Origin of the sequence: Salipiger marinus (assembly GCF_900100085.1) — a bacterium.
Classification (GTDB): domain Bacteria; phylum Pseudomonadota; class Alphaproteobacteria; order Rhodobacterales; family Rhodobacteraceae; genus Salipiger; species Salipiger marinus.
In genome coordinates this window covers 109473-165035 of record NZ_FNEJ01000011.1, presented here as the reverse complement: position 1 = coordinate 165035, position 55563 = coordinate 109473, and the positions used below count along the sequence as shown (strand labels likewise).

Below are 55563 nucleotides of genomic sequence, written 5' to 3'. Positions count from 1 at the left end.
TGCTGCTGACGCGCCCGGTCCCGACCTGCGGGATCTGCATCTGGAGGTGACCCCGCGCACGCGCGGAGAGGCGGCGCGCATCGCGCGCGTCACGGCGCCGCCCACCGATTTCAGCACCCCTGAAGCCTTCGAGGATCTGCCCGGTGGTGCCGCCACGGTGCGGGCGCGCACCAATGCCGACGCCTTTTCGCAGCCCTCCGCCAACATGGCCTTTGACCGCGAGCTGCAGTTCAAGGTCGGCAACGGGCTTTTCCGCAAGCTCTGGGTCTCTGCTCCGTCCTCCACCCGCGCCTCTGACGGGCTGGGGCCGCTTTACAACGCGCGCGGCTGCCAGAACTGCCATCTGAAGGACGGGCGCGGCCATACTCCCGATGCGGGCGGGGCGGTGTCGATGTTCCTGCGCGTGTCGGTGCCCGCGGATCCCGGCGCCGACATGCCAGAGATCGAAGGCTGGATCGCCACCGCGCCCGATCCGGTCTATGGCGGACAGCTGCAGGATTTTGCCACGGCGGGGCTTGGCGCCGAATACCGGCTCGACGTGCGGTATACCGAACGCGAGGTGCCGCTGGCGGGGGGCGAGCTGGCCTCGCTGCGTGTGCCCGTCTATGCCGCCGTCGACCTGTCGCAGGGGCCGCTGGCGCCCGGGGCCATGCTCAGCCCGCGCGTGGCGCCGCAGATGATCGGCCTTGGCCTGCTGGAGGCGATCCCGGCGGCGGACATCCTTGCCCATGCCGACCCGGAGGATGCGGATGGCGATGGCATCTCGGGCCGCCCCGCCGTGGTCTGGTCGCGCGAGGCGGAGGCGCCGATGCTGGGCCGCTTCGGTTACAAGGCCGGGGAGGCGACGGTGCGCGAACAGTCTGCCGCCGCCTTTGCCGGTGACATGGGCCTGTCCACCCCGCTGCATCCCGACCGCTGGGGCGACTGCACCCCGGCGCAGACCGCCTGCCGCGCCGCCCCCGGCGGGGAGGATCCCGAACGCGGCGGGCTGGAGGTGGATGACGAGGCGCTGGATCTGGTCACCTTCTACAGCCGCAACCTTGCCGTGCCCGCCCGCCGTGATGCCGCCGATCCGCAGGTTCTGGCGGGCAAGCAGGTGTTCCATCAGGCGGGCTGTCCCGCCTGCCATGTGCCCAAATTCGTCACCCACCGGCTGCCCGACCGTCCCGAACAGAGCTTCCAACTGATCTGGCCGCATTCCGACCTGTTGCTGCATGACATGGGCGAAGGGCTTGCCGATCACCGCCCCGAAGGGGTGGCCACGGGGCGCGAATGGCGCACCGCGCCGCTCTGGGGGCTGGGCATGACCCGGCAGGTCAGCGGCCATACCGAACTTCTGCATGACGGGCGCGCGCGCTCGGTGCTGGAGGCGATCCTGTGGCATGGCGGCGAGGCGCAGGCGGCGCGCGACCGCGTCGTGGCGCTTGACCCGCCCGACCGTGCCGCCCTTCTGCGTTTCCTTGAAAGTCTCTGACATGATCCTGCGTGCGACCCTCTGCCTGCTCTGCCTTGCCAGCCCGCTGCGCGCGGGCGTCCCCGAGGCGCTGACCGGCCACATCCTGCCCGGCTATGCGGGCTTTGCCGAAGCCGCCGGAGATCTGGCGGAGGCGGCGCGGCAGGACTGCACCGCGCCCGCGCTGCGCGCGCGCTACCAGCTTGCCTTTGACGCATGGACCGTGGTGGGTGACATCCGCATGGGCCCTTCGGAAACCGGCGCTCTGGCGGTGGTGTTCTGGCCCGATGCGCGCGGCTTCACCCCGCGCACCCTGCAGGGGTTCATCGCGGATCAGGCGCCGGTGGGCCGCGATCCTGCCGCCTATGCCGAGGCGTCGATCGCCGCGCGCGGGCTCTTCGCGCTGGAACAGATGCTTTATGGGGCGGAGTTCGCGGGCTATGCCCCGGGCAGCTATGCCTGCGCGCTGGTCCAGACCATGACCGCCGACATGGCGGCGCAGGCACAGGCCCTGCAGGACGGCTGGCGCGACGGGTTCGCGCCGGTGCTGCTGTCGGCGGGCGGGCCCGGCAATGCCAGCTTCCTGTCGGAGACCGAGGCGATGGCCGCGCTTTACACGCAGGTCATGTCCAGCCTCGAGGTGACCGCCGATACAAGGCTGGGCCGACCGCTGGGCAGTTTCGACCGGCCCCGCCCGACCCGGGCCGAAGCGTGGCGCGCGGGCCGCAGCCTGCGCAACGTGCTGCTTTACGCCCGTGCTGCGCGGGATCTGGCGGTGATGCTGGCGCCCGGACCGCTGCCGCAGACCGATGCAGCGCTCGCCCGACTGGAAGAACTGGCGGGACGCGTCAGCGATCCCGGTCTGCAGGATCTCGACGATCCCGCCGCGCGGCTGCGGCTGGAGATCGTGCAGCAGCAGGTCCGCACCCTGCGCGACACCATCGGTGCCGAACTGGGCGCGCCGCTGGGGCTTAGCGCCGGGTTCAACTCTGCCGACGGGGACTAGGGCCATGACCACACGCCGCGGATTTCTCGCCACGCTGCTCGCGGCCAGCGCCGCCCCTGCCACCGGCTGGGCGGCGGCGGGGGATCCCGCCTATCTGGCCGCCGCCAAGGATCCGCAGGGCGGCTTCGTGCTGGCCGGGCTGCAGGCGGACGGGGCAGAGCTGTTCCGCATCCCGCTGCCCGCGCGCGGCCATGCGGGCTGCGCCCATCCCCGCCGGGCCGAGGCCGTGGGCTTTGCCCGCCGTCCCGGCACCTATGCGCTGGTCATCGACTGCGCGGGCGGCAGCGTGCTGCACCGCCTTGCCGCGCCCGAGGGCCACAGCTTCAACGGTCATGGCGCCTATTCCGCCGATGGCACGCGGCTTTTCACCTCCGAACAGGTGGCAGAGGGCAGCGCGGGCCGGGTCGGGGTCTGGGACGTGGCGGCGGGCTATCGCCGTATCGGCGGTTTCGCCACGCAGGGGCTCGGCCCGCATGAACTGCGGCTGATGCCGGACGGGGCAAGCCTTGTGGTCGCCAATGGCGGCATCCAGACCGATGCCTTTGACCGCACCATGCTCAACATCGAGACCATGCGCCCCAGCCTCGCCTATCTCGGGCTGGAGGGCGATCTGCTTGATCTGGTGGAGCTGGAGCCGGATCTGCGCCAGAACTCCATCCGCCATCTGGCGCTGCGCGGCGACGGGCTGGTGGGCTTTGCCATGCAGTGGCAGGGCGAACCGGGGGCGGCCCCGCCGCTGCTGGGGCTGCATCGCCGGGGCGGGGCGGTCACGCTCTGTCAGGCGCCGCTGGCGGAGGAACTGGTGATGGACGGCTATGCGGGCAGCGTGGCCTTTGACGGCAGCGGCACCGAGATCGCCATCACCTCGCCGCGCGGCGGGCGGCTGCACCGTTTCGCGGATACCGGGGCGTATCTGGGGGCGGTGTCGCGGGCGGATGTCTGCGGGCTGGCCGCCCATGCGCAGGGCTATCTGGCCAGCGACGGGCTGGGCGGGCTCCTGCTGGTCGAGGCCGCCCAGGCCCGTCCGCTGCGCCGCGCCGGTCTGTCATGGGACAATCACATCGTGCCGGTGGGCGGCCAGGGCCACGCTTGAGCGTTCCACCAGCGCCACCGGCAGGCGCAGATGCAGGGGCGGCGCTTCGGGGGCGCAGTCGATCGCCTCCAGCGTGGCGGCGGTCAGCGCTTCCAGCGACTGCGCCACGGTGGTCAGCCCGTGCGAGGCCCATGCCGATACGGGCGCATCGTCAAAGCCGATCACCGACAGGTCGTCCGGCACCCGCCGCCCCATTTCGGCCCGCGCGGTGTTGAGCACGCCAAGGGCGATCTCGTCGGTCACGCCGAAGATGCCGTCGATCCCCGGGCGGGCGAGCAGGGCACGCGCCGCCTCCACCCCGGTCTGGTAGCTGTTTTCGCCCTTGGCCCAGCGGGTCACCGGCACGCCGTGCCGCGCCATGTCCTCGGCAAAGGCGCGGGCCCGGTCCAGCTTGGCGCTGGTGCGCGAGGCAGAGATCACCACCGCCACGTTGCGGCAGCCCGCCGCCCGCAGCCGCGCGGCGGCAAGCCTGCCGCCTTCGGCGCTGTCGGCAAGGATCAGGTCGGCGGCGGCGCCCTCGGGCGGGGCGGGGCGGTTGATCAGCACCATGCGCGCGCCGTTCTGCGCGCAAAGCCGGATCAGCGCATCCGGGGCGGCGCCGGACAGCAGCACCACGGTGCGCACGCGGTAATCCAGAAGCCGCGCCAGATCCTCCTGCGCGCCGGGGCCGCTGCCTGCGGTGTTCAGCAGCAGGCATTGCAGGCGGCGGCGCTGCAGGGCCGCGCTAAGGGCGGCAAGCTGCGCCGAAATATAGGGGTTGGCAAGGTTCGCCCCCACCACCCCCACCAGATCGGAACGGGGCTGGTGCAGGCTGCGCGCCAGCCGGTTGACGCGGTAGCCAAGTTCTTCGGCGGCGGCATAGATGCGGCGCCGCGTCTCTGCCGAGACATGCGCGCCGGGCGTATAGGCGCGCGACACCGCAGAGCGCGACACGCCCGCGCGTTCGGCCACATCGGCGGCAGAGACGAAGCGCGATCTGCCGGTCATGGCCGCAGCCCGCCCGCATCCAGCGCCTGCCGGGCCAGTGCCAGCATCGGCGGCAGCGGATAGCTGTCGGGCAGGGCGCGCAGCTGGCGCAGATGCGCCAGCGCCGCCTCCAGCGTCGGGAACCGCGCGCTGCGGCGCAGATGCAGCCACAGCGCCAGCACCGTGACCGACCGCGACCGCCCGCCCCGGCAATGCACCAGCAGCCCGCCCGGCTGGTGGGGCGGGTAATGCGGCTTGGGCGGGGTGTAGCACGAGGCGAGCCCGTCGATCAGCAGCACCGCCGCCGCCAGAAGCTGCGGCGCGTTGCCCGGCCCGTCCAGCAGCCCGATCTGGTGCCGCCGGACATGGCCGCCTTCGGGCAGGGCCAGCGGGCCGGGATTGAGGTTCATGGCAAGGTTGAGCGTGGTGGTGATGCCCGCGCCCTGCAGCGCCTGCGCCTCCTCTGCCGCCGCCAGATTGCCCAGCCACAGCCCGCTCAGCCCCGGCCCGGGGGCCGCGTCCACCGGCCAGAGCAGCGGGCGGGCATCCTCGCTCGCCTCTTCGGCGGGGCTGTCGGGGGGAAGGGCGTGGCGCATGGCTCAGATCTCCAGATCGGCGGCAAGGCACAGCCGGTCCGCCAGCGCCGCGGCAAGGCGCGGGGCGGTGGCCGGATCGACAAAGGCGGGCAGCAGGCGGCGGGCACGGGTGGCCTGCGCCAGTGCCACAAGATCGCAGAGGCGCGGATGCACGTTCCAGCCCATCCACTGCGCGCGCCCGTTTGCCAGCAATGCGGCGGCAGGGCTGGTGCGCGGCACATGGCTGGAAAAGATGAAGCGAAAGCCGCCGCGCGCCAGAAGCTGCGCGGGCAGGCCGTCTTCGGCATTGGCGCCTGCGGCCACGATCACCTGGTGCGGCGTCGCCTGCGCGGCATCGGTGATCTGTGGATCAAGCCCGAGCCGCCGCGCCTCTGCCGCGATGCGGGGGCAGGCCTGCACGTCGAGCCCCGCGCGGGTCAGCGCCGCGATCATGTCCGGCCCGCGCCCGTCGGCGGGACAGGGCAGCACCGCGCCGCCGCGCGCCGCCTGCGCCAGTGCGGCGATCTGCGCGGGCAGTCCGGTGTCACGGTCGCCATAAGAGGCATCGGCCAGCACCGTGGCGGCGGGCGGGAACGGATCGCAGGGCAGCAGCGCCGCCTCCGTGCTGAAATCGCCGGTGTAAAGAAACCCGCCCTGCGGCGTGTCAAAGCGCATCCAGATGCCGCCCGGCGCATGGCCCGCCCGCCCGGTGCAAAGCGGCACGCCCAGCACCTGCGCCGCGCCGCGTTCGGGCAGCACATGGCAGCGCTGCGGACGCTGCGGCAGCTGGTCCAGCGTGGCGGCGCTGGCATGGATCTCGGGCCGGCCCAGCTCGGCCAGCCGGTCCAGCCCGCCCGCATGGTCGATATGGGCATGGCTCAGCAGCACCGCATCCACCCGGCCTGCGCGGGACAGATCGGGCCGGTCGCCCTGTTCCAGCCCGTCGCCCAGATCCAGCAGCAGGCGGCGCCCGCCGATCTGCAGCAGGAAGACGGCGGCGGATTTGCCCCCCAGCCCGCTGAGCGCGGTCAGTCGCGCCATGGCAGCACCCCCTCGGGCAGGTGGCGGCCAAGGATCAGGCTGCCCGCCATCAGCGCCAGCACCAGTGCCACCATCAGGCAGCCCACGGCGGCGGCCAGCGTGGTGGACCCCGCCTCCTCCAGAAAGATGATCATCGGGCCGATGGTCTGGGCGCGGGACGACACCAGCAGCACCGAGGTCTGGATCTCGTTGATGGCGGTCATGAACACGAGAATGCCGGAGGCCATGGCGGCGGGCGCCAGACCCGGCAGCACGATGTCGCGCAGCCGCGCGAAGATGCCCGCCCCGGTCAACTGCGCCGCCTCGTCGAGCCCGCGGTCAAGCTGCGCGAAGCCGCCAAGGATCGGGCGCAGGGCCAGCGCCAGATAGTTCGACAGATAGGCGGCAAGGATCACCCAGACCGTGCCGTAAAGCCCGGTGCCCAGAAACGGCAGCGGCCGCAGGAAGAACAGGATCATCGCGACGCCGATGATGATGCCGGGCAGCGCATAGGCGAGTTCTGAGGCAAGCCGCAGGCCGCGCGCCACCCAGCCGTGCCGCCAGACCAGCACATATCCCAGCGCCACCGAGACCGGGATCAGCACGGCAACGCAAAGCGTGGTCAGCCAGAGGCTGGTGAAGAACGCCTGCCGGATGCCTTCGTGGTGGAACAGCGCATTGGCGAAATTCTCGAAGGTGATCGTGTCGGCCCCCAGAGGCTGGCCCACGCCGCGCACCAGTGCCGTGCCCAGAAGTGCTGTCAGCGGCAGCACGAGACACAGCGCCAGATAGGCCCATGCCAGCGCCGCAACCGGTCTGCGCCAGCGTCCCAGCGCCATGCGGGGGGCGCGCTGCGCGCCATCGACCCGCTGGTCGCCGCGCCGTCCCAGCCAGCCGGTCAGCGCCATGCCCGCCACGGTCAGCCCGGCCAGCAGCAGCGCCAGCAGCGCCATGTCGTTCAGCGCCGAAGGCCCATAGGTGTTGAGCTGGCGATAGATCAGCGTGATGAGCGTCGAGACTCGGGCGGGGATGCCCAGCATGGCCTGAATGCCGAAATTGCCGATGGAGGAGACAAAGGCCAGCGCCGCCCCCGCAAAGATGCCGCCGCGCACCAGCGGCAGCACGATGTCGCGGGTGATCTGCAGCGGGCGCGCGCCATTGGCCCGCGCCGCCTCCAGCAGGGAGGCGGGCAGGCGGTGCAGGCTGGCGCGCACCGACAGGAACACCAGCGGCGCGTTGTAAAGCCCAAGCAGCAGGATGATGCCGCCCATGGAGTAAAGCGGATGGCGCGTGCCCGGCGGCAGCGACAGGCCAAGCGGCCCCAGCAGCGGGCTTGCGGGCGAAAACGCCTGAACCCATGCCAGTGCCGTGACCTGCGGCGGGATCATCAGCGGCAGCACGAAGCCAAAGACCCAGAGCGTGCGCCGCCGCATGTCGGTCAGCCCGGCCAGCAGCGCGGCGAGCGTGCCGATGACGATGGCAAGCAGGGTGGAGGCGGTGGCGATCCACAGCGTGTTCAGCGTTGCCTCGACCACGCGGCGCCCGCCCAGCAGATCGCCGATGCGCGCGGCGTCAAAGCTGCCCTGCGGCAGCAGCGCGGCACTCACCAGCCGGGCCAGCGGCGCGATGGAAAGCACCCCCACGAACAGCGCCAGCAGCACGAGCAGCAGCCGCTCGCCCCCCGGACCGGAGAGGCGAAGCGCCCGCAGGGGGCGCTTCGCTGGAGGTGTGGCAAGGCTCAAGGCTCAGAGCCCGAAGATGTCGGCGAATTTCTGGCGCACCTCGGCGTCGGATGTCACCGCCGCATCGGCATCATAGCCCAGAAGCTTCATGTCCTCGAGCTTGGGGAAGCCTTCGGGGCTGTCGACGCCGGGCAGGATCGGCAGGTTGCCCTGACCGGCCACCAGTTCCTGACCTTCGCGGCTCAGCAGGAAGTCGATGAAGGTGCGCGCGGCCTCGGGGGCGTCGGTGGTGGACAGGATCGCCGCCGGTTCGGTGATGAAGGACACGCCATCCTCGGGCACGATATAGTCGATGGGCGAGCCGTCAGCCTTGGCGCGCAGGGCGTTGGCATCGACGAGGATCGCGTATTTCGCCATGCCGGTGGCCACGGCATTGGTGGCCGGGCCATTGCCGCCTTCGGGCACGATGTCGAGATCGTTCAGGCCTTCGAAGAACGCCCAGCCCAGATCGGGGTCGTTGATGACCGCGTGCAGGTGGTTCAGCGCGGCGCCGGAATAAAGCGGCGAGGGCACGGCGATCTGGCCCCGGTTTTCCTCGACCAGCAGGTCGTTCCAGCTGGTCACCGGCTCCGCGATTTCGGGGTTGTAGGCGATGCCGGTGGTGATGGCCTTGGTGCCGAAGAACATCATGTCGGGATCATAGGTGGCGGCGTCATACTCGGCCACGGGCGCCTCGGGATAGGCCATCAGGTGACCGCCCGCCTTCAGTTCGCCAAGGTTGATGACATCGGCCACCAGCAGCACGTCGGGCTGGACCTGACCGGCCTCGATTTCCGCGCGCAGCACGTTCATCAGCGCGGAAGTGCCGTTGCGGGTCCATTCCACGGTGATGTCGGGATGGGCCGCCATGAAGGCATCGACGGTTTCCTGCGCCTGTTCCGGCGGCTGGCTGGTATACAGCGTCAGGGTTTCGGCAAAGGCCGCGCTGGACATCAGCGTGGCGGCAAGCGTGAGCGAAAGCAGTTTCATCGGTCTGTCCTTGCTGGTTGGGAGGAGGAGAGGGCGGCAGGGTCGGGGATCACCCAGCCGTCGCGCAGGGCGAGCGAGATCCGCTGCCCGCGGCAGAGCGAGGCGGGCGCGGCGATGTTGAGCGACAGCGCCACGGGCGCTGCCTGTCCCGCCATGACCTCGGCGCGCAGATAGGCGCCGCGAAAGGTCGCGCGGGTGACATGGGCGGGAATGGCGGCGGGGGCGGGATCGGGCAACAGCGCCAGATCGGCGGGCTGGACCGAGATCATCGCCTGCGCGCGCGGCTTTTCATCGGGGGCGCAGCGCAGCAGGGCGGGTTGGCCCAGCACGATGGCCTGCGCGCGGCCCGTGCCATCGGGGCGGATGTCATGGGCGGGCACCACGCGGCCCTCGCCGATGAAGCCCGCCACGGTTTCCGAGGCGGGCTGACGGAACAGCGCCTCGGGGCGGTCGAACTGCAGGATGCGTCCGCGGTCCATCACCGCGACCCGGTCGGCCAGCGCCAGCGCTTCGGCCTGATCGTGGGTGATGTAGAACATGGTGGCGCCGGACCGGGCGTGGAAGGCGGCGAATTCCTCTTCCAGCGCGCCGCGCAGATGCACGTCTAGATTGGCGAGCGGTTCGTCCAGCAGCACGACGCGGCTTTCCATCGCCAGACAGCGCGCCAGCGCCACGCGCTGCCGCTGCCCGCCCGACAGATCGGCGGGCCGCCTGCTGGCCAGCGCGCCCAGTTCCACCATCTCCAGCACGCGGGCGACGCGGGCCTCGCGTTCGGGTTTCGGCACGCCCGCGATGCGCAGGCCGTAAGCGACGTTCTGCACCACGCTCATATGCGGCCAGAGCGCGTAATTCTGGAACACCACGCCGATGCCGCGCTCTTCGGGCGGCAGGTGGCGCCCGGGGGCGGAGACGGTTTCGCCGCCGATGTCGATGCGGCCCGCATTCACCGGCTCGAATCCGGCCAGACAGCGCAGCAGCGTGGTCTTGCCGCAGCCCGAAGCGCCCAGCACCGCCACGAATTCGCCCGGCTCGATGGACAGGCTCACCTGCCGCAGCACCTCGGTCCGGCCAAAGCTCTTGTCCACTGCGTCGATGACGATGCCGCTCACCGCAAACCCCTCTGGCCCGTGCCTGCACAGCTGTGCAGTCCTGCGCCATGGGTGCCCGCCCGCCGCGACATCGCGACGACAGGCCCGTGAAGCTTGCATGACATCGGGGCGGCGGACAGCAGAACGCCCCCCGGATCGGGGGGCGCTGCAGGGGCCGTGCGGCGGGGGTGTTACCGGTCCGGGTCGTCGGCCCCGGGGCGCCGGTCAGGATCGGCCTGACCCACGCCCTTGAACACGAACTTGAAGGGCAGCATCCACAGGAAGCCCAGCCCCACATAGACCAGCAGCTCTGCCCAGATCGGCGGGCGGTTCAGCGCGTTGACCAGAGTGACCGCCGCCACGATGTACAGCGGCAGCCCCACCAGCAGGATGACCAGCGACCAGCGGCGCCGCGCCTTGTAGCTGAGCGCCATCCGCTCAGTCCACGAAGGGGTCGGTGACGAGGATGGTGTCCTCGCGTTCCGGCGAGGTCGACAGCAGCGCCACCGGGCAGCCGATCAGCTCTTCGATGCGGCGGACATATTTCACCGCAGCCCCGGGCAGGTCGTTCCAGCTGCGCGCGCCTTCGGTCGATTCGGTCCAGCCCTCCATCTCCTCATAGATGGGGGTGCAGCGCGCCTGCTGTTCGGCGGCGATCGGCAGATGGTCCAGCACGGCGCCGTCCAGCTCGTAGCCGGTGCAGATGCGGATGGTCTCGAACCCGTCCAGCACGTCAAGCTTGGTCAGCGAGATGCCGTTGACGCCCGAGGTCACGCAGGTCTGGCGCACCAGCACCGCGTCGAACCAGCCGCAGCGGCGCTTGCGCCCGGTCACGGTGCCGAATTCGCGGCCACGTTCCCCCAGCCGCTGACCGTCCTCGTCATGCAGTTCGGTGGGGAAGGGGCCTTCGCCGACGCGGGTGGTGTAGGCCTTGACGATGCCCAGCACGAAATCGATGGCGCCCGGGCCCATGCCGGTGCCGGTGGCGGCCTGTCCCGCGATCACGTTCGACGAGGTGACATAGGGATAGGTGCCGAAATCGATGTCCAGCAGCGCGCCCTGCGCGCCTTCGAACAGGATGCGCTTGCCCGAGCGGCGCTTTTCGTTGAGCACCTTCCAGACCGGTCCCGCATATTTCAGGATCTCGGGCGCGATCTCGCGCAGCGAGGCCAGCAGGCCGTCGCGGTCCACGGGCTCCAGCCCCAGACCCCGGCGCAGCGCGTCGTGATGCAGCAGCGCCCGGTCCACCCGCGCCACCAGCGTGGCGTCATCGGCCAGATCGGCGACGCGCACCGACCGGCGGCCCACCTTGTCCTCATAGGCCGGCCCGATGCCGCGCCCGGTGGTGCCGATCTTGGCCCCCTTGGAGGCAGCCTCTTCGCGGGCGCGGTCCAGTTCGCCATGAATCGGCAGGATCAGCGGCGTGTTTTCCGCGATCATCAGCGTCTCTGGCGTGATCTCGACCCCCTGCACGCGGATCGAGTCGATTTCCTTGACCAGATGCCACGGATCCAGCACCACGCCATTGCCGATCACCGACAGCTTGCCACCGCGCACCACGCCCGAGGGCAGCGCGTTCAGCTTGAACACCTTGCCGTCGATGACCAGCGTATGGCCAGCGTTATGGCCACCCTGAAAGCGCGCGATCACATCGGCCCGCTCGGACAGCCAGTCCACGATCTTGCCCTTGCCTTCGTCGCCCCACTGGGCACCCACGACGACCACGTTAGCCATTGCTCACCTGTCCTTTTGCGGCAGTTCAAACCGGCACCGTATAGCGGGGCCGGGCGCGGGGGGGAACCCTCAATTGGCCAGTGTCCATTCCGCCGCAGATCAGGGCAGAAGATGCAGCCAGCCCCATGTGGTGAAGATGCAGAGCCCGGTGGCCAGCAGCACCGAGGAGGCCGCGACGCGCTTGGCCACGCCATACATGTTGGCGAAGACATAAGCATTGACCCCCGGTGCCACGGCGGCGGTAACCACGCCCGAGCGCATCGCATCGGTGGGCAGGTCAAGTGCGGTGCCCATCAGATACATCACCGCCGGATGCAGCCCCAGCGACAGGGCGCAGACAAACAGGATGGCGCGCATGTCGCCTTCGGGGCGGTAGCGGTAGAGCACGCCGCCAAGCGCGAAGAGCGCGGCAGGCAGGGCGGTGCGGGTCACCATGTCCAGCGCCTCCAGCATGGGGGCGGGCAGCGAGATGTTGCCAAGGTTGAACAGCAGCCCGATCAGGATGCCGATGACCAGCGCGTTGCGGAACATCGCGCGCAGGATGGTGACGGGCAGGCGGCGCAGTTCGGTGCCACGGGACCGGGCGCGGGCAATCTCCATCGCGGTGATTCCGATGGCATATCCCAGCGGCGAATGGATGGAGATGATGGCGTAATTGCCGTTCAGCGCCTCTGGCCCGAAGGCGCGTTCGGTGATCGGCAGCCCCAGCAGCAGCGAGTTGGAAAAAAGCCCGCAGAAGCCGATGGCGACCGAATCCTCCCACGGGCGGCGGAACAGGTAGCGCGCCCCCAGCAGCCCCACGACAAAACCCGCGATGGCGCCGGTGTAGAACGAGATCAGCAGCTTCGGATCGAAATAGGCGCCCAGATCCAGCGTCCAGATGGCGCGGAACAGCAGGCAGGGAATGGCGATGGTCTGGGTGAAGCTCATCAGCCCGTCCACCGCGTTGTCCTTCAGCAGCCCGCGCCAGCTGGCCAGCCAGCCCGCACCGATCACGATGAACACCGGCAGGATGACGTTGAGCAGCGCCTGCATCAGCGGCGCCGGACGGCGCGGTTACAGCGCATAGCTCAGCACCATGCCGTCAAAGGCTGGCTCCACATGGGCGGGCGTTTCGGCAGCCACCGCGTCATAATCCAGATCGATATGCATGTTGGTCAGCACGGCGCGGCGCGGGGCGGCGCGGGCGATCCAGTCCAGCGCCAGCTGCAGATGGGCATGGGTCGGATGCGGGCTGCGGCGCAGCGCGTCGACGATCCAGCAGTCCAGCCCCGCCAGATGCGGCCAAGCGTCTTCGGGGATGCGCACCACATCGGGCATATAGGCCAGATCATGGATGCGGAACCCCAGCGCGTCGATGGATCCGTGATCGACCTTGATGGGCGTCAGAGTGATGGCGCCGCCTGCGCCCTCGATGCTGAACGGGCCACGGCCGATGCTGTGCAGGTCGAAAATGGGCGGGTAGGGGCTGTCTTCGGGCTGGGCGAAGGCATAGCCGAAACTGCTCAGCAGCACGTTCTGCGTGTCGCCATCGGCCCAGACCGGCAGGCGGGCGCGGCGGTTGAACACGATCTGGCGCAGGTCATCGAGCCCATGGGTGTGATCCGCATGGGGATGGGTCCAGACCGCCGCATCCAGATCGCCGATGCCCGCATCCAGAAGCTGCGCGCGCATGTCGGGCGAGGTGTCGATCAGCACCCGCGTCACGCCCGCCTCGCCCTCGCGTTCGACCAGCATGGAACAGCGGCGGCGGGTGTTCTTGGGGTTCGCCGGATCACATTCGCCCCAGTTGCCGCCCAGCCGGGGCACGCCGCCCGAGGATCCGCAGCCAAGGATGGTAAAGCGCAGCGTGCCGGTCATGTCGGCGCACGCCATGCCGCCGCCTTGGCGAACAGCCGGTCGAAATTGGCCTCGGTCGCGGCGGCGAACTCTTCCAGCGTCAGGCCGAAGGCCTTGGCGCCCACCTCGGCGGTGTGGCGGGTGTAGCCGGGTTCGTTGCGCCGCCCGCGATGCGGCGGCGGGGCCAGATAGGGGCTGTCGGTTTCCAGCAGGATCCGGTCCAGCGGGGCGGCGGCGAAGATCTCGCGCAGGTCGGCGGATTTGGGGAAGGCCGCGATGCCGGACATGGACAGGTAGAAGCCGCAGTCCAGCGCCGCCCGCGCCAGCTCCGCCGAGGAGGAAAAGCAGTGCATCACGCAGGCATAGGGCTTTTCGCGGAAGCCCTCGGTCAGGATGCGGGCCATGTCGTCATCGGCGGCGCGGGCATGGATGATCAGCGGCAGGCCGGTTTCCTGCGCCGCCGTGATATGGACGCGCAGCGACGCCTGCTGCGCCTCTGCCGTCTCGGCGGTGTAGTGGTAATCGAGCCCGGTTTCGCCGATGCCGACAAATTTGGGATGCCGGGCCAGCGCCACAAGCTGGTCGACCGTGACCTCCGCCGCCTTGCCCACGCTCATCGGGTGCAGCCCTGCGGCATAGAACACCGGATCATGCGCCTCCACGATGGCGCGCACCTGCGGTTCCTGATGCAGCTTGGTGCAGATCGTCACCATCCGGTGCACGCCCGACGCGACGGCGCGGGCGATGACTTCGTCGCGATCCTCGTCGAAATCGGGGAAATCCAGATGGCAGTGGCTGTCGGTGATGCGGGGAAATGTCATGCGCGCGTCCTTTGCGGGCAGGTATCCGACATGCGCCGGGCAGGGTCAAGGCGCGGCGGAGGGATCGGCGCCGCAGGGCCTGTCGCGGACGCAGGCGGCGAAAACCGCTGGATCCATGCCCCGGACTGTGCCCTGATTTCAGGCATCCGCCCCGGCAGCGGGGCGCCGTGGGCCGGGCCGGGCTTTTCGGCCCCCGCCTGCCGCGCTAAGCCAGCCGCAGTCCAGACCCAAGGAGCCCCCCGATGACACTTGCCTTCGATCCCGCCGCCCTGACCCTGCCCGCCGCGCATTTTATCGGCGGCACCTTCATCGACGGGCCGGAGGAGATTGCGGTGACCGCCCCCTCCAGCGGGCAGGCGCTGCGCGCCATTCCCTGCGCCGATGCCGCCATGGTCGACCGCGCGGTGGAGACGGCGCGCGCCGCGCTTGCCTCCTCGGGCTGGGGCGGGCTGATGCCGCGCGACCGGCTGCGCGCCATGCACCGCTGGGCCGACCTGATCGAGGCGGAGGCGGCGCATCTGGCCCGGCTGGAGGCGGTGGCCTCCTCCCGTCCCGTGGCGCAGGCGGTGACGGGCGATGTGCTGGTGACCGCCGAACAGATCCGCTTCTTTGCCGAATTCGCCGACAAGGAGGGTGGCGAGCTGGTGCCCACCTCTGACGCGCAGATGGGCTTCATTTCGGCGCATCCCTACGGGGTGATCGGCGCCATCACGCCGTGGAATTTCCCGCTGTCCATGGCGGCATGGAAGCTGGGGCCAGCCTTGGCTGCGGGCAATGCGGTGGTGCTGAAGCCGTCAGAGATGACGCCCTATTCCACGCTGCGGCTGGCGGAGCTGTCGGTGCAGGCGGGGATCCCGGCGGGGCTGATCAACATCGTGCTGGGCGACGGGCCCACCACCGGCAGCGCCATCACCGGGCATCCCGGCATCGACAAGGTGTCCTTCACCGGATCCACCCGTGCGGGCGCGCAGATCATGGAAAACATCGCCCGCACCGGCATCAAGCCCATGACGCTGGAACTGGGCGGCAAAAGCCCGATGCTGGTCTTTGCCGATGCCGATCTGGATCTGACCGCCGACTGTCTGGATCGCGGCATCACCCCCAATGCCGGGCAGTTCTGCGTGGCGGGGTCGCGCATAATTGTCGACCGCCGCGTGGCCGAAGAACTGGCCGAGAAGCTTGCCGCCCGCTTTGCCCGCCACGCCCCCGCGCCGACATGGGCCGGGGAGGCCGGGTTTTCGCCCATCATTTCGGAACGGCAGCTGGCGCGGATCGACAGCATCGTGCGCGCGGCGGTGGATCAGGGGGCGCAGATCCTCTGCGGCGGCGAACGGTTCGACCGCGAGGGCAGTTTCTACCGCCCGACCCTGATCGGCGGCGTCGATGCGCAAAGCCCCGCCATCCGCGAGGAGATCTTCGGCCCCGTCGCCACCTTCCAGACCTTCGACACCGAGGAAGAGGCGCTGGCGCTGGCGGCCCACCCGACCTACGGGCTGGCGGCGGGGCTGTTCACCCGCGATCTCAGCCGTGCGCTGCGCCTGACCCGCGCGCTGGAGGCGGGCACCGTCTGGGTCAACCGCTATGGCCGCACCCGCGATCACATCCTGCCCACCGGGGGCTGGAAGGCCAGCGGCATCGGCAAGGATCTGGGGCGCGAGGCCTATCTGGCCAACCGCCGCACCAAATCGGTGCTGATCGACCTCTGACCCCCGCGCAAACCTCTGGATCTGCGCGGCCCGCCGGGGTAGGGCGCGGCAAAGCCACCAAAGGATCACCCGATGCTCCGCATGTTCCAGACCGCCACGCTGATCGCCCTGCTCTCCGGCACCGCTGCCGGGGCGCAGACGCTTTATTTTTCGGCCATTCCCGACGAGGACGAGACTGCACTCGTCACGCGCTTTTCCGCCGTGGCCGAGTATCTTGAGGGCGCCTTGGGCGTCGAGGTGGAATTTGTGCCGGTGAAAAGCTACCCCGCCGCCGTCACCGCCTTTCGCAACGATCAGGTGCAGCTGGCGTGGTTCGGCGGCCTGACCGGCGTGCAGGCGCGGCTGGCGGTGCCGGGCGCAAAGGCCATCGCGCAGGGGGTCGAGGATCCGACCTTCATCACCTATTTCATCGCCAATACCGACACCGGGCTGGAGCCTTCGGACGAGTTCCCGCAGGAGATGGAGGGCATGACCTTCACCTTCGGCGCGCGCACCTCGACCTCGGGGCGGCTGATGCCGGAATTCCATATCCGGCAGGAGACCGGCAGCGCGCCCGAGGAATTTTTCTCGCGCGTGGGCTATTCCGGCGATCACAGCCAGACGCTGCGGCTGGTGGCGAGCGGCGCGTGGCAGGTGGGCGCGCTCAACTATGCCGTCTATGACAAGGCGCTTGCCGATGGCGCCCCCGAGGTCGAGACCGCGCAGGTGATCTGGCAGACCCCGCCCTATCCCGATTACAACTGGACCATTCGCGGCGATGTCGATGCGCGCTTTGGCGAGGGCTTCGCCGACCGGGTGCAGGCGGCGATCCTTGCCATGGACGATCCCGACCTGCTGGCCAGCTTCCCGCGCGACGGGTTCATTCCCGCCGCAAGCGAGGATTTCCAGCCGATCGAGGATGTGGCGCGGGAGCTTGACCTGCTCGAATGACGCTGGCGCGGCTTTCCGGGGCCACGCTGGGGTATGGCGCGGGGGCGGTCCTGTCGGATCTGTCCCTGACGCTTGATCCCGGCGAAAGGCTGGTGCTGCTGGGGCGCAGCGGTGTGGGCAAGACCACGCTGCTGGCGCATCTGCACGACCAGATGACCGGGGCGGGGCAGCGCGTGGCGCTGGTGCCGCAGGATCACGCGCTGGTGCCGCAGCTTTCGGTGCTGCGCAACGTTCTGATGGGACGGCTTGACGATCACGGCGCGCTTTACAACCTGCGCAGCTTTATCGCGCCGCGCGCCCGCCAGCGCGCCGAGGTGACCGCCCTGCTGGCCGATCTGGCGCTGGAGGGACTGGCCGACCGCCCCGTCGCCGCCCTGTCGGGCGGGCAGAAGCAGCGCGTGGCACTGGCGCGCGGGCTTTACCGGGGCGGCACGGTGATGCTGGGCGACGAGCCGGTCTCGGCGGTGGACGAAACCCAAGGGCCGCTGCTGATGGATCTGATCGCCGCGCGCTTTGCCACCGCCGTGGTGGCGCTGCATGACGTAGGCCTTGCCCGCCGCTTCGGCACAAGGCTGCTGGGCCTGCGCGACGGGCGCATCCTTTTCGACGCCGCCCCCGGGGCGGTGGAGGATGCGCAGATGGCGGCACTTTATGCCGATTAGACTGCGCATCGTGGCGCTGTTTGCGCTGGCGGGGCTGCTGGCGCTGCCCTTGGCCGATCTGACGCTGGCGGGGCATGACCCTTGGGCGGCGCTGGCGCGGATGGGGGCGGGGTTCCTGCGCCCCGATTTCGGCGCGGTGGACCAGATCGGGCGGGCGCTGGCCTCTACCGTGTTTTTCGCCATCGCGGGCGTGGCGCTTGGCGGTGCGGCGGGCTTTGTCATGGCGCCGTTCCTGCATCTGCGCGGGGTGCGCGGGCTCGCCATCGCGCTGCGCTCGGTGCACGAACTGTTCTGGGCGCTGCTGCTGCTGCAGGTGCTGGGGCTGGGGCCGCTGACCGGGGTGCTGGCCATCGCGCTGCCCTATGCGGGCATCTTCGCCAAGGTCTTTGCCGAACAGATCGAAGAGGTCGATCCCCGGCCCGCGCAGATCCTGCCGCCGCGCACCGGCGCGCTGTCGCGCTTTGTCTTTGCGCAGCTGCCGCTGGCGGCGGGGGCGATGCAAAGCTACACGCTTTACCGGCTGGAATGCGGGCTGCGCTCCAGCGCGGTGCTGGGATTCGTCGGGCTGCCGACGCTGGGCTTCCAGCTCGACAGCTTTTTCCGCATGGGCGATTACGGCGCGGCCAGTGCCATCCTGATCTGCTATGTGGCGCTGATCGCCTCCCTCCGGCTGTGGATGCGGCGGCGGCTGGTGCCGGTCTGGATCGCGGCGGCGGTGGTCTGGCTGGCGCTGATCCCGACGCCGCCCATGGGGCAGGGCGCGCTGTGGCGGTTCCTGAGCCATGACGTGATCCCCGCGCCGCTGCGCGACGGCTGGGATGCGGGCGCCTTTGCTGACTGGCTGGGGCCGCTGCTGATGCAGCAGGTGCTGCCGGGCCTGTGGGCGACGCTGCTGGTGGCGCAGATCGCGCTGGTGCTGACCGGGTTGGTGGCGCTGGCCAGTTTCGGGCTGATCGTGCGGCGGGTGACGGGGCGCGTGGGGCAGGCGCTGGGGCATCTGGGGCTGGTGATCCTGCGCAGCCTGCCCGATTACATGCTGGCCTATCTTTTCCTGCAGATCTTCGGGCCTTCGATGCTGCCCGCGATCCTTGCGCTGGGTCTGCACAATGGCGCCATCATCGGCCATCTTCTGGGCCGCGAGGGCGAGGCGCTGGTGCCACGCCTGCGCGCCGATGCGCCGCGCGGCACGATGCTGTGGCTCTGGGAACTGCTGCCGCGGCTTTTTGGCGCCTTTGTCGCGCTGTGTCTCTACCGGTGGGAGATCATCCTGCGCGAAACCGCCGTGATGGGGCTTCTGGGGGTGGCGACGCTGGGATTCTACATCGACGGCGCCATGTCGGAACTGCGGCTCGACCGGGCGGTGCTGCTGCTGCTGGGGGCGGGGGCGCTGACCGTGGCGGTGGATGCGGCCTCGCGGCATCTTCGGGCACGGACCGATGGCCGGGCGCGCGCCACCGGGCGCGGCACCGCGCAGGCGCTGGCTCAGGATGTGGGCTTGCGCCGCACGTAAAGCTCCATCCGGTGGTGGACGATGTCATAGCCCAGTTCCGCCGCCAGTTCCGCCTGCAGCCGTTCGATCCGGTCAGAGCAGAATTCGATCACCTCGCCCGTATCCACGTCGATCATGTGGTCGTGATGGCCCGCATCGGCATGTTCGAACCGGGCGGAGGCGCCTTCGAACTGGTGGCGGTGGATCACCCCCTGACCCTCCAGCGCGCTGAGCGTGCGATAGACGGTCGACAGCGAAATCCCCGGCATTTCCTCTTCGGCGCGGCGGTGCAGTTCCACCGCGTCGGGATGGTCTTCGGCTTCGGCAAGCTTCGCCACCAGCACGGCGCGCTGCCGCGTCATGCGGATGCCTGCATCGCGCAGGGCCTGTGTCAGTCGGTCAGAGCGGGCCAGTCGTGTCATCCATCGGTTTTGCCCGCTGCGGAGCGCGCTGACAAGATCCTCCGCGCTTAGTTGCAAATGGATTGCAACTGACTTGACAGATGCAAACCATTCGCAGATAGATGCGACAACCCACAGGAGATCCGCATGCTCACCCGACGCCAGACCCTTGCCTTGTCCGCGGCCTTTGGCCTGATGGCCCGCCCCGCGCTGGCCCAAGGTCGTCTCAAGGTCGTCACAACCTTCACCATCATCGCCGACATGGCGCAGAACGTCGCGGGCGAGGTGGCCGAGGTGGTGTCCGTCACCCGGCCCGGCGCCGAGATCCACGGCTATTCCCCGACGCCGCGCGACATCCTGCGTGCGCAGGATGCGGATCTGGTGCTGTGGAACGGACTGAATCTGGAGCTGTGGTTCGAACAGTTCTTCGGCAACCTGCGCGACGTGCCCGCCGCCACGGTCAGCGACGGCATCGCCCCGATGCCGATCGCGGGCGGCAGCTATGACGGCAAGCCCAACCCGCATGCGTGGATGGGGCTGGAGCCGGCGCTGGTCTATGTGGACAATATCCGCGCCGCGCTGGAAACCGCCGATCCCGCCAATGCGGCCGCCTACCGGGCCAATGCCGAGGCCTACAAGACCCGCATCCGCGACACCATCGGCCCGCTGCGCGACGCGATCCGCGCGCTGCCCGAAGACCGCCGCTGGCTGGTCACCTCCGAAGGGGCGTTTTCCTATCTGGCGCGGGATTACGGCCTGCGCGAGCTGTTCCTGTGGCCGATCAACGCCGACGAACAGGGCACGCCGCAGCAGGTGCGCGCGGTGGTGGATGCGGTGCGGACCCATCAGATCCCGGTGGTGTTTTCCGAATCCACCGTCTCCGACCGCCCGGCCTGGCAGATCGCCCGCGAAACAGGGGCGGCCTATGGCGGGGTGCTGTATGTCGACAGCCTGTCGGAACCCGGCGGCCCGGTGCCCAGCTATCTTGATCTGCTGCGCGTCACGTCGGAAACCATCCTGCAGGGGCTCAGCCAATGACCGAAGGCATCCGGGTCGACGGGCTGACCGTGCGCTACCGCACCGGCATGACCGCGCTGCGCGACGCCAGCTTCAGCCTGCCCACCGGCACCATCGCCGGGCTTCTGGGCATGAATGGCGCCGGGAAATCGACGCTGTTCAAGGCGCTGATGGGCTTTGTGCCGCGCGCCGCCGGAGAGGTGGCGCTGCTGGGCCAGCCGGTGGCGCAGGCGATCCGGGCGCAGGCCGTGGCCTATGTGCCGCAGGCCGAAGAGGTCGACTGGACCTTTCCGGTGCTGGTCGAAGATGTGGTGATGATGGGCCGCTATGGCCATATGGGGTTCCTGCGCCGCGCCCGCGACGCCGACCGCCGCGCCGTGGCGCAGGCGCTGGAGCGGGTGGGCATGGCCGAGTTCCGCCACCGCCAGATCGGCGAGCTGTCGGGCGGGCAGAAAAAGCGCGTCTTTGTCGCCCGCGCGCTGGCACAGCAGGCGCGGGTGATCCTGCTCGACGAGCCTTTCGCCGGGGTCGACATGACCACCGAGGCGCAGATCATGGATCTGCTGCGCGAGCTGCGCGCCGAGGGCCGGGTGATGCTGGTGGCCACCCATAACATCGCCGCCGTGCCGGAGTTCTGCGACCGCGTGGTGCTGGTGCGCGGCACGGTGCTGGCGCATGGCCCCACGGCGGAGGTGCTGACCGAGGCCGCGCTGCGCGACACGTTCGGCGGCATGGCCCCTCTGGTGGAGTCTGTGCCGCTGCGTGTGGCGGGGGCGCGGGCATGAGCCTGCTGCTGGAGCCTTTCAGCTACGGCTACATGACCAATGCCATCTGGGTGTCGGCGCTGGTGGGGGCGGTCTGCGCCTTCCTGTCGGCCTTCCTGATGCTGAAGGGCTGGTCGCTGATCGGTGACGCGCTGAGCCATGCCATCGTGCCCGGCGTCGCGGGAGCCTATATGCTGGGCCTGCCCTTTGCGCTTGGCGCGTTCCTGTCGGGGGGGCTCGCGGCGCTGGCGCTGCTGCTCTTGCGCGCGCGCACCGGGCTCAAGGAAGACACGCTGATCGGGCTGGTCTTCACCTCGTTTTTCGGGCTGGGGCTGTTCATGGTCTCGCTCAACCCGGTGTCGGTGTCAGTGCAGACCATCACCATGGGCAATATCCTTGCCATCACCCCCGCCGACACGCTGCAGCTGGCGCTGATCGGAGGGATCTCGCTGCTGATCCTTCTGGCGAAATGGCGCGACCTGCTGGCGGTGTTCTTTGACGAGGCCCATGCCCGCACGCTGGGGCTGAACCCCACGGCGCTGCGCGCGCTGTTCTTCACGCTGCTTGCCGCCTGCACCGTCGCGGCGCTGCAGACGGTGGGGGCGTTTCTGGTCATCGCCCTGGTGGTGACGCCGGGGGCCACCGCCTATCTGCTCTGCGACCGCTTTCCGCGCCTGCTGGCGCTGGCGGTGGGGATCGGCGCCAGCACCTGCGCCTTGGGCGCCTATCTGAGCTATTTCCTTGATGGCGCGACGGGGGGTGTCATCGTCTGCCTGCAGACCGCCCTGTTCCTGCTGGCGCTTGCCTTTGCGCCCAAACATGGCGTGCTGGCCGCGCGCCGTCGCGCCCGGGTCGCGGCTTCGGAGGATGCGGCATGATCGACACGCTGCTGCTGCCGTTCCAGCTGCCCTTCCTGCAGAATGCGCTGCTGATCACGCTGCTGATGGCGCCCGCCGCCGGGCTGCTGTCGTGTTTTCTGGTGCTGAAGGGCTGGTCGCTGATGGGCGATGCGGTGTCCCATGCGGTGCTGCCGGGGGTGGTGCTGGCCTATATGGCGGGGATTCCGCTGCTGATCGGCGCGTTTCTGGCGGGGCTCTTCTGTGCGCTCGCCACGGGCGTCATCCGCGACCTGTCGCGGGTCAAGCAGGACACGGTGATGGGCGTGGTGTTTTCCGGCATGTTCGGGCTGGGCATCGTGCTTTACACGCAGATCTCCTCGGACTTGCATCTGGATCACATCCTGTTCGGCAACCTGCTGGGGGTCAGCGCCGCCGATCTGTGGACCACCGGGCTGATCGCGGGCGGGGTGGGGCTGGCGCTGCTGCTGCTCTGGCGCGACCTGCTGCTGCTGGCCTTTGATCCGGTGCAGGCGCGGATGGCGGGGCTGCGGGTGCGGCTGCTGCATTACGGGCTGCTGGTGGCGCTGTCGGCCACGGTGGTGGCGATGCTGTCGGCGGTGGGGATCATCCTGTCCGTCGCGCTGCTGATCGCGCCGGGGGCCAGTGCCTTCCTGCTGACACGGCGTTTTCCGGCGATGCTCGCGGTGTCGGTGGCGCTTGCCATGATCGCAGGGGTCACGGGTGTCTGGCTGAGCCTCTTTCTCGACAGCGCGCCCGCGCCGACCATCGTGCTGATCCTGACGGGGTTTTTCCTGCTGGCTCTGGGTCGGCACCTGCTGCGCCGACCCGTTCTGTCCTAGCCCGTCGGTCAGAGATAGCTCTGCAGCATCGCCAGATCATCCTCGGTCAGCGCCACGCCCTGCGCCTCGGCCTCGGCGCGCAGGCGGCGGCGGCGGTCGCCGGGCAGCCGGTCCTGCCCCGCCGCGCGCACCGCATCCGACAGCTGCCGCACTCGCTGCGCAAAGCCCGCGCCGCGGTCTGGATCGAGCAGCAGCAGCATCTGGCCGGTGCAGGGGATCTTGGCGCCGGGATGGGCCGACCAGTCCACCTCTGACGAAAACGCGCCGCCGGTGAAGGCTGCCGCCAGAATCTCGATGGTCATGGCCAGCGAGGCCCCCTTGTGCCCGCCAAAGGGCAAAAGCGCGCCGCCCTCCAGAATGGCGTTCGGGTCGGTGGTGAGCTGGCCCGAAGCATCGACGCCGCAGCCTTCGGGCAGGGCATGCCCCTGCCGCGCGGCGATCTGCACGTCGCCATGGGCCAGCGCCGATCCGGCCTGATCCCAGACATAGGGCGGCTCGCCGTCGCGTGGACAGGCAAAGGCCATGGGATTGGTGCCAAAAACCGGCGTGGTCCCGCCCGGCGGCACCACCACCGCCATGGAATTGACCACCGACAGCGCCACAAGTCCCGCTTCGCCAAAGGGTTCGACATCGGGCCAGAGCGCGCTGAAATGCTGCGAATTGCGCAGCGCCAGCACCGCCACCCCCTGCGCCCGCACCCGGTCCAGCAGCAGCGGGCGCGCGGCCTGCAGCGCCACCTGCGCAAAGCCGCCGCGCGCATCGACGCGGATCTGCGCGGCGCCGTTATCCTCGATCACCGGCTCGGCATTGGGCGCGCCCCAGCCGCTGCGCAGGGTCGAGACATAGGCCGGGATGCGGAATACCCCATGGCTCAGCGCGCCGTCGCGCTGGCAGGCCGCGCAGTTTTCCGCCAGAACCTGCGCCACCTCCGCGCGCAGACCCTGCGCGCGGAACAGCCGGGCCAGAAGGGCCACCAGATCGGCGAAGGGCAGGCGGATCATGCGGCGGGCGCCAGTTCGCGCGCCACCAGATCCACCCAGAAGCGCATGGCGGGCAGGATCGCGTCATCGTTGAAATCATAGCCCGGATTGTGCAGCTCGGCCGAGTCGCCATTGCCGAACCACAGGATCGCGCCGGGTTTTGCCTCCAGCATGTAGGAAAAATCCTCGGATCCCATCACCGCAGCACAGCTGTCATCGACCACGGCGGCCTGCCGCGCCACCTCGACCGCGAGCGCGGTCTTGGCGGGATCGTTGGCGGTCACCGGATAGCCGGGGCGCCAGTCCAGATGCGCGGTGCAGCCGAACTGTTCCGCGCCCGCGCGCAGGATGCGGCGGATATGCGCCTCGGCCTCGCGCCGGGTCTCGACCGTCATGGTGCGCAGGCTGCCGCCGAACACCGCCGTATCGGGAATGACGTTCAGCGCGCCGGGCGCCCCGGCCTGCAGATAGGTCAGCGACAGCACCACCTGATCGAAAGGATCGGTGAACCGCGACACCAGCGTCTGCAGCGAGGCGATCAGATGCGCCGCCGCCACCACCGGATCCAGCGATTTTGACGGGGCCGAGGCATGGCCGCCGCGCCCTTCGACGGTGACCACGAAGCGGTCGCCCGCCGCCATCAGCGCCCCGGGCCGGGTGGCGAATTCCCCCACCGGCAGGCCCGGCTGGTTGTGCATGGCATAGACCGTCTCGATCCCGAAGCGGTCAAACAGCCCGTCTTCGATCATCTTGCGCGCCCCCGCGCCCCCTTCTTCGGCGGGCTGGAAGATCAGCGCGACAGTGCCGGCAAAATCGCGATGCGCGCACAGATACTGCGCCGTGGCCAGCAGCGTGGCGGTGTGCCCGTCATGGCCGCAGGCATGCATCATGCCGGGATGGCGCGAGCCATAGGGCAGGTTGGTCTTTTCATCCATCGGCAGCGCATCCATGTCGGCGCGCAGGCCCAGCACCGGACCGTCGCCGCCCGCGCCGCGGATCAGCGCCACCATCCCGGTATCGGCGAGCCCGGTGACCAGCTCGTCCACCCCGAAGCCGCGCAGCTTCTCCGCCACATAGGCCGAGGTCTTGGGCAGCGCATAAAGCAGCTCGGGCATCTGGTGCAGATCGCGCCGCCAGTCGCGGGCGGTCTCGGCGATGCGGGTCAAGTCGTCGGTCTGGGTCAAGGGGCTCTCCTGTCGCTGCGGCCTTGCGGGCCTGCCGCATCCTTTCAGCCCGCATGGCCGGACGCAAGACATGCGCAGACTGGCCCGGGCTGAGCCGGGCGGCGCCGGGGACTCGCCCGAAGCTGCCAGACGCATCGGCAGCCCTAAGGCCGTCGGCCCCGGGGACCGCCCGACGTCGTCAGTTGCAAGGACCGGCCCGTCACCTGCCAAAGAGCGCAACAAAGCCTCTCTGCGGAAGCGCCGCTTCAGACGGCGTTCTGCCTGCGCCCGTCACCGCTCAGCCCAAGAGCGACAGCACGATGCTGGCGGAGCTGTTCAGCGGGCTCGCGGCCACGGCGCTGCGCGTCAGGTAAAGGCGCCGCATCTCCTCCAGCTTGTCGCTGCGGACCAGATCCGCCAGCTGGTCGGTGCCGAACACCCGCTCTGCCCGCTGTTTCAGCTTGACCAGCTGCTGGTCGATGTCCAGCGCGCCGAAACTGTCGGGAAAGCCGAACATCGTCTCGAACACCTCGCGCAGCGGGGTGGAGGCCATGACCGAGAACCAGCGTGAATCGTTGGTCCTGCCATTGGCGACCACGGTGCTCAGCTCCCGGTCCAGCGACAGGGCAAGGCGCAGGGTGGGGTCGGCCTCGCCCACCTGAATTTCGAACTGCCGGTCGAGGTAATTTTCGACGATCTGTTCGGCGAAACCCGCCGGATAGCTGCGGCGCGAATCGGTTTCGGGGAAGGTGAAGGCCTGGGCAAAGACCTTCACCCTCGGGTCGGGATGCACATTGGCGAGCGAGGTGGGGTCTGACAGGTCAGAGGACAGCATCCGGTTGGCAAAGGGCACCCGGTCAGCGGATTGCGGGAAATCGAAGAAATCGAAACTGGCCAGCATCAGGGGGATGTCGCTGAACAGATCGGCAGGCTTGGCGATCGGCGCCGCGCGCGCCGCGACGACCGAGGTGAATTTCTCCAGCGTGCTGGTGAAGGCCTCGCCTGCGTCCGCCGCCGCCGCGCGCGCCGCAAAATCGAACACCCCGGCAAGGGCGGCATAGCGCGGATCGCTCTGGCTGCGCGCGACCGAGTCCGGATCGGACAGGTCCGATGTCAGTACGTCGCGCAGGAACTGGGTGCGGTAGATGTCATTGCCCAGACCGAACATGTCCAGCGTGTCGCGCAGCAGATCATCCTCTGCAAAAAGCGTGTCCACATCGGTGACCTTGGCGGCAAGCCCGGAAAACTTTTCGGCATAGCCATAGATCGTGCCTTCGGTGGCGGTTTTTCCGGCCAGATCGAAGGCCTGCGCCAGCTGCGCATAACGCGGATCGGGCAGGCGGTTGGCAAAGGAGTCAGGGTTGCTGACATCGGATTCCAGCACCTGTTTCAGGAAGTAGGTGTTGCGCATGTCCGCCTCGAGCCCGAAGCTGGTGAGCGTCGCGCGCAGCAGGGCGGTATCGGACAGCAGGTCGTCCGCCTGCCTGATCTTGGCGAGCTGGTCCAGCACCTCCTCCCCCGACCGGGCCTGCGGCAGCTCTGCGCCGTCGCCTGCGAAGTTGAAGGCGCGGGCCAGCGCCAGATACCGCTTGTCAGCCAGACGGTTGGCCAGCGAGCGGCTGTCGCCGAGATCGGAGTCGAGGATTTTCGAGATGAAGGCGCGGTTGTCCAGATCATCCTCCAGCCCGAAGGCCCCCAGCGCCACCTTCAGCAGGCTGCGGTCGGCCATCAGATCGGCGCTGCTCTGCACCTCCTGCAGCTTTTCGACAAACTGCGTGGTTTCGCGGGCAATGACGGGGGATTTGGCCAGCAGCGCCTGCTGGGTTTCGCGCGTGCGGGACAGGAAACTGTATCCGGCAAGGCCGGTGCCAAGAACGGACGGGGCGAAAACCATCTGCACCTCCTGCATCGGCCCGCAGCGCGGGCAGGGTTGACCAGACCTTAGGGCACAGATCTTAACATCGCGTTTGGTCCAGCAGGGTCCAAGGCCAGATGTCAGGCTCAGAAGGCCAGCGCCTGCCCGTCCTTGCGCGGATCGGATCCGGCGACATAGCCGCCCGCCATGCGCCGGATCAGCTGCGCGCCGCCAAAGCCGAAGACGGCATCGGGGCTTTCGCGGACAATCTCGTGCCCCAGCGCGGCCAGATCCGCGGCAAGCCGGTCGTCAAAGCCGCTTTCCAGCGCCAGCCCGCGCCCCGCCGTGACCCGCCAGCGCGGCGCATCGGCGGCGGCCTGCGGGTTCTGGCCAAAGCCCAGCACCCGCAGCGCCATCTGCAGATGCCCCTGCGCCTGCATCGGGCCGCCCATCACGCCAAAGCTCATCACCGGCGCGCCGGTGAGATCGGTGGCGAAGGCGGGGATGATGGTCTGGAACGGCTGCTTGCGCGGCGCCACGATGTTGACATGGCCGGGGGTCAGGCTGAAGCCCGCACCGCGGTTCTGCAGCGAAATCCCGGTGCCCGGCACCACCACGCCCGACCCGAAGCCCATGTAATTGGACTGGATGAAGGACACCATCCGCCCGTCGCGGTCGGCCACGCTCAGATAGACCGTGCCGCCCGCGCCGGGCGTGCCGTGGCCGGGATCGCCGGCATGGGCGGGATCGACCAGCGCCGCGCGGCTGTCCAGATAGCGATCGGTCAGGAAGGCCTCGGGCGCGTGCCGCATCCAGGCGGGGTCGGTCACATGTTCGGCGGCATCCACCAGCCCCAGCTTCGTGGCCTCGATCGCCAGATGATGGGTGCGCGCGTCATCGACCGCCGCTGCCTGCCAGTCGAGCCGGTCGAGCACGCCGAGGCCGATCAGCGCGCCAAGCCCCTGACCGTTGGGCGGAAGCTCGTGGATCAGGTGATCGCCGAAGCGGGTGTGCAGCGTGTCCACCCATGCGGGCTGATGCGCGGCCATGTCCTCGGCAGTCAGATGGCCGCCATGGGCTGCGGCGTGATCGGCGATGCGCTGCGCCAGCGCGCCCCGGTAGAAGCTTTCGCCTTCGGTTTCCACGATGCGGCGCAGGGTGGCGGCGTGACCGGGCAGGCGGATGCGGTCCCCGGCCTTGGGCGCGCGCCCGCCGGGCAGGAAACACTCGGCAAAGCCCGGCTGCGCGGACAGCGCCTGCCCGCCCAGATGCCAGAGCCGGGCGATCACCGGGCTGACCACAAACCCCTCCTCGGCGAAGCGGAGGGCGGGGGCGGCGATCTGGTCCAGCGGCAGCGTGCCGAAGCGGCGCCAGAGCGCGATCCAGCCCGACACCGCCCCCGGCACCGTGACCGAGGGCCAGCCGCGTTCCGGCATCCGGCTTTGCCCGGCAAAAAGCTCGGGGCGCCACGCGGCGGGGGCGCGCCCCGAGGCATTGAGCCCCGAAAGCCGCGCGCCGTCCCAGACGATGGCATAGGCGTCCGATCCCAGCCCGCAGCCGGTGGGTTCCACCACCACCAGCGCCATGGCGGCGGCGATGGCGGCATCCACGGCGGTGCCCCCGGCCTGCAGCATCGCCATGCCCGCCTGTGCGGCCAAGGGCTGCGAGGTGGCGATGGCGCAGTCGCCGCTGACCGGCTGGCGGGTGGAGGGATAGGGCAGGGAGGGATCGAACATCGGGCGCTTTCGGCTGGCGCCGCCCCAGGACGGGCGGCGCCAGCATGATCCGGCATCCCGCGCGGGGATGCAACGCGGGCGCTACTGCACCGCGCGGATGGGGGGATAGGCGGCGCGGAAGCGGGCATAAGCCTCGGCATAGGCCGGAACCAGTGCGGTGACCGGATCCACCACCTCCGCCGTGGCGGGCGGGGTCAGCACCACTTCCGGCGCCTCGCCGGTGGCGGCCATGCGCCCCAGCCGGGCCGCGCCAAGGGCCGCGCCGAATTCACCCTCTGCCGGCAGATGCAGCGGCAGATCCAGCACGGTGGCCAGAAGCCGCAGCCAGGACCGCGATCTTGTGCCGCCGCCGATGGCGAAGAGATGCGGCAGATCGGCGCCGGTGGCGCGCAGCGCCTCGGCGCTGTCCTTCAGCCCGAAGCTCACGCCTTCGAGCACGGCGCGGGTCATGTCATCGCGCGTGGTCTCGGTCCCCAGCCCGGTGAAGGCGCCACGGATTTCGGCATCGTTATGCGGGGTGCGTTCGCCCGAAAGATAGGGCAGGAAGCGCGGCTTGCCCGGCGGCGGCGGTATCTCCGCCAGCCCGGCGGTCAGATCGGCGGGGCGCTGCCCGGTGATCCGCGCCAGCCAATTGAGGCTGTCGGTGCAGCTGAGCATCACGCCCATCTGATACCAGCGCCCCGGCACCGCATGGCAGAAGCTGTGCAGCGCCGTTTCGGGCGCGGGGTGATAGCCGTCGCGCGCCGCCAGCAGCACGCCCGAGGTGCCCAGCGACACGAAGCCCTGACCTTCGTGCAGGGCGCCGATGCCGCAGGCGGCGGCGGCATTGTCGCCCGCACCCCCCGCCACGGCGACGGGCTGCGTGAGGCCCCATGCGGCGCGCAGATCGCGGCGCAGATCACCTGCGGGCTCGGATCCCTCCACCAGCCGGGGCATCTGGTCGCGGCGCATCTGCCCCGCCTCCAGCAGCGCGTCGGACCAGTCGCGCGCGCCGGTGTCGAGCCACGAGGTGCCCGCGCTGTCGGACATGTCCGCGACGTGATCGCCGGTCAGATAAAGGTTCAGATAGGCGGCAGGCAGCAGCACCCGCGCCACCTGCGCAAAGATCTGCGGCTCGTGCGTCGCGACCCAGAGCAGCTTTGGCGCGGTGAAGCCCGGAAAGACGATGTTGCCCGACAGCGCCCGCAGCTGCGGATCGGCGTCAAGCCGCGCCGCTTCGGCAAAGCTGCGGGTGTCGTTCCACAGGATGCAGGGCCGCAGCACGCGGTCCTGCGCATCCAGCAGCGTGGCGCCATGCATGTGCCCGGCCACGCCGATGCCGCGCAGCCCGGCCCATGCGGGATGGGCGCGCAGGTCGGACACGGCGCCTTCCAGCGCCGCGATCCAGTCGGCGGGATCCTGTTCGGACCAGCCGGAGCGGGGGTGCTGCACCTCGTAATGCCGCTCCGCACTGGCCAGCGGCACGCCGCCCGCGTCGGTCAGCAGCGCGCGCAGCCCCGAGGTGCCAAGATCGATGCCCAGAAAACTCATCTCAGGCGTCCAGATAGATCTTGATGGCGGCCTCTGCCCCCTCGGCCCAGATCAGCCGCAGCCAGTCGGCGAAGAGCCCGGCAAATTCGGCATTGCCCGCGATCTCGCCATAGACGGCGCGCTGGCCCAGCCACAGCTCCGGCTGGTCCTTGGCCTCAGCCGCAAGGGCGGTCAGCGCGTCCCAGTTGGGATCGTTGGGGGCGATGGCGGTGCCATCCTCGAACGTGCCAAAGGCATAGCGGCACCACAGCGCGGATTCGAGCGCGAGACCCGTCACCGGCACGCCCGCGCGGAGCCCGTCGGCGATGGAGGGCACGATGAATTTCGGCTGCCGGTTCGACCCGTCCAGACACAGGCGGCGGATCGTGTCCTTGACCGCCGGATTGGCGAACCGGCCCTCGATCAGCGTCAGATAGTCGGCGGGGGTGAAATCCGGCACGGCATGGACATGCGGCAGGATTTCGGTGGTTTCGACCTTGCGCAGGAAGGCGCTGACCAGCGGATGCGCCATGGCATCATCGGCGAATTCGCAGCCCAGCAGGGCGCCGGCATAGGCGATGATGGCGTGACCGCCGTTCAGGATGCGGATCTTCATCCGCTCGTAATCATGCACGCGGTCGGTGAAGGTGACGCCGACCTTTTCCAGCGCGGGACGGCCCTGCGGGAAATTGTCCTCCAGCACCCACTGCCGGAACGGCTCGCAGGTGACGGGAACCGGATCCTCCAGCCCGAAGCTGGCGGCCAGCGCGCGTTCGCCATCGCCGGTGGCGGGGGTGATGCGGTCCACCATGCCGTTCGGAAAGGCGACATTGGCCACGATCCAGTCGGCAAATTCCGGATCCTGCAGCCGCGCCGTGCCCGCCACCGCGTCGCGGGTGACATGGCCGTTGCCGGGAATGTTGTCGCAGCTCATCACCGTGAAGGGGGCAAGGCCCGCGTCGCGGCGCGCCCGCAGCGCTGCCACGATGGCGCCGAACACGGTGCGCGGTGCCTCGGGGGCAGCGCCATCCGCCACGATGTCGGGATGGGTCGGATCGAAGGTGCCGGTGGTGGCGTCGACGTAATAGCCGCCCTCGGTCACGGTCAGCGACACGATGCGCGTGGCAGGCTCGGCCATCTTGGCGATCAGCGGCGCGTTGTCGGGGGCGACCTCGACAAAATCCACCATGGCGCCGATGATCCGCGGGCTGGTGCCGTCGGCGGCCAGCTCGATCACCGTGGACAGGCAGTCCTGCGCGCGCAGCGCATCGCGCATCTTGGCATCGGGGGCACGCACGCCCGCGCCGCAGATCGCCCAGTCATGGTCGAGCCCCAGCGCGAACAGATCATCCAGATAGACGGCCTGATGGGCGCGGTGGAAATTGCCCAGCCCCACATGGACGATGCCATGGCTGAGGGCCGCGCGGTCATAGGCGGGACGGGCGATGCGGGGGTCAAGCGCGTCGAGCCGGTCATCCTGAAGTTTCATGGGAGCCTCCGTAGCTCTGGTCTTCGGTGCCGCACGGGTCCGGGCGGCGGGGCGGGCTGCGGTCAGATCCGCAGGCCCTGCTTGTCGAAACGGTGAATCTTCGACGGGTCGGGGGTCAGGAAGATGCGGTCGCCATGTTTCACCGGCATCTCGCCATCCACCCGCACGGTCATCGGCGCGTCATTGAACCCGTGGTCATGCACATGCAGGAACGTGTCCGAGCCCAGATGTTCGGCAACGCCGACCCGCGCGGGCCACTGGCCTTCGGAGGTGGAGACCGCCAGATGTTCGGGCCGCACGCCGATGGTGGCCGCGCCATGCTGGGCCGCCACCTCGCCGCGCAGCAGGTTCATCTTGGGGCTGCCGATGAAGCCCGCGACAAATTCGTTGCGCGGCGAATGATACAGCTCCAGCGGGCTGCCCACCTGTTCGATATATCCGGCCTGCAGCACCACGATCTTGTCGGCCATGGTCATGGCTTCCACCTGATCGTGGGTCACATAGATCATCGTGGTGTCCAGCCGCTTGTGCAGCTCCATGATCTCCAGCCGCATGCCGACCCGCAGCGCCGCGTCGAGGTTCGACAGCGGTTCGTCAAACAGGAAGGCCGACGGTTCGCGCACGATGGCGCGCCCGATGGCGACGCGCTGGCGCTGGCCGCCCGACAGCTGCCCCGGACGGCGGTCCAGATAGGCGGTCAGGTTCAGCGCAGAGGCGGCGGCATTGATGCGGCGGTCCTGTTCGTCCTGCGGCAGCCCCGCCATCTTCATCGGAAAGGCGATGTTCTTGCGCACCGACATATGCGGGTAAAGCGCGTAGCTCTGGAACACCATGGCCAGACCGCGCTTGGCGGGCGGCATGTCGGTGGCGTCCTTGCCGTCGATGCGGATCTGGCCGGAGGACACGTCCTCCAGCCCGGCGATCAGCCGCAGCAGCGTGGATTTCCCGCAGCCCGAGGGGCCGACGAAGACCACGAATTCGCCGTCCTCAATGGTGAGATCCAGCGGCGGGATGACGTTCACTTCGCCGAAGCTTTTCGTCACCTTGTCAAGCGTGATGCGTCCCATATGAATGGTCCCCCCTTATTTCACCGCGCCAAAGGTCAGGCCGCGGACGAGTTGTTTCTGGCTGAACCAGCCCATGATGAGGATCGGCGCGATGGCCATGGTCGAGGCGGCCGAGAGCTTGGCGTAGAACAGCCCCTCGGGCGAGGAATAGGAGGCGATGAAGGCGGTGAGCGGCGCGGCCTTGGCGGCCGTCAGGTTCAGCGTCCAGAACGCCTCGTTCCACGCAAGGATGATGTTCAGCAGCACCGTGGAGGCGATGCCCGGAACCGCCATGGGCGTCAGCACATGGATCAGTTCGTTGCGCAGGCTGGCCCCGTCCATGCGCGCGGCTTCAAGGATCTCGCCGGGGATTTCCTTGAAATAGGTGTACAGCATCCAGACGATGATCGGCAGGTTGATGAGCGTCAGCACGATCACCAGACCGGTCTTGGTGTCCAGAAGGCCTACGTCGCGGAAGATCAGGTAGATCGGCACCAGCACGCCCACGGGCGGCAGCATCTTGGTGCTGAGCATCCACATCAGCACGTTCTTGGTCTGCTTGCCGGGCACGAAGGCCATGGCCCACGCGGCGGGAATGGCGATGATCAGACCCAGCAGCGTCGAGCCGAGCGAGATCACCACCGAGTTCCAGAAATGCCGCACGTAGTTCGACCGTTCCTGCACGGTGGCGTAGCTTTCGAAGGTCCAGGCAGAGCTGAGCACCTCGAGCGGGGTCTTGATCGCGTCGCCTTCGGATTTGAAGGACAGGATCACGGTCCAGAGGATGGGAAAGAAGATGGCGATGCCCACGGCCCATGCGGCCACGGTCACGATCAGCTTCCGCCGGTTTGTCACGGCACGGGCCATGGTCAGATCTCCCGCGTCTGGGGGTGGAGGGGGGCGGCGCCGCAGCGCCGCAGGATCAGGCCGGACATTGCTCAGGCCTCCAGATTCTTGCCGATCATCCGCATCAGGAAGATCGCCACGATATTGGCAAGGATGATCGCCACGACCCCGCCCGCAGAGCCCATGCCCACGTCGAACTGCAGCAGCGACTGCATGTAGATGAGGTAGGTCAGGTTGGTGGACGCCGTGCCCGGTCCGCCATTGGTGGTCACGAGGATTTCGGCAAAGACCGACAGCAGGAAGATGGTCTGGATCAGGATCACCACGGTGATCGACCGGGCCAGATGCGGCAGCATGATGTACCAGAAGCGCGACAGCGCGCTGGCGCCATCCATCTCTGCCGCTTCCAGCTGGTCCTGATCCAGCGACTGCAGCGCGGTCAGCAGGATCAGCGTGGCGAAGGGCAGCCACTGCCAGCTGACGATGCCGATGATCGACAGCAGCGGCGCCTGGCTCAGGAAGTCATAAGGTGCAAGCCCCAGCGCCTTGAAGGCATGGGCAAAAAGCCCGTTGACCGGGTTCATGAACATGTTCTTCCACACCAGCGCCGACACGGTCGGCATGACGAAGAAGGGCGCGATCACGAGGATGCGCACGATGCCCTGACCCCAGAACGGCTGATCCAGCAGCAGTCCCAGCAGCACGCCGCCCACGGTGGTGATCAGCAGCACGCCCCCCACCAGCAGCAGCGTGTTGGTCAGCGCTGCGGTAAAGGCCGGATCGGAGAGGAAATAGCTGTAATTGTCCCAGCCGGTGAATTCTTCCATTCCCGGCATCAGCAGGTTGTAGCGCAGGAACGAGAAATAAAGCGTCAGTGCCAGCGGCACGATCATCCAGCCCAGAAGCAGCAGCACGGCGGGCGAGATCATGACGCGGGCTGCGGCGCGGGAAGCTTTGGTGGCCATGGCGCGTCTCCCTGGGTCTGTCGTTGAGAATTGGGTGGGGGAAAGGATCCGGAGCCCGGCCGCTTTATGATCCGCGCAGGGGGCGCGCGGGCGGTCCGGGCTCCGGTTCCGCCGAAGGGGGAGGAAATTGCGGGCCCTCACGATCCCCGGGGGGCCCGCACCCTTCGGTGTTTACTTGATGTAGCCGGCGCGGGTCATTTCGCGCTCGGTCAGCTGCTGGGCCATGCTCAGCGCCTGTTCGGCACTGACCTGACCGGCAAGCGCTGCCGAGAACTGCTGACCCACTGCGGTGCCGATGCCCTGAAATTCGGGGATCGCCACGAACTGCACGCCGACATAGGGCACGTCGTCCACGGTCGGGTTCTGCGGATCAGCCGCGTTGATCGACTCCAGCGTCATCTGCGCGAAGGGCGCCGCGTCCAGATACTCCTGGTTGTCATAAAGCGACTGGCGGGTGCCCGGGGGAACGTTGGCCCAGCCTTCCTTCTCGGCGACAAGGGCGGTGTATTCCTTGGAGGTCGCCCATTCCACAAAAGTCTTGGCCGCTTCCTCGTTCTGGGTGCCTGCGGGGATCCCGAGGTTCCATGCCCAGAGCCAGTTGCCGCGCTTGCCCAGACCGTTATCGGGAGCGAGCGCGAAGCCCACCTGATCCGCCACGGTGGACTCGTCTGGGTTGGTCACGAAAGAGGCCGCCACGGTGGCGTCGATCCACATGCCGCACTTGCCCGACTGGAACAGTGCGAGGTTTTCGTTGAAGCCGTTCGAGGACGCGCCCGGGGGACCGTATTCGTTCATCAGCTCAAGGTAATCGGTCAGCGTCGCTTTCCATTCCTCGCTGTCGAACTGCGGTTTCCAGTCCATGTCGAACCAGCGCGCGCCATAGCTGTTGGCCATGGCGGACAGGAAGGCCATGTTCTCGCCCCAGCCGGCCTTGCCGCGCAGGCAGATTCCATAAACTTCGTTGCCCTTGTCGGTCATCGCCGCCGCGGCTTCCTTGATGAACTCCCAGGTGGGGGCGTCGGGCATTTCCATGCCGGCGGCTTCCATCAGATCGCGGCGGTACATGACCATCGAGCTTTCGCCATAGAAGGGCGCCGCGTAAAGCGAGCCGTCCACGGTCAGGCCGCCACGGATGGCGGGCAGGATGTCGTCCACGTCATAGCTCTCGGGAAGATCGTCAAGGCTCACCAGCCAGCCGCGCTCGCCCCAGATCGGAACCTCGTAGGTGCCGATGGTCATCACGTCGAACTGGCCGCCCTTGGTGGCCACGTCCTGCGTCACGCGCTGGCGCAGCACGTTCTCTTCCAGCGTCACCCATTCGACGGTGATGTCGGGATGGGCCTCGTTGAAGGCATCCATCAGGCCCTGCATGCGGATCATGTCGCCGTTGTTCACGGTGGCCACGGTGATGGTGGTCGATTGCGCCGCAGCAGCGGTGCAGAGCGCGCCCATGGCGCAGGCGCCCATGAGGGCGCGGAATGATAGAGTCATGGTAATCCTCCCGTTGATCACTGAGCTTTGAGCATATGCTCGCGTGATGGGCAAATGCTCACATCAAGACGCGACTCTGTCAAGCCTGATTTGACGGCGACGCGCTCAGGACGTGCTGAGAAGTTCTGCGGCGGTGACTTCGTCGGTGATCAGCCCCTGCATCAGCCGCCCTTCAAGGGCTGCGCGCAAGGGCTTGATCTTGCTGGCGCCGCCCGCGATGCAGATGACCGGGTTGGCATTCTGCGGCACGCGGACGCCGACCATGAAACGGTTGACGGGGTGATCCAGATAGCGACCCTGCGAATCAAAGATATGGCCGCCGATTTCGCCCGCAGCCCCCGCCGCCTGCACGCTGGCCAGCTGCTCGGCGCTGATGAAGCCGTCGACAAACAGCGGCGCGTCATCGGCCATCTGGCCGATCCCCACCACCGTCACATCGGCCCGCAGCGCCAGATCGCGGGCGCTGACCACATGCGGCAGCGCGCGGTACGTCTCAAGCTCGGCGGGGCTGCGCGCGGTCACCGGGGCGGCCATGGGATAATGCGGCGCGCCGGTCTTGTCGGCGATGCGCATGATGACCTCGTAGAACGAGGCGGAGCCGTCGGGGGAGACGTTGCCGATCAGCGACACCATGCGGTGATGCCCGCCCGGCACGGTCTGCATCTGCTCGACCACCGCGCGCAGCGTCCGCCCGGTGCCAAGCGCGATCAGCTGCGGCGTGTCCTGCGCAAAGATCCGTTCCAGTTCGGGCGCGGCAAAGGAGGCGATGGCGCGCAGCGCGTCCTGCGAGGCCCCGGCGCGCGGCGCCACCCGTGCCTGCGTCAGCCCGAAGCGGCGGCGCAGCGCGCGCTCCAGTTCCAGACATTCGGCGATGGGATGGTCGATGCGCACCCGCACCAGCCCCTCGGCCACGGCGCGGGCCACCAGCCGCTGCGCGCGCTGGCGCGAGATGCCCAGATCCTCGGCGATCTGGTCCTGACGCAGCCCGCCCACATAGTAAAGCCACGCCGCCCGCGCCGCCAGATCGCGCGGCGGCACATCGCTGTCATCGGTGTTACGCTGGGCCATGGGCGGGCTCCGGGGACAGGATCTGCGGGCAGAGCGCGGGCAGATCGGCGAAGGAGGCGAAGCGGCGATGCGGCACGATCTCCGGATCCTCGGGCAGATCCATGCCCTGCAGATGGCTGCCGCCGGTGAACTGCCAGACCTGCATGCCCGCCGCGAGCCCGGCGGCGATCCCCGCCAGCGAATCCTCGATCAGCAGGCAGTGACGGGGGGCGACCCCGGCTCGGGCGGCGGCCAGCAGCGGCAGATCGGGCGCGGGCTTGCCGCGCGCCACTTCCGACGCGGTGGAGATGCGGCCCGCAAAGGCCGCCGCAAGCCCGGTCAGCCGCAGCGATTCCGCCACCCGCGCCGGGCTGGAACTGGTGGCCAGCGCATAGGGCACGGCAAGGCGCGGCAGCAGCGCGGCCAGATGCGGCATGGCGCGCAGCCCCTCTGCGGCGAAGGCGGCAAAAAGCCGGGCGCGGTAATCCGCCTCGAACCCAATGGGCAGGGCGATGCCGAAATCGCGGCGGATCTGCGCCAGCACCACCGGATAGCTGCGGCCCAGAAAATGCCGCGCCACATAGGGCAGATCCACCGTGATCCCGTGCTGCGCCAGTTCCGCCATCAGCATCCGCAGCGAGATGATCTCGCTGTCGACCACGACGCCGTCCATGTCGAACAGCACCAGCCGGATCGGCGCGGTCATGCCTGCGGCTCCTGCAGCAGCCGGGTCAGCCCCTGTTCAAAGGCGGCAAAGCCATCGGCCAGCCGCGCCTCGATCTCCTGCTGATAGGCAAGGGCAATGGGCAGCAGATCCTCCACCAGCGCGCAGCCTGCGGCGGTCAGCTCCAGCCGCACCAGCCGCCGGTCGGTTTCGTTCATGCGCTTGACGATATGGCCCGAGGCCTCCAGCCGCGAGGCGGCGCGGCTGACCTTGGATTTCTCCATGGCGGCGTGTTCTTCGATGTCGCGCACCGACACCGAGGCGCCCGCATGGGCCAGATGCGCCAGCACGCGCCATTCGGGAATGCTGATGCCGAAGCGCGCGCGGAACTGCCGCGCCAGCTCTTCGCTGGTGCGTTGTGCCGCCACCGCAATGCGGTAGGGCGTAAAGGCCCCGAGATCGAACTCGGTCAGGGCCGGACCCTTGGCATCGGTCATCTGGCGCTCCCTTTTGCGCCATATCGCCCGCAGCCATGGCAGGGTGCAAGCCCGTTCCTGAGTGGGGGGCGCGCCGGGGTCACTGTCCCGGCGCGCGGGCGGCTCAGATCACCCGGACCTGCGTGCCGATCGGGCAGAGCGCATAAAGCTCTTCGATCTTCTCGTTATAAAGACCGATGCAGCCATCCGACGAAGGCCGCCCGATCTTGCGCGTGTCATGGGTGCCGTGGATGATATAGGCGGGCCAGCTCAGATACATGGCATGGGTGCCCAGCGGATTTTCCGGCCCCGGCGGGATCGGCTTCCAGTCGGGATAGCGTTCCATCTGCGAGGCGGTGGGGGTCCAGGACGGGCCAACCTTCTTGCGCACGATGCTGGTATAGCCGCGCTTGGTCAGCTCTTCGGAAATCGGCACCGAGGTGGGGTAAATCCGGTAATCGCTGCCATCTGCGGACCAGAAATGCAGCGCGCGCGAGGCGGTGTCGGCCACCAGCGTGGCCTTGCCGAGATCGTCGAAATGATCGCGCCAGTCCTGCATGCTGAAGCTGGAGGTGTTGCGGCGGGACTGCGCAAGGGCAAGCCCCGGCGCCGCCAGCGCCATGGTTCCGGCAAGGCCGCCCAGAGCGGCACGGCGGGTCAAACGGTTGGTCATCTGCTCTCCTTTCCCGGGGACGGATCCCCTTGGATCCTCCCCAGATCAGGCGTGGCTTAACGCAACCTTAACCCTTTGGACCACCCCGGGCGGCGAAGGAAGCCGCCCCGGGCGGCAAGAGAAGCCGCCCCGGGCAAGGGGTTACGCCGCGTCCTCTTCGGGCAGCGGGGCGGTGCCGGTGGGCGCCTCGGCCATGGGCTGCGGCGCGGGCTGTTCGGGCAGCGGCGTGCCCGGCGGCACGGTGCCCGTGCCCGCATCGGCGGCGGGACGCACGATCACCTTGGTGCCCTTGGCCACCTGTTCGGCCAGATAGATGGAATCCTGATTGAACATGCGGATGCAGCCCGAAGACGTGGCATGGCCCACGGTCCAGGGCGACGGCGTGCCGTGGATGCGGTAAAGCGTGTCGCGCCCGCCCCGGAACAGATAGAGCGCCCGCGCCCCCAGCGGGTTTTCCAGCCCGCCCGGCAGGCCGTTGCGCACCGGGCCATAGGTTTCGGGATCGCGGCGGATCATGTTCTGCGTCGGCGTCCAGTAGGGCCAGTCGCGCTTGATCTGCACCGTGGCCGTGCCGGAAAAGCCCAGCCCCTCGGCGCCCACGGCCACGGCATAACGCATGGCCTTGTTGTCCTCCATCACGTGATAGAGCCAGCGCGCGCCGGGATCGACGATGATGGTGCCCGGCTTTTCGTCGGTCCAGTAATCCACCACCTGCCGCTTGCGGTCTTCGGTCAGGTATTTGTCTTCGATGGCGGGAACGGTGATGCCGTTATCTTCGACCGACGCATACATCATGCGCGTCTCTTCGGAGATGGCGCCGGGCGTGTCGGGGGGCAGCGCCGCCTCCAGCGTGGCGCAGGCCTGCAGCGCGCAGAGGGCGGCGAGGGACAGCGCGGCCCGCACGGGGCGGCGAAGGCGATAGGCAAAAGTCATGCGGAAGTTCCGTGAGTTGAGGGGACAGGGCGCCGCGCGTCGCGTCGTCTGGGCAGCCGCAGGGCTGCGGGGAAAACTGGGACGGGGCAGGATGTCATGGATACCCGCTGGTGTAGCTGGCTTAAGAGAGCCTTAAGGTTCACCTTTCACCGGCGAGGTTCAAGGAGGAACAATGCGAATCCTGATAGTCGAGGACGACCCTGTGCTTTCCGAGGGACTGAGCGTCGGGCTTGGCCTGCAGGGATTTACCGCCGATCCGGTGGGCACGCTGGCCGATGCCCGTGCGGCATTGGCCGATTGCGCCTTCGAGGGCATGGTGCTGGACGTGATGCTGCCCGACGGGTCGGGGCTGGATCTGTTGGCGGAACTCCGCCGGGCGGGATCGGCGCTGCCGGTTCTGGTGCTGACCGCGCGCGACCAGCTGCGCGACCGGGTGCAGGGGCTGGATGGCGGGGCGGATGACTATCTGGGCAAGCCCTTCGATCTGGAGGAACTGGCGGCCCGGCTGCGCGCCATCCTGCGCCGCGCCGAGGGCCGACCCACAGCCCTGCTGCGCTGGAACGGGCTTGATCTGGATCCGGCGCGCATGACCGGCAGGCTTGATGGCCGCGATCTGGCCTTCAGCCGCCGCGAATTTGCCGTGCTGCACGCGCTGATGGAGCGTCCGGGGCAGATCCTGTCCAAATCCGCGCTGGAAGAGCGGCTTTATGGCTGGCAGGAAGAGGTGGAAAGCAACGCGGTCGAGGTGCATGTGCATCATCTGCGCGCCAAGCTGGGCCGCGCCTTCATCGAAACGGTGCGGGGCCTTGGCTACCGCGTCGCGGCGGAAGGATAGCCCATGTCGCTGCGGCTGCGCCTGTTCCTGATCCTCGTGCTGGCGACGGGCCTCGTCTGGACCTCCGCCGTGGTCTGGATCGAACGCTCCACCCGCGCCGAGGTGCAGCGGGTGCTGGATGCCCGGCTGGCCGAGGCGGCGCGCATGGTGTCCTCGCTGCTGTCGGACCGGCGCATCGCCATGGCCGAGGGCGGCGCGCCGGTGGCGGTGCCGCTGCAGCCGCATCCCGATTACCAGCACCAGCTCTCCTGCCAGATCTGGTCGCTGCAGGGCACGCTGGTGGGCCGGTCCGAAGGGGCCCCCGACAGCGAACTGACCGGGGCGGCGGAGCCGGGCTATTCCGAATCGTCCGTCGGCGGCGAGCGCTGGCGCGTCTTTACCGTGCAGAACGAGGCGCTTGGCGTGCGGGTCATGGTGGGCGACAGCCTGACCGTGCGCGAGGGGCTGGTGGCGGATGTGCGCGACGGGCTGCTGGTGCCGCTGGCGGTGGTGCTGCCGCTGCTGGCCGGGCTGATCTGGGTCAGCGTCGGGCAGGGGCTGGCGCCGCTGGACCGGCTGGCGGGAAGCCTGCGCGCCCGCGATCCGTCAGAAACCGGGCCGCTGCCGCAGGGCGAGGTGCCCGCCGAGATCCGCCCCGTGCAGCGCGCGCTGGACGGGCTTTTTGCCCGGCTGGCCAAGGCGCGCGAGGCGGAGCGCGATTTCACCGCCTTTGCCGCGCATGAGCTGAAGACGCCGCTGGCCGGACTGCGGATGCAGGCGCAGATCGCCCGCATGGCGCAGGACGGGGCGGTGCGCGACCGGGCGCTGCGCGCCATCGAGACCTCGGTGGACCGCACCGACCGTCTGGTGCGGCAGATGCTGGAACTGGCGGCGGTGGACCGCGCCGCACCCACCCCGGGCGAGGTGGTGCCGCACCGTCTGGGCGAGGAGATCTGCGCGGGGCTGGCCCCCTTGGCCGAGGCGCGCGGCGTGACCTTCGACATGCGGCTGGATCATGCGCCGCTGGCGCTGCGGTCGAGCCCGTTCCTGCTGCAGGCGGCGCTGCGCAATCTGGTGGAGAACGCCGTGCTCGCCTCGCCCGGGGGCGGTGTGGTGCGGGTCTGGCAGCGGGGCGCCGTGCTGCTGGTGCAGGACGAGGGGCCGGGCATGCCTGCGCCGCTGCGCGCGCGCGCCACCGAACGGTTCCTGCGCGGCCCCGGCGCTGCGGGGCAGGGCAGCGGGCTTGGCCTTGCCATTGCCGATGTCGCCATGGAACGGCTGGGCGGCGCGCTGGTGCTGCCCGCCGCGCTGCCGGGCCATGGCCAGCGGGCGGAGCTGCATCTGCCGGGCTGAGCGGGGTCTGGAGGGGGGAGTTGGAAGAGGGGGCTCTGCCCCCGTCCGCCTGTGGCGGACTCCCCCGGGATATTTTTGCCAAGAAGAAGGGCGGGTCAGCGGGCTGGGGTGCGCGCGGATTGCGGCAGCAGGTAGGGGCCCTGTGCGGGCGGGGTCGACACCCGCAGGTTGCAGCCATAGGCGCGGCCAAGCAGGTCGTCGCGCAGCACGCTTGCGGGCGGGCCCATGGCCAGAAGCTGTCCCTGCGCCAGAAGCGCGATCTTGTCGGCGAACATCGCGGTCAGGTTGAGATCGTGCATCACCGCCACCACGCCGCCGCCCGCATCGGCATAATCGCGCGCGATCTGCATGATCTGCAGCTGATGCGCGATGTCGAGGCTGGAGACGGGTTCGTCCAGAAACAGCCAGCGCGGGACGCCATGGGCGACGGGATCCCAGACCTGTGTCAGCACGCGGGCCAGCTGCACGCGCTGCTGTTCGCCGCCCGAAAGCTCCGGATAAAGCCGGGGCCCGTAGCCCTGCAGCCCGACCCGCGCCAGCGCCCGCGCGGTCAGATCCGGCCCGCCCGCAGCGGGGCCGAAGCTTTGCCCCAGCCGCACCACCTCGGCCACGGTGAAGGGAAAGGCCAGCGCCGTGTTCTGCGCCAGAACCGCGCGGCAGGCCGCCCGCTGCGGGCCGGGGGTGGTGGCCACCTCGGCGCCCTGCAGGCGGATCTGGCCGCGATAGGCCAGATCGCCACAGGCGGCGCGCAGCAGCGTGGTCTTGCCCGAGCCGTTGGGGCCGCAGATGGCGGTCAGCCTGCCGGGCCGGGCGGTGAGGGTGATGCCGCGCAGCACGGCGCGGCGGCCAAGGTTCACCTGCAGGTCGCGGATCTGCAGCATGGTCTAGACCTCCGGCAGGCGGCGGCGCAGCAGGATCGCCAGAAACACCGGCGCCCCCATCACCGCCGTGACGATGCCGATGGGCAGTTCGGCGGGGGCGATCAGGATGCGGCTGATCCCGTCGGCCAGCAGCAGCAGCGTGGCGCCCAGCAGGGCGGCATTGACCAGCAGGCCGCGATGGTCCGGCCCGGTGGCAAGGCGCAGCAGATGCGGCACCACGAGCCCGACAAAGCCGATCCCGCCCGACACCGCCACCGCCGCCCCCACGGCGCAGGCGACGGTGAGGATGGCGTGGCGCTTCAGCCGTTCCACCGGCAGGCCCATATGGGCGGCGGCGGCCTCGCCAAGCGCCAGCGCGTTGAGCCCGCGCGCCAGCGACGGGGCGGCCAGCAGCGCCAGCGCCATCAGCGGCGCGGTGGCCAGAAGCTTGGTCCAGCTTGCCCCGGCCAGCGAGCCCATGCCCCAGAAGGTCAGGTCGCGCAACTGGTCGTCATCGGCCATGTAGACCAGCACGCCCGACACCGCCCCGGCCAGCGCGCCAAGCGCGATCCCGCCCAGAAGCAGCGTTGCGACCGAGGTGTGCCCGCCGCGCGTCGCCATGGCGTAAAGCAGCAGCACCGCCCCCCAGCCGCCGCCAAAGGCCGCAACCGGCACCAGCCACGGGCCCGCGGTGGCGGCAAGCGCGGGCGGCAGCAGCCCGCCCAGCACGATGGCGGTGATGGCGCCCAGCCCCGCGCCCGCGCTGACGCCCACCAGCCCCGGATCGGCCAGCGGGTTGCGGAAGAGCCCCTGCAGCACCGCGCCAGACACCGCCAGCGCGGCGCCAACCAGAATGCCCGTCAGCAGCCGCGGCAGCCGGATGTCCCAGAGCACGACGCGGGCGCGCAGATCCAGATCGCGCCCGGCCAGCAGATCGGCCAGTGCATGGCTCAGCGACACCTCCGCCGCGCCCACGGTCAGGCTGGCCGCAGCGGTGAGCAGCAGCAGCACCAGCAGCGCGAGGGTGGCGCGGCGGGCGAGCCGCCGCCGGTCGCCCGTGGCGGGCGGATCGGCCTCCAGCACCGCCATGGCTCAGCCCGCCGTCCGGGCAAGGGCTGCGGCAAGCGCGCGCACCGTCTGCGGCAGGCGCGGGCCGAAGCCCAGCAGGGCCATGCCCTCCATCCGGACAAAGGCGCCGGTCTGCCCGGCGGTGGTGCTGGAAAGCGCGGGCGAGGCGCGCAGCATGGCATCGGTGATGGCCAGATCGCCGCTGCGGTCCATCATCAGGATGACCTGCGGATCGGCGGCAAGGATCGCCTCGTCGGTCACGGGCTTGTAGCCGCTGAAGCCGGTCAGGGCGTTCTGTGCCCCGGCCAGATGCAGGATGCCTTCGGCGGCGGTGTCCTGCCCTGCGGCCATGATGCGCCCGCCCTGCATCGACAGGATGAACAGCACCCGCCGGGGCGGCGCCTTGCCAAGCCCCGCCTGCGCCTCGGCCAGCTGGGCCGACACATCGGCGGCCAGCGCCGCGCCCTTTTCGGGCACGCCCAGCGTGTCGGCCACGGCGCGGATTTTCGCCAGCACCGCCGCGCCGTCAAACCCGTCCGGCACCTCGATGACGGGAATGGCGGCCTCGCGCAGCAGCGCCATGGCCTCGGGCGGGCCTGCGCCCTCTTCGGTCAGGATCAGCGACGGGTTGACCGACAGCACCCCCTCGGGCGAGAGCGCGCGGAGATAGCCGACATCGGGCAGGGCGCGCGCCGCTTCGGGGTAGGTGGAGGTGGTGTCGCGCGCGATCAGCCGCGACTCTTCCCCCAAGGCATAGACGATTTCGGTGACCGAGCCGCCAAGGCTCACGATGCGCTCTGCCGGTTCGGCGCGCAGGGCGGCGGCGAACAGCCCCAGCAGCGCGCCGCAGAGCAGCATCTGCAGCCACATCAGCGGCGTGACGCGGGGGATCATGCGGGCACCTCGGCGGCGCGGGCGGGCAGGCCTGCGACCAGATCGGCAAATTCCGCCATGCGGTCCTGCGGTTTGTGGGTGCCGAAGATCTGGCACAGGATGCGGCCCTGCGCATTGAACGCCTCGACCGAGGTGACGGGGCCGCGTCGGGTGGGTTTGTGCACCTCCCACAGTTCGGCCACGTGATCGCCGCGCAGATGCAGGTTGAACCCCGGATCCAGCACGTTGAGCCATGGTCCCATCCCTTCGATGCGCCGGATCGGGCCGGAATGGATCTGGATGCAGCCGGGATTGCCGACAAAGATCATGACGGGCAGGGCGCCCTGCGCCAGCCGGTCCAGCAGCGCGGCCATGGCCGAAGGGGCCAGCGCGCGCGCATAGGGGGCGCCAGCAAGGCGATAGGCGCCAAGGCGGTTCATCTTCAGCCGCGCCACCATCATCAGGAACTGGTGGGTGTCGGTCAGCCGGTCCCAGCCGGTGCGCAGATCCTCGGCCCGGTCGGTGCGCAGCTTTGCCGCTTCGGGGGCGGCGCGGGCATCGGGAACCAGCGTGTCTGGTGCATCGGACAGGGCAAGCTCTGCCACCAGCCCGGCCCATGCCGCATGGTCGGAGCGGTCGCGCAGGTGGATTTTGTGCACCGCATCACCTGCGGCATCGAACACCTGCAGCGACCGGCGCGGGCCTGTGTCGGTCATCTCTTCGACGGCGAAGCCATGCACCCAGTGGCGCGGAAAGAGGCGCAGGTCGATCACGCCGTTCAGCACCATGCAGGCATGATCGCCCGACTGGTAATTGCCGTAACGCCCGATCTTTTCATGCACGCAGCCTGCCATGCGGGTCAGCGCCATCACCTCGCCCAGACCTTCCACGGCGGGCATGAGCCGGTCGGGGTGGGCGGTGATGCGGGTGGCGCCATGGCCCTGATGCGCGGCCAGAAGCTGGGCTTCGGCCAGTCCCAGACTTTCGGCGAAATCACGGGCGCGCGGGGTGGGGGCGTCGCGGCGGGCGGCGCGAATCTGGTCTGCCGTAAGGGCGGTGGCGGGGGCCATGTGTGTCTCCTGTCCCTGCATGAAGCGGAGGCATCTGGCTGACCCGAGGGAGCGGGGACTGGCTGGAGCGTGATACGTGCCAACGTATAGTTGACTTAAATACTCAGTTATCCTAAGCGATGCAAGCGTCTCCTGCTGCCGGATTGCGGCGGCGGGGGCCACAGCCTCCTTAACCCCAATGGCAGGCCGCCAGCGTCCCAGCGAGCAACCTTCTCTCGTCTCAGCGAAGGGACCACCTATGACCACCTTTTCCCTGCGTGCCGGGCTGCTTTGCGGCGCGGCGCTTTCCCTTGTCCTGCCTGCGCAGCCCGTGTTCGGGCAGGATGCGCTGGATCTGGGCACCGTGCTGCTGCCCCGGTCCAAACGCGAGGTGCAGACCGGCACCGCCACCGCGCAGACCGTGGTGGATCAGGAGGAAATCGAGGACCGGCAGGCCTCCACCATCGCGGATCTGATCGATTCCGTGCCCGGTGTCAGTCTCATCAACGGCTCCAGCCCCTCCGGATCGGGCATCAACATCCGCGGCTTTGGAGCCAACAGCGCCTATGGATCCGACCAGAAGGTCGGGATCATCGTCGATGGCGCCAGCGTCGGGGCCGAGGAGCTTTATCGCATCGGCACCCAGCTTTACACCGACCCCGAGCTTTACAAGCAAGTCACCGTGGTGCGCGGCAGCGCGGGCACGTTCGAATACGGATCGGGCATGATCGGCGGTCTGGTAAAGCTCGAGACCAAGGACGCATCGGATTTTACCGGCGGGGCGCCGGGGGTGAAGCTGCGTCAGACCCTGCAATACAGCTCCAACGGCGATGAGGGGGTCAGTTCCACCATCCTTGCATGGCAGCCGACGCGGGAGTTCGAGCTTCTGGGCAATTACACATGGCGCAGCTATGGCGTGCCGGTGGACGGGGCAGGCGATGACATCACCAGCGACGGATCCACGCTGCCGTCATGGGCGCTGAAGGGGAAATACACCTTTGGCGCGGCCCGCAACCAGTATCTGAGCCTGTCGCTGGCCGATACCGAAAGCGAGGAACTGGACGTGCCCTATAACAGCCGCGCCGTGGCCACCGACAGCTTCGGCAATGTCGACCGGCGGGTGCGCAGCCGCACGGCGGTGCTGACCTATGGCTTCGATGCGCCGGGGACCGACCTGATCAACCTGACGGCGCAGCTGTCCCATGCCGATCAGGACATCGACAGCAGCTATGTCGAGGGATCATCCCCCTATGAGGGCACGCCGTTCGAGCCGACGGTGCGGGCGCTGGGGGATGCCGACAACCGCTACCGCACCACCAAATTCACGCTGAAAAATCAGGCGCTGTTCGACACTGGGGGCGCGTCGCATGATCTGCGCGTGGGGCTGGAGCGCATCCGCAAGATCCGCGCCGACAATCCCGACGCCTCTGCCAGCGGCGGCACGGACTGGCGGTGGGCGCTGTTTGCGGTGGATGACATCCGCTTTGGCAAAAGCTGGACCGTGACCCCCGCGCTGCGCTACGAACAGCAGCGCATCGGCGGCGATGGCTATGACAGTTTCGACAGTGATGCGGTGATGGGCGGGGTGACGCTGCGCTATGCCCTCGGTACTGGCTGGGCGGTGTTCGGCAGCGGCAGCTATACCGAGAATCTGCCGATTCTCGACGATCTTGGCACCGTGGCCTATATGGAGCAGTCGGAAAAAGCCGAAACCTACGAGCTGGGCTTTTCCTATGACCGCACCAGCCTTGTTGCGGCGGGGGACAGTCTTGCGGTCAAGCTCAATGCCTATGACACGCGGGTCTGGGACGTGACCTCCTATTCCGGGCTCGACCGGGTGCATCTGCAGGGGCTGGAACTGGAAGCGGCCTACAGCCTTGCGGGCGGGCTGTATGTCGATCTGGCGGCCAATGCGATGCGCGGGCAGGGCTATGCCAGCGGCAGATCCTCGGGTGATGATTTTCAGGGCATCCCCGCCGACACGCTGCGCCTGACGCTGGGCAAACGCTGGGGCGAGGAGCTGGACACCAGCTGGGAGATGGTCGCGGCGGCGGATATGGACGACTGGACCACGCCGACGCCCGGTTATGCCGTGCACAACCTGCGCGCCACATGGTCCCCGCAGGCGGGCGCGCTGGCGGGCAGCGAGATCCGCTTTGGTCTCGAGAACGCCTTTGACCGCGAGTATCGCCAGCATCTGTCGGAAAACAACGCCGCCGGGCGCACCTTCAAGCTGACGCTGGCGCGCACTTTCTGACCCTTGGCCCCCGCGCACAGCGACTGTGCAGGCGCGGGGGCTGGTTCCTGCCGGTGCCGGGGTTAGGTTGGCGTCAAATGCCGCGCCCTGATTGCGGGGGCGGCGCACGGACAAGGAGACGGCCATGGAACTTGGGCTTTACACCTTCGGCGATGTGGGCCGGAATCCGGTGACCGGCGAGATGGTGGATGCACCGACCCGCCTCAGCCGGCTGATCGAGGAAATCGAACTAGCCGATCAGGTCGGGCTGGACGTGTTCGGGCTGGGCGAGCATCACCGGCCGAATTACGCCATTTCTTCGCCCGCCACGGTGCTGGCGGCGGCGGCGCGCAGCACAAAATCCATCAGGCTCAGCTCGGCGGTCACGGTGCTGAGCTCGGAGGATCCGATCCGGGTGTTCCAGCAGTTTGCCACGCTGGACGGGCTGTCGGGCGGTCGGGCCGAGCTGATGGTGGGGCGCGGCAGCTTCATCGAAAGCTTCCCGCTGTTTGGCTATGACCTCAACGATTACAACGAGCTCTTCGAGGAAAAGCTGGCGATGCTGCTGGCGATCAACGATCACGAGCTGCTGCGCTGGCCCGGCACGCAGTTCACGCCGAAAGTGGACCGCGCAGGCGTCTGGCCGCGCCCGGTCAACGGGCGGCTGCCGGTCTGGATCGCCGCCGGGGGCACGCCGCAGAGCATGGTGCGCGCGGGGGGGCTGGGCCTGCCGCTGGCGCTGGCCATCATCGGCGGCGAGCCGCGCCGCTTTGCCCCGCTGGCCGATCTTTACCGCCGCGCTGCCGCCGAGACCGGCCATGCCGCGCAGGCGCGGGTGTCGATGAACGTGCACGGCTTTGTGGCCGAGGACAGCCGACGCGCCGCCGATCTGTTCTTTCCGGCGCAGAAAGAGGTGATGGACCAGATCGGGCGCGAACGCGGCTGGGGTCCGCAGAGCCGCGCGCAGTTCGACGCGGGCACCGGGCCCGAAGGCGCGATGTTCGTGGGCTCGCCGGCGCAGCTGGTGGACAAGATCCTGAGCCTGCGCGAGGATCTGGGCTTTGACCGGGTGACGATCCAGATGGCCATCGGCCAGATCGAGCATGCCGAGATGCTGAAGGCCATCGAGCTTCTGGGCACGAAGGTGGCGCCCGAACTGCGCAAGGCGGGCTGAGCGGCACGGGCGGGAGGGGGCGCTGCCCCCTCTTGGCCTGCGGCCAATTCACCCCCGGAGTTCAGGGGCAAGATGAAGCGGCGGCGATCGCCTTGCGTCAGAGGCGGACGGCGCGCTGCTTGGCACTGGTCAGATGCGCCACCAGCGCAGCATCGGCGGCGGCGGGATCGCGCGCGGCCAGCGCCTCGATCAGGGCCAGATGTTCGTCCATGACCGAGACCACCAGTTCCGGCAGCATCCGGGTGTCCTCGTTGCGGATCAGCCGGATCTTGATCGAGTTGATGCGGTAGATGCCGGAGATCAGGTCATTGTCCAGCGCGTCGATCATGCGGTCATGCATGTTCCAGTCCATCGCCTGCGCCTCGGCCAGCAGGTCCGGGGTCACGCCCTGCCGGGCGGTGGCACGGATGACCAGATGGCGCTCGCGCAGCTCGGCCAGTTCCGCCTCCGGGGCTGCGGTGACGAAGTTGCGCACCGCCTCGCGCTCCAGCAGCAGGCGCAGCTGGAAGGCGTTGCGGATCAGGCCCATGTCGACCTGCAGGATCTGCAGCCCGCGGTTGGGGACGGTGCGGATCAGCCCGTCCGCCTCCAGCCGCGGGATCATTTCGCGGATGGCGCCAAGCGGCATGCCCGTCAGCTTCACCAGTTCCCGCTGGGAGACGAACTGCCCCAGCGAGATCTGCCGCGACAGCAGCTGTTCGGTGAAGGTCTCATAGGCCTGATCGCGCAGCGTCATCCGGGTCTCCTTTGGGTCAGCCGCGCAGAGCCTGCACTTTCGGGGCCAGCGCCGCAATGACCGAAGCGCTTGCGGGCTGCAGCGGCGCGCGGGTGTGCCGCCAGCCGTCATCCCCGGCCACGGCACCCACCAGCCCCTTGACCAGCGGCGTGACCGGCACGGTCACGATCTCGTCCACCAGAGCGTTGAGCGCGGGGTTGGTCTGGCCTTCGCGGATCAGCGCGCCGATCACCTGCGGCATCAGGTTGCCCATGCCGCTGATCGCGCCCGCGCCGCCCAGCGGGGCCGCGCGTGCCAGCAGGCGTTCGTCGCCGATCAGGATCGCCAGATCGTCCATGGGCAGCAGCGGTGCGGTATGCTCCCAGCTGCCCGCGCTGTCCTTGACGCCGAAGATCGCAGCACCGCAGGCATCCTTGATCCGGCGGATCAGCGGCGCGTCGAAATGCACGCCGGTGACCTGCGGGATGTGATAGAGGATGATCTGCAGCTCGGTATCGCGCAGGCGGCGCACGAAGGCCTGCACCCAGTCGAAGAGCGCATCCTCGGCGATGCCCTTGAAATAGAAGGGCGGGGTCAGCAGCAGGCGCGTCACGCCCCGCGCCTGCGCGGCACGGGCCTGCGCCTCTGCGGTCTCCAGATCGCAGGCGACGATGGCGGCGGTCAGACGGTCGGCGGCGACACCGGCATCCAGCACGCAGTCCAGCATCGCCTTGCGGTCGGCCTGACCCAGCGAGGCGCCCTCACCGGTTGTGCCATAGAGCGTGATGCCATCCGCGCCTTCGGCCATGACCCGCGCGGCATGAGGGGCAAGACGGGCCAGATCCACCGCACCCTCGGCGGTGAAGGGGGTGACCATGGCGGCGGATACCCCGAAAAGATGGGCGCGCGGGGCTGCGGACAGGTCGGGCGCGGCGGGGGACGGGATCGGCATTTCAGTCTCCGGACTTTAGATGAACGACTGACATGTTGGCGTGTTGACGGTGAATTTGCAAGCGGTGACTTGCCGCTGCCGCGCGTCCTGCCGCCCGGGCTGCCGCAGCGCGCCTCAGCCGCCCCATGTCTGGCGCAGCACCCGCAGCCAGTTGCGGTAGCACAGCTTTTCCATCAGCGCCGCATCGACCCCGTGGCTGCGCAGCGCCGCGCGCAGGGCGGGCAGGCCCGCGCAGTCGCCGATGGCATGTGGCACCACCGCCCCGTCGAAATCCGAACCGAAGCCCACCCGGTCTTCGCCCAGCAGGTTCAGCAGGTGGTCGAGATGGCGCAGCAGGCTGTCGAGCCGCGTGTCGGGATCCATCCGCCCGTCGGGGCGCAGGAAGCCGGTGGCGAAGTTGATTCCCACCATGCCGTCGCTTTCGGCGATCCGGCGCAGCTGGCGGTCGGTCAGGTTGCGGCTGTGTGGGGTCACCGCCCATGCGTTGGAATGGGTGGCCACCAGCGGCGCCTCCGAAAGCCGCGCCACATCGTCGAACCCCGCCTCGTTGAGATGCGACAGGTCGATCAGGATGCCCAGCTGGTTGCAGGCGCGCACCAGCCGCTGCCCCGCCTCGGTCAGGCCCGGTCCGGTATCGGGGCTGGCGGGAAAGCGGAACGGCACGCCATGGCCAAAGATCGTGGGCCGCGACCAGACCGGCCCGAGCGAGCGCAGCCCGTGCGCGTGCAGCGCCTCCAGCTCTGCCAGATCGGGGCCGATGGCCTCGGCGCCTTCCAGATGCAGCACACCGGCCAGCGCGGGGCCGTCCAGCGCCGCCTCCAGCGCGGCGGCGGTGGTGCAGGGCACCAGCACGCCCGCTGCCGCCAGCGCCTCGAAGGCGGCGACGCCCTCCCATGTCGCCCGCCGCGCCATGTCCTGCGGCAGCATCGGCGGCAGCGGCACGTCATAGCTGGCGGCGGTCATGTCGCCCACCGGCACCGCCGCCCGCGGGCCGGGATCGGGCACGAAGATCGCGAACATGCCGCCCGCCCAGCCCCCGGCACGGGCGCGCGGCAGGTCGATATGGCCACCCGCGCCGCCCGCTGCCACCTGCGCCGCGCTGACATGGCCGCGCATCAGGCGCAGGATCAGATCGTTATGGCCGTCAAGGATCGGGGGCGTGGGTCGGGTCATGGCGGAGCCTTTCAGAAAATGCCTGCCCCGACACTGGCCAGAACCGGCACGCCCCGCAACCGGCGATCACCCCGCGAGCCACGCCAGCAGCAGCACCCAGAGCGGCAGGAGCACCAACATCACCGCCATGTAGCTGCCGTTCCAGCGCAGCCCCACATGCCGCGCGCTGACCCCGCCGAAATTGCCCACCAGCAGCGTGGTGGCGGTGAAGGGCGAACTGATGCCCCCCAGCGCCCAGCCTGCGGTGATGGCGGTGACGATGGCCACCGGCGGCACGCCCAGCATCTCGGCGGAGGGCACGGAGGGCGCGATCAGGCTGACGGTCAGGATCGGGTTCATGCCGATCTGCCCGCAGAGCGGCACCAGCCAGACCAGCCCGGCCAGCACCAGCGGCGTCGGCAGATCCTCGGGGTGAAAGGGCGAGCTCTGGATCAGCGGCGCCAGCAGCGGCGCGCCCACCGTGCCGATATAGCCCGCCATCATCAGCAGCGTGATCTCGCCCCGGAAGGAGGGCAGGTCGGCGCAGACAAACTCGCGCACCCGGCGGGGCAGGGACGGGCCGCCCTCGCGCTGCTGCAGCGCCACCCAGCCCAGCGCCATCAGCGGCACCACCAGCATGACGATGCCCGTGACCCGGAACCCGGTGGCCAGTTGCAGCGCCAGCACGCTCAGCACCAGCAGTCCCAGCAGCAGCGCCAGCGGCAGCAGCAGCGCCCAGCTGCCCTCGGGGGGGATGCGCGGCGCGGGCGGGCGGCTCAGCTTCGGTTTGAAGAGCGTGTCCAGCCCCCAGCCCACCCCGGTCAGCAGCACCATGGTGGCCAGCCCCGGCAGCAGCATCGTGCCCCAGCTGGTGCCGGGGATCAGCGCCGTGCTGATCGCCACGGCAAAGGACATCGGCGACCATGGCAGCGAGGCGACAAAGCCGCGCTGGATCGCCAGCAGCATGCGCCTTGTGCGGTGGGCCCGGATCTCGGCATCGGGCTCGTCGCGGGCGGCGGCGGTGGCAAGGCTGCCCAGAAGGGCGATCGCCCCGTAATTGAGCAGCAGCGCGAAGGCCTGCCCGCCCAGCGTCAGCGCCAGATAACGCCGCCCCGGCGGCTGCAGCGCCAGAAACGTGCCCCCCGCCCGGATCGCCGCCGCCTGCTGCGCGGCACTGCGCAGCGAGGCCAGCGCCGAAAAGAACGCGACGATGAAGGCAGCACTGGCCACGGCCCGCGCCACCACCGCGCGCCAGCCCTCGGGATCGCGCCAGACCAGCGCCAGCGTCAGCACCCCCGCCACCGCGACAAAGGCCCGCCGCCCCGGCGCCACCTGCAGCGTCAGCAGGGCGGTCAGCACCAGCACCAGCGGCGCCAGCAGCGCGGGCGCGGGCCCCAGCAGATGCCATTCCTGTGCGATCACCACGCCGGTCAGCGCCACCAGCAGAACTCCGGTCACCCGGTCGAGCGTCGGAGAGATCAGGATCAAGGTCGGGACTTTCGCGGCGGGTTGCGCATGCCCCGGGCTTAAACCAGCCCCGGCGCACAACCGCAATGACCTGCGGCGTCCCCCCTCGTTTCCAGCGGCCCCAAATATCCCGGGGGAGTCCGCGCCAGCGGACGGGGGCAGAGCCCCCTTTGGTCCGGATCCCTGCGCCTGTCACAAAACCTTCGCCGGACTGACATGAAACCGCATCCTCGCCGTCACGGAGCCTTCATCACATGGCCCCAGAACCGCCCCGAACGTACCGGGGGACATATGCTCACCGTCGAGAACCTGACCAAGCGCTTCGGCAGCAATACCGCTGTCGACAAGGCGACCTTCACCGTCGACCGACCGCTGATGATTGGCATCATCGGACGGTCGGGCGCCGGCAAATCCACCTTCCTGCGGATGATGAACCGGCTGACCGATGCCACATCCGGCAGGCTGCTGTTCGAGGGGCGCGACGTGCTGGCCCTGCGCGGCGCCGAAAAACGCGCGTGGCAGTCCGACTGCGCGATGATCTTCCAGCAGTTCAATCTGGTGCCGCGCATGGACGTGGTGTCGAACGTGCTGCATGGCACGCTGGCGCAGCGCTCCAGCCTTGCCACGCTCTTCAACGTCTATCCCCGCGCCGACATCCACCGCGCCATCGACATCCTTGACCGTCTGGGCATCGCCGCCCATGCCGCCAAGCGCGCCGAGGCCCTGTCGGGCGGCCAGCAGCAGCGCGTCGCCATCGCCCGCGCCCTGATGCAGGATCCCAAGGTGATCCTTGCCGACGAACCCATCGCCTCGCTCGATCCGATGAACGCGCAGATCGTCATGGAGGCGCTGCGCCGCATCCACGAGGAAGATGGCCGCATGGTCATCGCCAACCTGCACACGCTCGACACCGCGCGGCGCTACTGCGACCGGGTGATCGGCATGCGCGACGGCCGCATCGTGTTCGACGGCACCCCCGAACAGCTCACCACCGGTGTTGCCCGCGACATCTACGGCGCGGGGGCCGAATTTTCGGAAAACGCCACCTCCACCGAAATCCGCGACCCCGTCGCCGCCGAGGAAATCCGGCAGGCGGAAGTCACGGTCTGACGCGACCAAGGGCCTTAGCGACCGGCCCATCACCGAGAGGGAAGACCATGAAGACCATCTTCGCAGCGATGCTTGCCACCACCGCCCTTGTGGGCGCGGCTCAGGCGCAGGACATCACCGAGTTCAACATCGGCATCCTTGGCGGCGAAAACGCCCAGGACCGTCTGAACAACCACGAATGCCTGAAGAACTACACCGAAGAAACGCTGGGCGTCCCCGCCAAGCTGTTTGCTCCCGCCGACTATAACGGCGTGATCCAGGGTCTGCTGGGCGGCACCATCGACATGGCATGGCTCGGCGCCTCCGCCTATGCCGCGATCTACCTGTCCGACCCCGAGGCGGTGGAACCCGCGCTGGTCAAGGTCAACATGGACGGCACCATCGGCTATTACTCCATCGGCTTTGCCCGCAAGGACAGCGGCGTCACCTCGCTGGACGACATGGAAGGCAAGGTCTTCGCCTTCGGCGATCCGAACTCCACCTCCGGCTACCTGATCCCCGCCGTGGAAATCCCCCAGTACAAGGACGGGATCACCATGGAATCCGGTGACTACTTCAAGGAAGTGAAGTTTGTCGGCGGTCACGAGCAGACCATCGTCGCCGTGAACAATGGCGATGTGGATGCGGGCGTGACCTGGGCCGATGGCCAGGGCAACTGGGAAGACGGCTACAACTCCGGCTCGCTGCGCAAGGCCGTGGATGCGGGCCTGATCGACATGAACGATCTGGTCGAAATCTGGCGCTCCAAGGAAATCCCCGAAGGCCCGATCGTGCTGCGCAAGGGTCTGCCCGCCGACGTCAAGGAAAAGATGACGGCACTGGTGCAGAACATGTACGAGACCGACAAGGACTGCACCTACAACATCTCCGCCGGTGAAAGCCTTGGCTTCAAG

Annotated in this window: 52 protein-coding genes (2 of these 52 running past the window's edge); 17 read left to right on the top strand and 35 right to left on the bottom strand. The window is 69.0% G+C overall.

Annotation, left to right across the window (positions count from 1 at the left end):
- The 3 genes in view from BLR51_RS14395 to BLR51_RS14385 are tightly spaced (at most 4 nt apart) and all read left to right on the top strand, a layout consistent with a single transcriptional unit that may run on beyond the window.
- Nucleotides 1-1474, top strand: the 3' portion of a protein-coding gene (locus BLR51_RS14395; RefSeq protein WP_375342687.1) for a di-heme oxidoreductase family protein. It extends 53 nt beyond the left edge of the window; only the last 1474 of its 1527 coding nucleotides appear in the window; its start codon lies off the left edge, out of view; it ends in the stop codon at nt 1472-1474.
- Nucleotide 1475: 1 nt separating this feature from the next.
- The gene (locus BLR51_RS14390) at nt 1476-2459 is read left to right on the top strand and encodes an imelysin family protein (protein ID WP_089848137.1); all 984 of its coding nucleotides are present in this window, start codon (nt 1476-1478) and stop codon (nt 2457-2459) included.
- Nucleotides 2460-2463: 4 nt separating this feature from the next.
- Nucleotides 2464-3552, top strand: a complete 1089-nt coding sequence (locus BLR51_RS14385; protein WP_089848135.1) for a DUF1513 domain-containing protein — start codon at nt 2464-2466, stop codon at nt 3550-3552.
- Here the strand turns inward: BLR51_RS14385 and BLR51_RS14380 are convergent.
- The 11 genes from BLR51_RS14380 to BLR51_RS14330 form a co-directional block, all read right to left on the bottom strand.
- On the bottom strand, nt 3505-4539 hold the full coding sequence (locus tag BLR51_RS14380; protein WP_089848133.1) for a LacI family DNA-binding transcriptional regulator: 1035 nt from the start codon (nt 4537-4539) through the stop codon (nt 3505-3507). The two genes, BLR51_RS14385 and BLR51_RS14380, sit on opposite strands and share 48 nt — an antisense overlap.
- Nucleotides 4536-5114 (bottom strand): protein-tyrosine phosphatase family protein, encoded by a 579-nt coding sequence (locus tag BLR51_RS14375; RefSeq protein ID WP_089848131.1) that lies wholly within the window; start codon nt 5112-5114, stop codon nt 4536-4538. Before BLR51_RS14375 ends, BLR51_RS14380 begins: the two co-directional genes overlap by 4 nt.
- Nucleotides 5115-5117: 3 nt before the next feature.
- A complete protein-coding gene (locus BLR51_RS14370; protein WP_089848129.1) occupies nt 5118-6134 on the bottom strand; it encodes an MBL fold metallo-hydrolase in 1017 nt (338 codons plus the stop codon).
- Nucleotides 6122-7855 carry an ABC transporter permease gene (locus tag BLR51_RS14365; protein ID WP_089848127.1) on the bottom strand — a complete coding sequence of 578 codons (1734 nt, stop codon included), beginning with the start codon at nt 7853-7855 and terminating at the stop codon, nt 6122-6124. The genes BLR51_RS14370 and BLR51_RS14365 overlap by 13 nt, the downstream gene beginning before the upstream one ends.
- A gap of 3 nt (nt 7856-7858) precedes the next feature.
- Entirely contained in the window at nt 7859-8824 is a 966-nt protein-coding gene (locus BLR51_RS14360) for an ABC transporter substrate-binding protein (RefSeq protein WP_089848125.1), read from the bottom strand.
- Nucleotides 8821-9933 carry an ABC transporter ATP-binding protein gene (locus BLR51_RS14355; protein WP_089848123.1) on the bottom strand — a complete coding sequence of 371 codons (1113 nt, stop codon included), beginning with the start codon at nt 9931-9933 and terminating at the stop codon, nt 8821-8823. Before BLR51_RS14355 ends, BLR51_RS14360 begins: the two co-directional genes overlap by 4 nt.
- A gap of 170 nt (nt 9934-10103) precedes the next feature.
- Nucleotides 10104-10346 carry a DUF2842 domain-containing protein gene (locus BLR51_RS14350; RefSeq protein ID WP_089848121.1) on the bottom strand — a complete coding sequence of 81 codons (243 nt, stop codon included), beginning with the start codon at nt 10344-10346 and terminating at the stop codon, nt 10104-10106.
- A gap of 4 nt (nt 10347-10350) precedes the next feature.
- On the bottom strand, nt 10351-11646 hold the full coding sequence (locus tag BLR51_RS14345) for an adenylosuccinate synthase (protein ID WP_089848119.1): 1296 nt from the start codon (nt 11644-11646) through the stop codon (nt 10351-10353).
- A 99-nt stretch (nt 11647-11745) separates the two neighbouring features.
- Nucleotides 11746-12681 (bottom strand): AEC family transporter, encoded by a 936-nt coding sequence (locus BLR51_RS14340; protein ID WP_089848117.1) that lies wholly within the window; start codon nt 12679-12681, stop codon nt 11746-11748.
- Between the two features lie 21 nt (nt 12682-12702).
- Complete coding sequence (locus BLR51_RS14335) at nt 12703-13506, bottom strand: MBL fold metallo-hydrolase (RefSeq protein ID WP_089848182.1); 804 nt, start codon at nt 13504-13506, stop codon at nt 12703-12705.
- The gene (locus BLR51_RS14330) at nt 13503-14306 is read right to left on the bottom strand and encodes a TatD family hydrolase (RefSeq protein ID WP_089848116.1); all 804 of its coding nucleotides are present in this window, start codon (nt 14304-14306) and stop codon (nt 13503-13505) included. The genes BLR51_RS14335 and BLR51_RS14330 overlap by 4 nt, the downstream gene beginning before the upstream one ends.
- Nucleotides 14307-14548: 242 nt before the next feature.
- On the opposite strand from BLR51_RS14330, the gene BLR51_RS14325 reads away from it, so the two are divergent.
- The 4 genes from BLR51_RS14325 to BLR51_RS14310 all read left to right on the top strand — a co-directional run bounded on the left by BLR51_RS14325 (nt 14549) and on the right by BLR51_RS14310 (nt 19114).
- Nucleotides 14549-16012 carry an aldehyde dehydrogenase family protein gene (locus tag BLR51_RS14325; RefSeq protein ID WP_089848114.1) on the top strand — a complete coding sequence of 488 codons (1464 nt, stop codon included), beginning with the start codon at nt 14549-14551 and terminating at the stop codon, nt 16010-16012.
- An 81-nt stretch (nt 16013-16093) separates the two neighbouring features.
- Nucleotides 16094-16942 carry a putative selenate ABC transporter substrate-binding protein gene (locus tag BLR51_RS14320; protein WP_089848180.1) on the top strand — a complete coding sequence of 283 codons (849 nt, stop codon included), beginning with the start codon at nt 16094-16096 and terminating at the stop codon, nt 16940-16942.
- A complete protein-coding gene (locus BLR51_RS14315; RefSeq protein ID WP_089848112.1) occupies nt 16939-17604 on the top strand; it encodes an ATP-binding cassette domain-containing protein in 666 nt (221 codons plus the stop codon). Before BLR51_RS14320 ends, BLR51_RS14315 begins: the two co-directional genes overlap by 4 nt.
- Nucleotides 17594-19114: a PhnE/PtxC family ABC transporter permease gene (locus BLR51_RS14310; RefSeq protein ID WP_242656734.1), complete on the top strand. Its 1521-nt coding sequence runs from the start codon at nt 17594-17596 to the stop codon at nt 19112-19114. Before BLR51_RS14315 ends, BLR51_RS14310 begins: the two co-directional genes overlap by 11 nt.
- Here BLR51_RS14310 and BLR51_RS14305 read toward each other — a convergent pair.
- Nucleotides 19087-19515, bottom strand: coding sequence for a Fur family transcriptional regulator (locus BLR51_RS14305; protein WP_089848110.1), 429 nt, complete (start codon nt 19513-19515; stop codon nt 19087-19089). The genes BLR51_RS14310 and BLR51_RS14305 overlap by 28 nt on opposite strands.
- A 126-nt stretch (nt 19516-19641) precedes the next feature.
- On the opposite strand from BLR51_RS14305, the gene BLR51_RS14300 reads away from it, so the two are divergent.
- The 4 genes from BLR51_RS14300 to BLR51_RS14285 are packed head-to-tail and all read left to right on the top strand — an operon-like array spanning nt 19642 to nt 22974.
- Complete coding sequence (locus tag BLR51_RS14300) at nt 19642-20532, top strand: metal ABC transporter substrate-binding protein (protein WP_089848108.1); 891 nt, start codon at nt 19642-19644, stop codon at nt 20530-20532.
- The gene (locus BLR51_RS14295; protein ID WP_089848106.1) at nt 20529-21296 is read left to right on the top strand and encodes an ATP-binding cassette domain-containing protein; all 768 of its coding nucleotides are present in this window, start codon (nt 20529-20531) and stop codon (nt 21294-21296) included. The genes BLR51_RS14300 and BLR51_RS14295 overlap by 4 nt, the downstream gene beginning before the upstream one ends.
- On the top strand, nt 21293-22153 hold the full coding sequence (locus BLR51_RS14290; RefSeq protein WP_089848104.1) for a metal ABC transporter permease: 861 nt from the start codon (nt 21293-21295) through the stop codon (nt 22151-22153). Before BLR51_RS14295 ends, BLR51_RS14290 begins: the two co-directional genes overlap by 4 nt.
- Nucleotides 22150-22974 carry a metal ABC transporter permease gene (locus tag BLR51_RS14285; RefSeq protein WP_089848102.1) on the top strand — a complete coding sequence of 275 codons (825 nt, stop codon included), beginning with the start codon at nt 22150-22152 and terminating at the stop codon, nt 22972-22974. Before BLR51_RS14290 ends, BLR51_RS14285 begins: the two co-directional genes overlap by 4 nt.
- An 8-nt stretch (nt 22975-22982) precedes the next feature.
- Here the strand turns inward: BLR51_RS14285 and BLR51_RS14280 are convergent, their stop codons facing one another.
- The 15 genes from BLR51_RS14280 to BLR51_RS14210 form a co-directional block, all read right to left on the bottom strand.
- Entirely contained in the window at nt 22983-23975 is a 993-nt protein-coding gene (locus tag BLR51_RS14280; RefSeq protein ID WP_089848100.1) for an Ldh family oxidoreductase, read from the bottom strand.
- The gene (locus tag BLR51_RS14275; RefSeq protein WP_242656733.1) at nt 23972-25138 is read right to left on the bottom strand and encodes a M20 aminoacylase family protein; all 1167 of its coding nucleotides are present in this window, start codon (nt 25136-25138) and stop codon (nt 23972-23974) included. Before BLR51_RS14275 ends, BLR51_RS14280 begins: the two co-directional genes overlap by 4 nt.
- Before the next feature lie 277 nt (nt 25139-25415).
- On the bottom strand, nt 25416-27011 hold the full coding sequence (locus BLR51_RS14270; protein WP_165616822.1) for a DUF1217 domain-containing protein: 1596 nt from the start codon (nt 27009-27011) through the stop codon (nt 25416-25418).
- Nucleotides 27012-27118: 107 nt separating this feature from the next.
- Entirely contained in the window at nt 27119-28708 is a 1590-nt protein-coding gene (locus BLR51_RS14265) for a gamma-glutamyltransferase family protein (protein ID WP_089848093.1), read from the bottom strand.
- Nucleotides 28709-28789: 81 nt separating this feature from the next.
- Nucleotides 28790-30238 carry a xylulokinase gene (xylB, locus tag BLR51_RS14260; RefSeq protein WP_089848091.1) on the bottom strand — a complete coding sequence of 483 codons (1449 nt, stop codon included), beginning with the start codon at nt 30236-30238 and terminating at the stop codon, nt 28790-28792.
- Nucleotide 30239: 1 nt separating this feature from the next.
- Nucleotides 30240-31706 carry a mannitol dehydrogenase family protein gene (locus BLR51_RS14255; RefSeq protein WP_089848089.1) on the bottom strand — a complete coding sequence of 489 codons (1467 nt, stop codon included), beginning with the start codon at nt 31704-31706 and terminating at the stop codon, nt 30240-30242.
- Between the two features lie 62 nt (nt 31707-31768).
- Complete coding sequence (locus BLR51_RS14250; RefSeq protein ID WP_089848087.1) at nt 31769-32773, bottom strand: ABC transporter ATP-binding protein; 1005 nt, start codon at nt 32771-32773, stop codon at nt 31769-31771.
- A gap of 15 nt (nt 32774-32788) precedes the next feature.
- The gene (locus tag BLR51_RS14245; RefSeq protein WP_089848085.1) at nt 32789-33619 is read right to left on the bottom strand and encodes a carbohydrate ABC transporter permease; all 831 of its coding nucleotides are present in this window, start codon (nt 33617-33619) and stop codon (nt 32789-32791) included.
- Nucleotides 33620-33690: 71 nt separating this feature from the next.
- Complete coding sequence (locus tag BLR51_RS14240; protein ID WP_089848083.1) at nt 33691-34563, bottom strand: carbohydrate ABC transporter permease; 873 nt, start codon at nt 34561-34563, stop codon at nt 33691-33693.
- A 171-nt stretch (nt 34564-34734) separates the two neighbouring features.
- Nucleotides 34735-36054, bottom strand: coding sequence for an ABC transporter substrate-binding protein (locus tag BLR51_RS14235; protein ID WP_089848081.1), 1320 nt, complete (start codon nt 36052-36054; stop codon nt 34735-34737).
- Nucleotides 36055-36159: 105 nt separating this feature from the next.
- Nucleotides 36160-37122 carry a sugar-binding transcriptional regulator gene (locus BLR51_RS14230; RefSeq protein WP_089848079.1) on the bottom strand — a complete coding sequence of 321 codons (963 nt, stop codon included), beginning with the start codon at nt 37120-37122 and terminating at the stop codon, nt 36160-36162.
- Nucleotides 37109-37807: an HAD family hydrolase gene (locus tag BLR51_RS14225; protein ID WP_089848077.1), complete on the bottom strand. Its 699-nt coding sequence runs from the start codon at nt 37805-37807 to the stop codon at nt 37109-37111. Before BLR51_RS14225 ends, BLR51_RS14230 begins: the two co-directional genes overlap by 14 nt.
- Entirely contained in the window at nt 37804-38262 is a 459-nt protein-coding gene (locus BLR51_RS14220; RefSeq protein WP_089848075.1) for a MarR family winged helix-turn-helix transcriptional regulator, read from the bottom strand. Before BLR51_RS14220 ends, BLR51_RS14225 begins: the two co-directional genes overlap by 4 nt.
- 103 nt (nt 38263-38365) lie before the next feature.
- Nucleotides 38366-38914: a L,D-transpeptidase gene (locus BLR51_RS14215; RefSeq protein ID WP_089848073.1), complete on the bottom strand. Its 549-nt coding sequence runs from the start codon at nt 38912-38914 to the stop codon at nt 38366-38368.
- A gap of 141 nt (nt 38915-39055) precedes the next feature.
- Nucleotides 39056-39847 carry a L,D-transpeptidase gene (locus tag BLR51_RS14210; protein WP_089848071.1) on the bottom strand — a complete coding sequence of 264 codons (792 nt, stop codon included), beginning with the start codon at nt 39845-39847 and terminating at the stop codon, nt 39056-39058.
- Nucleotides 39848-40019: 172 nt separating this feature from the next.
- Here BLR51_RS14210 and BLR51_RS14205 point away from each other — a divergent pair, with 172 nt between their 5' ends.
- Together BLR51_RS14205 and BLR51_RS14200 are read left to right on the top strand one after the other, a co-directional pair.
- A complete protein-coding gene (locus BLR51_RS14205; protein WP_089848069.1) occupies nt 40020-40682 on the top strand; it encodes a response regulator in 663 nt (220 codons plus the stop codon).
- A 3-nt stretch (nt 40683-40685) separates the two neighbouring features.
- Nucleotides 40686-42014, top strand: a complete 1329-nt coding sequence (locus BLR51_RS14200) for an ATP-binding protein (RefSeq protein WP_089848068.1) — start codon at nt 40686-40688, stop codon at nt 42012-42014.
- A gap of 95 nt (nt 42015-42109) precedes the next feature.
- Here the strand turns inward: BLR51_RS14200 and BLR51_RS14195 are convergent, their stop codons facing one another.
- The 4 genes from BLR51_RS14195 to BLR51_RS14180 are packed head-to-tail and all read right to left on the bottom strand — an operon-like array spanning nt 42110 to nt 45885.
- A complete protein-coding gene (locus tag BLR51_RS14195; RefSeq protein ID WP_089848066.1) occupies nt 42110-42895 on the bottom strand; it encodes a heme ABC transporter ATP-binding protein in 786 nt (261 codons plus the stop codon).
- 3 nt (nt 42896-42898) lie between these two features.
- Complete coding sequence (locus tag BLR51_RS14190) at nt 42899-43963, bottom strand: FecCD family ABC transporter permease (RefSeq protein WP_089848064.1); 1065 nt, start codon at nt 43961-43963, stop codon at nt 42899-42901.
- A gap of 3 nt (nt 43964-43966) precedes the next feature.
- Nucleotides 43967-44836, bottom strand: a complete 870-nt coding sequence (locus BLR51_RS14185; protein ID WP_242656732.1) for a heme/hemin ABC transporter substrate-binding protein — start codon at nt 44834-44836, stop codon at nt 43967-43969.
- A complete protein-coding gene (locus BLR51_RS14180) occupies nt 44833-45885 on the bottom strand; it encodes a hemin-degrading factor (protein WP_089848062.1) in 1053 nt (350 codons plus the stop codon). Before BLR51_RS14180 ends, BLR51_RS14185 begins: the two co-directional genes overlap by 4 nt.
- A gap of 238 nt (nt 45886-46123) precedes the next feature.
- On the opposite strand from BLR51_RS14180, the gene BLR51_RS14175 reads away from it, so the two are divergent.
- Complete coding sequence (locus BLR51_RS14175; RefSeq protein ID WP_089848060.1) at nt 46124-48121, top strand: TonB-dependent receptor domain-containing protein; 1998 nt, start codon at nt 46124-46126, stop codon at nt 48119-48121.
- Between the two features lie 124 nt (nt 48122-48245).
- A complete protein-coding gene (locus tag BLR51_RS14170) occupies nt 48246-49274 on the top strand; it encodes an LLM class flavin-dependent oxidoreductase (RefSeq protein ID WP_089848058.1) in 1029 nt (342 codons plus the stop codon).
- 97 nt (nt 49275-49371) lie between these two features.
- Here BLR51_RS14170 and BLR51_RS14165 read toward each other — a convergent pair whose 3' ends face one another.
- The 4 genes from BLR51_RS14165 to BLR51_RS14150 all read right to left on the bottom strand — a co-directional run bounded on the left by BLR51_RS14165 (nt 49372) and on the right by BLR51_RS14150 (nt 53581).
- The gene (locus tag BLR51_RS14165; RefSeq protein ID WP_089848055.1) at nt 49372-50010 is read right to left on the bottom strand and encodes a GntR family transcriptional regulator; all 639 of its coding nucleotides are present in this window, start codon (nt 50008-50010) and stop codon (nt 49372-49374) included.
- 16 nt (nt 50011-50026) lie between these two features.
- Entirely contained in the window at nt 50027-50941 is a 915-nt protein-coding gene (locus tag BLR51_RS14160) for a dihydrodipicolinate synthase family protein (protein WP_089848053.1), read from the bottom strand.
- 114 nt (nt 50942-51055) lie between these two features.
- Nucleotides 51056-52114 carry a dipeptidase gene (locus BLR51_RS14155; RefSeq protein ID WP_089848051.1) on the bottom strand — a complete coding sequence of 353 codons (1059 nt, stop codon included), beginning with the start codon at nt 52112-52114 and terminating at the stop codon, nt 51056-51058.
- A gap of 66 nt (nt 52115-52180) precedes the next feature.
- Nucleotides 52181-53581, bottom strand: coding sequence for a hypothetical protein (locus BLR51_RS14150; protein WP_311135839.1), 1401 nt, complete (start codon nt 53579-53581; stop codon nt 52181-52183).
- A 270-nt stretch (nt 53582-53851) separates the two neighbouring features.
- On the opposite strand from BLR51_RS14150, the gene phnC reads away from it, so the two are divergent.
- Both phnC and phnD read left to right on the top strand, forming a co-directional pair.
- Nucleotides 53852-54670 (top strand): phosphonate ABC transporter ATP-binding protein, encoded by an 819-nt coding sequence (phnC, locus tag BLR51_RS14145; RefSeq protein WP_089848049.1) that lies wholly within the window; start codon nt 53852-53854, stop codon nt 54668-54670.
- 47 nt (nt 54671-54717) lie between these two features.
- On the top strand, nt 54718-55563 hold the 5' portion of the coding sequence (phnD, locus tag BLR51_RS14140; protein WP_089848047.1) for a phosphonate ABC transporter substrate-binding protein. 60 nt of this gene lie beyond the right edge of the window; 846 of the gene's 906 nt are visible here — the first part of the coding sequence; its start codon is at nt 54718-54720; its stop codon lies beyond the right edge, outside the window.

Bases quoted from the DNA above. Each gene is read 5' to 3' on its own strand.
- BLR51_RS14390 (WP_089848137.1), top strand. From the start codon at position 1,476: ATGATCCTGCGTGCGACCCTCTGCCTGCTCTGCCTTGCCAGCCCGCTG.
- BLR51_RS14385 (WP_089848135.1), top strand. From the start codon at position 2,464: ATGACCACACGCCGCGGATTTCTCGCCACGCTGCTCGCGGCCAGCGCC.
- BLR51_RS14380 (WP_089848133.1), bottom strand. From the start codon at position 4,539: ATGACCGGCAGATCGCGCTTCGTCTCTGCCGCCGATGTGGCCGAACGC.
- BLR51_RS14375 (WP_089848131.1), bottom strand. From the start codon at position 5,114: ATGCGCCACGCCCTTCCCCCCGACAGCCCCGCCGAAGAGGCGAGCGAG.
- BLR51_RS14370 (WP_089848129.1), bottom strand. From the start codon at position 6,134: ATGGCGCGACTGACCGCGCTCAGCGGGCTGGGGGGCAAATCCGCCGCC.
- BLR51_RS14360 (WP_089848125.1), bottom strand. From the start codon at position 8,824: ATGAAACTGCTTTCGCTCACGCTTGCCGCCACGCTGATGTCCAGCGCG.
- BLR51_RS14350 (WP_089848121.1), bottom strand. From the start codon at position 10,346: ATGGCGCTCAGCTACAAGGCGCGGCGCCGCTGGTCGCTGGTCATCCTG.
- BLR51_RS14345 (WP_089848119.1), bottom strand. From the start codon at position 11,646: ATGGCTAACGTGGTCGTCGTGGGTGCCCAGTGGGGCGACGAAGGCAAG.
- BLR51_RS14340 (WP_089848117.1), bottom strand. From the start codon at position 12,681: ATGCAGGCGCTGCTCAACGTCATCCTGCCGGTGTTCATCGTGATCGGT.
- BLR51_RS14335 (WP_089848182.1), bottom strand. From the start codon at position 13,506: ATGACCGGCACGCTGCGCTTTACCATCCTTGGCTGCGGATCCTCGGGC.
- BLR51_RS14330 (WP_089848116.1), bottom strand. From the start codon at position 14,306: ATGACATTTCCCCGCATCACCGACAGCCACTGCCATCTGGATTTCCCC.
- BLR51_RS14325 (WP_089848114.1), top strand. From the start codon at position 14,549: ATGACACTTGCCTTCGATCCCGCCGCCCTGACCCTGCCCGCCGCGCAT.
- BLR51_RS14320 (WP_089848180.1), top strand. From the start codon at position 16,094: ATGTTCCAGACCGCCACGCTGATCGCCCTGCTCTCCGGCACCGCTGCC.
- BLR51_RS14315 (WP_089848112.1), top strand. From the start codon at position 16,939: ATGACGCTGGCGCGGCTTTCCGGGGCCACGCTGGGGTATGGCGCGGGG.
- BLR51_RS14310 (WP_242656734.1), top strand. From the start codon at position 17,594: ATGCCGATTAGACTGCGCATCGTGGCGCTGTTTGCGCTGGCGGGGCTG.
- BLR51_RS14305 (WP_089848110.1), bottom strand. From the start codon at position 19,515: ATGACACGACTGGCCCGCTCTGACCGACTGACACAGGCCCTGCGCGAT.
- BLR51_RS14300 (WP_089848108.1), top strand. From the start codon at position 19,642: ATGCTCACCCGACGCCAGACCCTTGCCTTGTCCGCGGCCTTTGGCCTG.
- BLR51_RS14295 (WP_089848106.1), top strand. From the start codon at position 20,529: ATGACCGAAGGCATCCGGGTCGACGGGCTGACCGTGCGCTACCGCACC.
- BLR51_RS14290 (WP_089848104.1), top strand. From the start codon at position 21,293: ATGAGCCTGCTGCTGGAGCCTTTCAGCTACGGCTACATGACCAATGCC.
- BLR51_RS14285 (WP_089848102.1), top strand. From the start codon at position 22,150: ATGATCGACACGCTGCTGCTGCCGTTCCAGCTGCCCTTCCTGCAGAAT.
- BLR51_RS14280 (WP_089848100.1), bottom strand. From the start codon at position 23,975: ATGATCCGCCTGCCCTTCGCCGATCTGGTGGCCCTTCTGGCCCGGCTG.
- BLR51_RS14270 (WP_165616822.1), bottom strand. From the start codon at position 27,011: ATGGTTTTCGCCCCGTCCGTTCTTGGCACCGGCCTTGCCGGATACAGT.
- BLR51_RS14265 (WP_089848093.1), bottom strand. From the start codon at position 28,708: ATGTTCGATCCCTCCCTGCCCTATCCCTCCACCCGCCAGCCGGTCAGC.
- xylB (WP_089848091.1), bottom strand. From the start codon at position 30,238: ATGAGTTTTCTGGGCATCGATCTTGGCACCTCGGGGCTGCGCGCGCTG.
- BLR51_RS14255 (WP_089848089.1), bottom strand. From the start codon at position 31,706: ATGAAACTTCAGGATGACCGGCTCGACGCGCTTGACCCCCGCATCGCC.
- BLR51_RS14250 (WP_089848087.1), bottom strand. From the start codon at position 32,773: ATGGGACGCATCACGCTTGACAAGGTGACGAAAAGCTTCGGCGAAGTG.
- BLR51_RS14245 (WP_089848085.1), bottom strand. From the start codon at position 33,619: ATGGCCCGTGCCGTGACAAACCGGCGGAAGCTGATCGTGACCGTGGCC.
- BLR51_RS14240 (WP_089848083.1), bottom strand. From the start codon at position 34,563: ATGGCCACCAAAGCTTCCCGCGCCGCAGCCCGCGTCATGATCTCGCCC.
- BLR51_RS14235 (WP_089848081.1), bottom strand. From the start codon at position 36,054: ATGACTCTATCATTCCGCGCCCTCATGGGCGCCTGCGCCATGGGCGCG.
- BLR51_RS14230 (WP_089848079.1), bottom strand. From the start codon at position 37,122: ATGGCCCAGCGTAACACCGATGACAGCGATGTGCCGCCGCGCGATCTG.
- BLR51_RS14225 (WP_089848077.1), bottom strand. From the start codon at position 37,807: ATGACCGCGCCGATCCGGCTGGTGCTGTTCGACATGGACGGCGTCGTG.
- BLR51_RS14220 (WP_089848075.1), bottom strand. From the start codon at position 38,262: ATGACCGATGCCAAGGGTCCGGCCCTGACCGAGTTCGATCTCGGGGCC.
- BLR51_RS14215 (WP_089848073.1), bottom strand. From the start codon at position 38,914: ATGACCAACCGTTTGACCCGCCGTGCCGCTCTGGGCGGCCTTGCCGGA.
- BLR51_RS14210 (WP_089848071.1), bottom strand. From the start codon at position 39,847: ATGACTTTTGCCTATCGCCTTCGCCGCCCCGTGCGGGCCGCGCTGTCC.
- BLR51_RS14205 (WP_089848069.1), top strand. From the start codon at position 40,020: ATGCGAATCCTGATAGTCGAGGACGACCCTGTGCTTTCCGAGGGACTG.
- BLR51_RS14200 (WP_089848068.1), top strand. From the start codon at position 40,686: ATGTCGCTGCGGCTGCGCCTGTTCCTGATCCTCGTGCTGGCGACGGGC.
- BLR51_RS14195 (WP_089848066.1), bottom strand. From the start codon at position 42,895: ATGCTGCAGATCCGCGACCTGCAGGTGAACCTTGGCCGCCGCGCCGTG.
- BLR51_RS14190 (WP_089848064.1), bottom strand. From the start codon at position 43,963: ATGGCGGTGCTGGAGGCCGATCCGCCCGCCACGGGCGACCGGCGGCGG.
- BLR51_RS14185 (WP_242656732.1), bottom strand. From the start codon at position 44,836: ATGATCCCCCGCGTCACGCCGCTGATGTGGCTGCAGATGCTGCTCTGC.
- BLR51_RS14180 (WP_089848062.1), bottom strand. From the start codon at position 45,885: ATGGCCCCCGCCACCGCCCTTACGGCAGACCAGATTCGCGCCGCCCGC.
- BLR51_RS14175 (WP_089848060.1), top strand. From the start codon at position 46,124: ATGACCACCTTTTCCCTGCGTGCCGGGCTGCTTTGCGGCGCGGCGCTT.
- BLR51_RS14170 (WP_089848058.1), top strand. From the start codon at position 48,246: ATGGAACTTGGGCTTTACACCTTCGGCGATGTGGGCCGGAATCCGGTG.
- BLR51_RS14165 (WP_089848055.1), bottom strand. From the start codon at position 50,010: ATGACGCTGCGCGATCAGGCCTATGAGACCTTCACCGAACAGCTGCTG.
- BLR51_RS14160 (WP_089848053.1), bottom strand. From the start codon at position 50,941: ATGCCGATCCCGTCCCCCGCCGCGCCCGACCTGTCCGCAGCCCCGCGC.
- BLR51_RS14155 (WP_089848051.1), bottom strand. From the start codon at position 52,114: ATGACCCGACCCACGCCCCCGATCCTTGACGGCCATAACGATCTGATC.
- phnC (WP_089848049.1), top strand. From the start codon at position 53,852: ATGCTCACCGTCGAGAACCTGACCAAGCGCTTCGGCAGCAATACCGCT.